Origin of the sequence: Undibacterium sp. GrIS 1.2, assembly GCF_040544435.1 — a bacterium.
GTDB lineage: Bacteria > Pseudomonadota > Gammaproteobacteria > Burkholderiales > Burkholderiaceae_D > Undibacterium.
The window spans coordinates 1-57599 of record NZ_JBEONP010000033.1; the positions used below are offsets into that span (position 1 = coordinate 1).

Sequence of the window (57599 nt, forward strand, 5' to 3'; positions counted from 1 at the left end):
AAATAATGGGGAGTATAGGGTTTATCGCGTTACTTTTAGAGAAATGAAGTACAGCGAAAAATGTCTTTCTCATTGTAGTCATTCAACATCCCAATAAAAAAACATGGCGGATCGAAGGTGAACCTTGTCTCACTTCTCTGCAAGGGTTTATCTGAAACGTACCGGTCCGGATTGCCCTATATGCACTGGTTAATCAATCTCGTGAGCGGCATAACGTCAGACCGCCAACAAGATGTTGAGGCAGGCAATCAATACCAAGAAATAGTAAGGAATGAAGCAATGACACAAAAATTCAAACGTGTTGCAGCGCTATGCGCTTTGACGATCAGCGTAGCGCTCAGTATCGCCAGCAACTTGGCGCAAGCCTGTCCCGCCAATCCAGGCGGTGCCACGTGTGATAGTTCCGGCCCTGCCAGCACGGGCATCGGTGCAGGGATCAGTGTGGGTGCCGGCAATCCGATCAACGTCATCACCGGCAACAAATATCAGCGCGAAACCGACATGGCCGCCCTCCCAGGCGTACTTGGACTAGAAATTGTCCGTCACTACAATAGCGTCTTTAGCAGTCCTCATCACAGCATAGGGATTGTAGGACGAGGCTGGAAACTCAGCTACGAAACCGAACTCTACGCGATGAACCGGACCATCCAAATCATTCAGGCGGACGGTAGCCGCCTGATCTTCGACCGTGATGTCAAAGAGCCCTGCCAGTGTGCCAACAATAACCCCGCTGATGGCAGCATGCGCATCACTAAAACTCAGCGCGGCGAAGAATATATCTGGACCTGGAACAACGGTCGCCAGCTGTATTTCAATCGTCTGGGTAAGCTCGTCCAAATTGCCGCCCCGACAGGCGAAGTGGTACATCTCGACTACAACCCTAAAGGCGTACTCACTCAAGTCACCGATCCCCAAGGACGGCAACTAAAGCTCAACTACCTAGACCCCCAAGCAGCCCAGGCTGGCGACCGTTTCCGTGGCGTACAAAGCATCGATAGCCCGGTAGGCCGTTTTAACTATCGTTACGGCAGCGCGCTCCCTAAAGGCAGCATCACAGAAGCGCAACAATTACTCGCTAACCTGACCCAAGTCAGCATGCCTGGTAACGACGACAAAACAGGTAACAGCCACACACCGACCAACATAACCCGCACCTATCACTACGAAGACCCGCGCCGCCCAACCTACCTCACTGGCATCAGCGTTGCCGGCACTGGTAGCGACGGCAAGACGATGGCAATACGCATCGCCACTTACGGCTACGACATCAATGGCAAGGCTAACTACACCAGCGGCGCAGACAAGGTCAACCAAGTCAGCCTGGATACCAGTGTTGCCGGACAAACTACTCTTACCAATAGCCTCGGACAAAAGACGGTCTATAAACACGATATTATCGCCGGTGAGTTTCGCCTACTGGAAATACGTGGTGCTGGCTGTGCCACCTGCGGCGCCAGTAACCAGCGCTACCGCTACGACCAACAAGGGCGTCTGATCGAAACCATCCAGCTTAACGCACAAGGCCAAGCTTTACTCGGTAACAAAACCGACTTTGACGACCAGGGTCGTATCACCAAAATCAGCCAGATCAGCTACAACCCAACCAATGGCAAGGCTGATCCGGCCAAATGGCAAGTGCGCTACGAATACGGCGGCAACAACCCGCAACCAAGCGTCATTATTCGCCCTAGTGTCGTGCCCGGGCAAGAAATACAAACAAGAAATATCTACAACGACAAAGGCCAAGTGATCAGCGTCACGGAGAGTGGCTGGTCACCAGCACTAAGCAAACAAACATCTGCAACAGCGCTGGCACGCACGACAAACTATCGCTACACCACGATCAATGGCCGTAGCCTGCTGACGGAAATCGATGGGCCACTACCCAATGGCAAAACGGGAACTCCGATTGACTCTGACATAACTCGCGTCGAATGGGACAACCAAGGTAATGCAGTGACATCCTTGACTGCGCCAGGTAATTTCAAGAGCCTCATTCAATATGATCCAGTCGGCCGGATTGCTAAGGTTGTCAATGCAGAAGGCCACCAAACGAGCTTCACTTATAACGCCCGCAATCAATTAGTTGCCTCTGCCAGTGATGGTATTGCCCAAAGCACGCAATACGATGCGCTTGATAGACCGATAGAGATTGGTATCGGCGAAGGAAAATCCTATCAAGCGTTGATGCATAGGGGTTTCGACAAGTCCGGGCTTAATAGCTGGAGCGCTTCGCACTTAGGGATTCTTGAGCAAAATCGTTACGACACAGAAGGTAACTTGCTTGAAACAAGCACGCAATCAGGCAATATCAAACAAACCCAAGGCTACGCCTATGACGCTGTTGGTAGATTAATTGCGATCACTGACACCAGCGGCGCCCAGCGCAACATTAGCTGGAATGACCAAGATTTGCCCGACATGATGACCGATGCACTAGGTCGAGAGAAGCATTATCGCTACGACACAATGGGCAATCTGACACAAGTGATAGATGCAACCAACACTGCCCAAGCACATATGCAAAATACCACGATCCGTTTTGAGCACGATGCATTAGGGCAGATCAACACGGTGATCGCCCCCAATGGCGCTACCACCAATACGGTACGAGATGACTTTGGCCGCATCACCGCGATCATCAGTCCTGATAGCGGCACCGTCACCCGAACCTACGATGGCGCAGGCAAGATCATCGCCAGCACGGACGCCAGCGGCAACCGCGCCACATACGCCTACGACGTAGCAGGCCAACTCATACGGCAAACCGTCGTAGATGCAAACGCGACTGATCCGGCGAAAAAACAAACGATCACCGCCTGGCAATACGCCGGAACGCGTCTGGTCGGCGTCACACACCCCAATCAGACCGAACGTTACAGCCATGATGACCAAGGGCGGCTAGCAAGCAAGACGGTCATCCTCAAACTCGCCAATGGCACCCTGGCCACCAGCATCACCCGTTATAGTTACGACGCCCAAGGTCTGCTTGAATCTATCAGCCTGCCTGATGGAAGCACGCTCATTTACCAACGTAATGGTCAGCGTCAAGTCACCGGTATCCAGCGCAGCTTGATTAAGACTGCATGGCTGCGCTGGCTATTACCCGCCACCCCAATTGTCAACAATATTGAGCGTGACCTTGCTGGTCTGAAGTATTTCACCTACGGTAATGGTATAGAGGCCAGCTACCAGCGCAGCAGAGAAGGCGTGCTGGCCAGGATTGTCTATCGTCATCCCAACGCCAAACCAGAGAACACGACGACCAGCACCACTATGCATGCCTTACTAGGCATCACGCCCGCCTACGCAGCAGAAAAACAAACGACGGCAACACCCACAACATCCACGACACCCGCACTACCCGGCGCATTAGGCTTGGCAGCAGATCCGAAAGCGCTGATCGATCACCGCTATCTATGGGATGTGCAAGGCAATATGCTACTAAGCCAAAGCAAAAACGCCCTACGGAGCTATGCCTATGATGGGCAAGATCGCTTAATCGTCAGCAGCACCTCAAGCATCAGTCAAACCAAACCAAGCAAGGCAAGCGAACTAAGTAAGCAAGCGGTATCGGCTAGCTACGAGCGTTATTTCTACGACGGATCAGGCAACCGCTTGCTGGCCCAAGAAGGAATTACCGATCCAGCGGACACCACAAGCCATACCGTAAAAACCGCCTACATACCCAATACCAATCGCTGGCAGAGCGATAACCATACTGATGAGGCCAGCACGAACAGCAATGTTAAACAAGCACGCTACGACGCCAGCGGCCAACTCGAACATATTGGCCAACGCGAGTATGTCTGGGATGCCATGGGCAAACTGCTAGAGGTGCGGCAAGAAAATCGCACGTTAGCATCCTACTGCTACAACCACTTGGGCGAACGCATCAGCAAACAGGCAGCCAACACACAGACCAGCTATCTGTACGAAGGCCGCAAGCTAGTGGCAGAACTCAACGACAAAGGACAGATCACCCGCCAATACCTCTATCTGGCAGAGCAAGCCATTGCCCTGACCGATACGCCACAAGGGAGTGCACTCAGCCAAGCAGAAACCTCCCCAATGAGTCAAATGACGGCGGACATCGCCACCGCATGGCATGCCTGGTTCGACACAACAGATGCGATCGCCTATTTGCATAACAATCACCTGGGCGCGACCGAACTTGTGACCAATGAGCATGCCATACCTCTATGGCAAGCAGAGTACAGCCCTTATGGAAAGATCATTCAGGCAAGCACATTGATCCAGGCAGCGCATGCTGAGAATAAGACGACATTTGCATTTAATCTACGCCTGCCAGGCCAATACGAGGATATAGAAACAGGACTGTATTACAACGATCATCGCTATTACGACCCAAGCCGGGGTCAATACCTGACACCCGATCCGCTGGGACTCCGGGGCGGCATCAACAGCTATGCCTATGTCGCCAATAATCCGCTGAAATATATTGATCCATCGGGTCTGATTCTGTTTGCGTTTGATGGCACCGGGAATGATGAAAGTAATTCGGCAACCTTGTCGAATGTTGTCCGTTTTAAAAACCAATATCAAGACGGACAAGTCTATTACATAACTGGTCCAGGTACTAAAGACCCTACTACAGGAATAGAAAATCCCTGGTACAAGGGTGGTAACAAAGGCGATGTTGCGGAGGCGTTTACAGGGAAAGAGAGGATTGATGCGATGCTCAAGAATTTAAGAGATTATTCAGATTCCGTGGATGACAATACCGCCTTTAACATCGACATCACCGGCTTTAGTCGGGGTTCGGCAGAAGCACGTGACTTTGCCAATCAGATTGCGGCAAAGACGAATAGTAATGGTTGGTATAGTTATAAAGATCAAAATGAAAAAGACGCCTGTCAGAAAGTCAATTTCCGCTTTATGGGCTTATTTGACACAGTGTTGAGCACTCACACTGGCAGTTATCAACTACAAATTCCTGACGCTTTTAAATACGTTGTGCATGCCGTAGCGCTGAATGAATACAGGGGGAACGCGGTTTCTTTTCCGTCTGAGTCCATCTTAGGTAAATCTATGCCTAGCGGTACTACGCGTTTAGAGCGCGGTTTTTTAGGGGCGCATTCAGATATCGGTGGCGGTTTTCCTAACCAAGATCTGGCTAAAGTCGCGATGGTGTGGATGCTTGATCAGGCCAACGCAGCAGGAGTGAAAATGGGTAGTGACCCGTCAATAAACACGATCATCTCTAATCCAGTACTCCATGACAAGAGTAGCAATCTCTTATCGGGAGCGCCAGATGGTGGCCCCACTGCCACTAGTGAGGATCGTGACGTCCGTTACACTGACGGCACAACTGTCAAGCAACGCGATGCCACAACAGGCCTGATGACCTACGCCGACACAGTAAAGTACATCACCTATAAATCAAATCCAAATACCAGTGACTATATTTCAGGAACAGTCGATGCAAAGGCGTATTTGCAATGGCTGAATGATCACGGATACAAAATCAATATGACAGTAAATTAAAGGAAGGAAAATAGATGATGAAGAGGAAAGTTCTAATCGCCTTGGCCATGCTACCGTGGCTGGCTGCATGCGCACAAGCAGGTAAGCCTCAGACGGACAGAGAGTTGAAAGGTATGGGGATGGTCGTCGTATATAACTTAGCAGCAGATGCCTCTGAGAAGATTGGTGTAAAAGCACTCACTGACGCGGGAAATGAACTCTTTGGACCAGGGATTTTAAATCATCGTAATGGCGGTGAGAGTTCTAGTGGTGGTGGCAACATGTCATTCCCTCGCTGGGTTAGGGTTACTTGGCGAGACGGAGTAGACGATGCCAAAGGGCTTTATTGGACTACTGGAAAAGTCGTTGGCGACTACAAAGTGGAAGTCTTAAATCGCATACCTGAAGAGATCTTTAACTATGCAGCAGCAGCGCGCGGTCGTGCCATCGTCTTGCGATTTCGTCTCAAAGATAATGGCGTACTTTTGGCATGGGACGTTCAGGAAACCTTGCCGATTCCTGGATGTAAAGCTGGTGAGGTCGCATCTTGTACAGCGTTCCACTACACGATGCATGGTGGAGACTTCCTCGATGCAAAAATGTACAACGGTAAGCTTGTTGATCCTGGCTGGGAAAAGTAATCAGGCTTACTTTGCTAATACGTTTGAACTGAAGTCTTGTTCGGACTACCAAGGCAACCACTCAGCGGGAGCCTTCTAGTGACCCCGAAACGCTCAGTATTGATCGTAAAGTCCTCTATGCCCACGGTAGTCAAAGAACGCAAAGTCACGTCAGGCACGATGACCTGTACCGATACGATATCGTTTATTACCTAAAAGGCTAATCCCCTGGCCTACGACTACATCACGGGGACGGTCGATGCCAAAGGCTATATTCAATGGCTAAAGGCAAATGGCTACAACATCAACATGACCGTAAATTAAAGGAAGAGAAGCAGATGATGAAAAGAACAATTTTAGTTGCCTTAGCCTTGCTGCCTTTGCTGGCAGCATGCGCACAAGCAGGTAAGCCTCAGACGGACAGGGAGTTGAAAGGTATGGGGATGGTCGTCGTATATAACTTAGCAGCAGATGCCTCTGAGAAGGCTGGAGTACAAGCACTCAATGACGCAGGAAATGTACTATTTGGACCGTTGCTTCTGAATCATCAAAATGGCGGCGAAAGCTCAAGTGGTGGCGGCAATATGTCATTTCCACGCTGGGCGAGAGTCACTTGGCGTGAGGGAACTGATATACGTTCAGATTATAAAAACGGGGGTTGGATAGGAGGCAAATTGACTGGAGACTATACCATCGAGATACTTAGCCGTATCCCCGTCGAGGTCTTTAACTATGCAGCAGCAGCGCGCGGTCGTGCCATCGTCTTGCGATTTCGTCTCAAAGATAATGGCGTACTTTTGGCATGGGACGTGCGAGAAAGTAGCCTAAATGGGCAGGGATGGGTCTATAAAATGCATGGTGGAGACTTCCTCGATGCAAAAATGTACAACGGTAAACTTGTTGATCCTGGCTGGGAAAAGTAATCACGCTTACTTTGCTAATACGTTTGAATTGAAGTCTTGTTCGGACTACCAAGGCAACGACTCAGCGGGAGCCTTCTAGTGACCCTGAAACGCTCAGCATTGATCGTAAAGTCCTCTATGCCCACGGTACGGTAGTCAAAGAACGCAAAGTCATGTCAGGCACGATGACCTGTACCGATACGATATCGTTTATTACCTAAAAGGCTAATCCCCTGGCATACGACTACATCACGGGGTTCTAATGGAATGGACGCCCTCTTTCAAACGGCATCGATGTGCCAAAATGGGAGCGGCAACACCCCCTAAATGAAAGGAGCGTCCAAAATGATCATTACTACAATTGGAATCGATTTAGCTAAAAATGTATTTCAAATTCATGGCGTTGATGCGCATGGAAATGCCGTGCTTCGAAAGAAACTAGATCGGTCTAAGATGGCGGCGAGAGTTTGTCGCGGAAATACATCCGCCTTATTTTGGCTAACATGCCCACGGTGATCACTCCATGTCTCCCTGCTCATTTGTTAAGCAGGCAATTCAATCACGTGGCTCAGTTTTGGATGAAATTTATTCTAAAAAGTGGCTTAGTTTAGGGTGATCGTCAACACCTTACTGGTCCCAGCCATGCAACGATTGTGGCTTAGGTAATGCTCAACAGCCGCCTTTTTCTGATCGTTTGAATACTTCGACTTCGAGCGCACATAGCCTTCCGGCAAATCGCAACATCGTTCGAGTTCACGATACCAGCTCTTCAGGACATTCTTTGTCGGGTAGCCCAACTGTTGGATGGTCGCCGCGATGCGCTTCCCAAGTTTGACGTAGAGTCTAACCGCGCGAATGCGGTCTTCGTATGAATACATGAACTACCTCCAAGTAGTCCAAGTTTTTGTCCGCACCCCCGGTGGGTCAGTTTTAAATGCAAATCAACAGCGACGCGGATGAAAGACGTTGAAGCAGTAGAAAGGCTAGGCGGAACTGTTCCAACAGGCTTACTTCTGTTTGGCCAGCCGGGTACAGGCAAAACGGAAACCGCCCGTTCCCTTGCAAAGGAGACTGATTTCGCATTTCTCAGTACCTCCGGCAATGATCTGATGAACGATGCAAAAGAAATCGATCGTATTTTAAAAGAAGCACGAGATATACGTCCTTGTATCATTTTTATCGATTAAGCCGACGATATCCTTGCCAATCGCAAGGGATCCAACGTGACATCGGTGACCAACAAACTGCTTACTGCAATGGATGGCGCCGGTGGAAAAATTAAGGACATCGTCTATATTGCCGCCACCAACCATCCCGACCATATTGACCCAGCGGCATTGAGGGGAGGGCATTTCACAGAAAAATTGTTCTTCCCGCTACCCGATCAAATCGGATTAACTAATTTCATTCAACAATGGCTTCAAGAAAGCAAGGCAGCATTTACGGATGTTGCCAACCCTGAAAGCATTGCCGGCATAATTGGTAGTGAGGTGTCCATTGCCGACGCCGCGGCCATTTTGCAGGAAGCGGTAAATCATATGATCGGGCGAAGTCGTGGAGACGGAATCGCGAACGTCACGCCACAGGATGTGCTCGAGGCGAAGAGCACCATTCTGGGATCGATTGAAAACGACTAAATCAAAATGAAGGAATGGTGATGAACAAGAAAACACAAGAAAACAAACGGCGTGCCAAGGCCAAGCCGAATGCTGCAAGCAGTACTGCCAAAGCAGGGCCGGCAACCAAAAATGTCATTGATGCTCGAAGGCCGAAGTGTGTGCATCAAGAGGACGTGCCTCGCTATGAATCGGACGAGGGGCCAATCGACCTGGAATATTTTGAGGGGATGAAGGAACGGGCACAGTCACAGATGCCGGAGGGGGAAATTGTGTTTGGCAAGTCCTTGGTGGAGTTAAAAAAGAGTAAAGAGTGAGCTGGACAGTGCTGAGTTCAAATATATAAATACAAAAATGAAGATTTTTTGATATGAGACGAATCCAATATTGCGGAACGCTGCTCTGTACCATTCCCAATCCTATGCGGCGCTGCTACCAGCTTCAGAAAGGCACTAGTTTCGCCCAACACAGCCGCCCAATTCTGCGCCCAATATGTTCAATATTTAGTGCAAAAAACCACTTTGGATATTGTTTTTAGGAATTTAAGGTGGCACAATGAAATCGTTGTGAAGTAGTACTTGCATTTTAGAATGCATTATCGAGCAAGAAAACTTTTTAAGTTAAGCTTGCCTCCCCATCGAGGGATTCTTGTTTTAAAACGACATTGTCGTATCGTTGCAGTTTTTGTTGTACACATCACTCTAGGATGCAATTCACTAAAAATTGTACTCCCATCCCTTTTTTTTGGGGATATCAGTAGCTGGCCGTGCTTTCTAGCTGGGCGTGGCTATATCTTCTTGAGATCTGATCGTAGAAACGTGCTCAAAAAATATTTGAGCATCGATTTTTTACGTTCTGCTTTTTTCTCTCAGTAAATTCACTCATTTATCTCCCTTTTTTTATCTTCGTAGGAAGTCATTTTTCCATTTCTCTTTTTTTGAAAATCATTTGGCAGATGAGTCCGTGCCGCTCAATTATCTTGAGGAAAAGGGGCCAGTCGCGCATGTTTTCGCGCGCCGATCATATGATTAATAAAAAACTTGATCGTTGATCTTACAAAATTTTTATTGGGTAGCGATTCTTTGGAGATAGTAATGAGCATAAAAAAATTGAACCGAGAGGAAGCTCAGCGTGACGTCGATGCACTTTGCGAGCGAGATAAAAATAAAAGAGAAGTGAGAGACTTTAAGGATAGAGACCTCATTGAACATTTGGCCCAAATATTATTATGGGCAAGAGCAGAACGTAGCTCAAAAAGAAAGGTCGCCCGACTAATAAAACAAAATTTCAAGCTAATAGTCTCATCTGAAAAAGTATACAGATTTGTCAAAAAACATAACGACGACGTCTGGCCACATCAACGTGTAAAAAATGAGGAGCAATCATGACCAGCTTTCGTCCAACGGCTGAACAGTCAAAAACTGTTGTCGTAAAAATTGTTAAGCATGGAAATTCTCGCTTCAACAGAAAATTAGTTGGTGACAAAACTCCCTGTATCAGTTCAATTTTGACTGAAAAAAAATATATGGGATGCGTCAAAATATTTTATGACTGGTGCAAGAAAAGTGGCGTTCCATTTGTAAACATTGACAGTGACGTTGTGGGGACATTCTTGGCTTCGAGAGTAGGCAGTTGCGTACAAAAAACTATTGATGGCTATAGGCAATCTCTGGCGTTAGTTTTTAATCTTGAAGTTGAATATGTGGTTAGTACAAAAGACTCTTTGTTGGTGCCAAGGGCATACCGAACGTCTCAAATAGATTGCCTTTTAGATGTGGCATCTGACGAATTATCGTTTGCGATACGGCTTGCAGCGGCAGCTGGATTGCGATCGATCGAACTCGACACAATTGCTTTGCCAAGTGAGGTTTATGAGGATAAACGAGAATGGTTAACGGAGCGTTTTGAAGGAATGGGACTGGGAAGTAGATATGTCGTTATCGGAAAAGGTGGGCTGAAAAGAAGCATTCACGTTCCCAATGACATTGCAGTTGAGTTGGAACAATTCCGCCTCGCATTACCAATAAAAAAAACGCAACGCGGAGTCCATTACATTAAAAGATATTCCATAGTTGGTGGACATAGTTTTTCTCAACGATTTTCACGACTTTCTTTTTCCATTTTTGGATGGTCGACAGGTGGGCATGGACTTCGACACACTTACGCGCAAAACAGAATTATAGATCTGCAAAAAATAGGGTTTACATGGAATGACGGCTTGAAAATTGTGAGCCAGGAACTTGGGCATTTTTCAACGACAAATACCTTAACCTACATGCGTTAGCCCCCTTGCTAAAACCGATTTGTGATTTAGCATTAGTTGAAATGCCGATGAGTTCGCTCATAAACTTTTTTAGAGAAAAATCATGGAATCTATTTTTTTGAATGAAGAGGAAGTATTTGACTTGACTGGGTTTAAAACAAAGTCAAAGCAGGTGCGGCATTTGGCGAGAATCGGGATGATTTTTTATCTGTCAGCGCACGGCGTGCCAAAAATACCGCGCTCTGTTTTTGAGCCTTCATCCAAGTGCGAACCCGTGATCGAAAAGTCACGCTGGAAACCGAAGGTAAAATGATGGCCAGAGTCCGAGAAATTAATAAGGATCTACCGCCGATGATGCGGCGTCGGAAACAACGCAGCGGAAAAATTTTCTACTATTTTGACACTGGAAAAAAGCCTCGTCATGAAGTTCCATTAGGATCCAATTATGTTGAGGCGGTTCGAAAGTGGTCACATCTTTATCAACCTGACATTGATGAATTTGAAATAAAAAAAATCACACTTCAGGATGCATGGCAGCGATATTCAAAAAATGAGCTACATAAAAGAGCATCGAATACTCAGCGAGATTACGTCCGTCATTCCAGGAATCTGTTGAAATTTTTTGAAAGTGCGCCATTGGATGAAATAGAGCCGAAGCATGTCGCGCAATATTTGCAATGGAGATGTGATGCTCCGATTCAGGCCAATCGTGAAAAGGCCTTGTTCAGTACGTTATTTAATCATTGTAGAAGTTGGGGCTTGACTTCCAGTCCCAATCCCTGTGCTGGCGTGAAAGGGCATAAGGAGATAGGAAGGTCAAATTATGTGGAGGATGAAATTTTCTTTTTTGTGATGGAAAATGCAGACCCAATTTTGAAAAGTTTCATGAAGTTGCTATACCTGACTGGCCAGAGGTCGCAAGATATTTTTGCCATGAGTCCGCAGCATATAGACGTTTCTATCATTCAAATCGTCCAGGGTAAAACCGGGCAGAAGATCCGTATGAACTTGAGTGACGAGAATGGAAAGTTATTTGAACTTGGAGAGTTGACCAATAAGTTACTTCTTCATCGGGAGAAAACACAGGCAAAAAATCATTTTCTGCTTGTTGATGAAAAAGGCGAGGAAGTGACGGCGTCTGCAATTGGTCAACGGTTTCGGCGGTTAAGGAAAAAGTTGGTGTCGCAATTGATTTTAGGAGGACAATCCGAAATGGCGGGGCGGGTGGCTGGATATCAGCTGAGGGATTTGCGTGCGAAGGCCGGAACAGATACTGCCGATGCGAGTGGGGATATCAGAACAGCACAGAAACAGCTTGGACACAAAAACTTGTCAATGACGGAGCATTACATTAAAAAAAGACGTGGTGATCGTGTTAATCCGACAAGGTAATAATTTTAGAAAATTGAAGAATGAAATGGAAATTGCGGAGCAAGCCAAGAATTGCGGAGCAAAAAAAACGGCTCACATTGCTGTGAGCCGCATATTCCTTGGTGGCCCGGGGCGGAATCGAACCACCGACACAAGGATTTTCAATCCTCTGCTCTACCGACTGAGCTACCAGGCCAAGACGAAGAATTATAGTGACCTGTCTGGCATTACGCAAGCTTTTTATGAAAAATATTGCCTGTCTTTGGCGGTTTGGCTTTCATTGCGTCAATCAGCTCTCAACTTAGCCTGCCGTATAATAGGGCGATTATTTTCCTTGGTTGGAAGGTCTAAAACAGCTATGTCCATAGAATCAAATCACAGCGATGTATGTATTATTGGGAGCGGTGCTGTTGGTAAAGCGGCTGCTTTGGCCTTGTCTCAGTTGGGCTTGCGGGTGAGTTTGCTGTGCGCTCAGGCTACATCTTCTGTGCCGCCAAAGGCGATTTTAAAATCAGATTCTGCAGATGGTATTAATCATTGGGACGTCAGAGTTTATGCGTTGAATCATGTTGCCCATGATTTGCTTGATGGGTTAAAAGTTTGGGCTGCGCTTGATCAAGAGCGTGTGGCGCAGGTTGATGCAATGCAGATTTTTGGTGGTAGTGCTGTTGCGGATGGCAAGCTGGGGTTTGATGCTTATGGCGCGCATGTTGATGAATTGGCGTGGATTGTTGAGGATAAAAATCTCAATCAGGCTCTCGATAATGCCTTGAAATTCGCACAAAATTTAACGCAGGTTGTGGGTCGTGCTTCGCGGCTTGATGTGACTGAACGCTTTGCCTCTGTTGAGTTAGAAAATGGTACGCACTTAACGACCTCCCTGCTGATCGGCGCTGATGGTGGACAGTCTTGGGTGCGCGGGCAAGCGGAAATTGGCCAGGACTATCGTTCCTATGGACAGCAAGGCGTGGTTACTAATTTTGCTTGTGAAAAACCGCACAGAGACGTTGCACATCAATGGTTTTTAGAAGAACTTGGTATTATTGCCTTGTTGCCGTTGCCCGGACAGCGAGTTTCGCTTGTGTGGTCCGCTCCTGATAGTCTGGCCGCTCAAATTTTAAATGAGCCTTTAGCTGCATTGGCCGATAGGTTGGCGCCATTTTGTGGTTCTCTGCTTGGTAAATTAACACCGCTTGAGCCGCAAAATTGCAAGGCATTTCCGTTAAGTTTGGTACGGCCGCATTCTATGATCGCGCCGAGGCTGGCATTGATTGGTGATGCTGCTCACGTGGTGCATCCGATGGCGGGTCAAGGCATGAATTTAGGTTTTGGTGATGTCGCTGCTCTGCTCAAGTTATTGACGCAGTCAGATTCCGGTCGTGATTCGCCTCGTGATTGCGGTGATGCCCGCTTATTACGGCGTTATCAGCGGGCGCGACGCGAAGAAGTCTTGATGATGCAATTGATGACGGACAATTTGTCCCGCTTATTTGCTACCAATGTGACACCGCTTCGGATTGCGCGTAACTTGGGATTGAACTTGCTCGATCGTTTGCCTGTCTTAAAAAGAAAACTAATTTCTCACGCAATGGGACGCTGATTGTTGTGCGCCTTTTTTATAGATTGATATTCAATATGTTACGTATGAAGATAAGTATGAAGAAAGTAGTTGCTGCTTTATTGTTAATGCCGATTGCCTTCGCGGTTGCAGAAACCAAGGACGAGCTAGCAGTCAGAAAATTGGTTGTGCCGCGTTTAGGGCCTGGGGCCAAAGTAGATTCTGTTACCAAAACCCCCTATGCAGGTTTGTTTGAAGTACGTATTGGTAGCGATATTATTTATACTGATCAAAAAGCCGAATATTTGTTTTTTGGTGATGTTGTAGATGCCCGTACCTCCAACAATTACACCAAAGCGCGGGTAGAAGATTTAAGCCGCGTGAAGTTTTCGGATCTGCCATTGGAATCTGCTGCCAAGATGGTAAAAGGTGATGGCAAACGTGTAATTGCTATCTTTGAAGATCCGAATTGTGGTTATTGCAAACGCTTCCGCCAGACTTTGCAAGGCGTGAATAATGTGACGGTTTATACTTTTATGTATAACATTTTGTCCGAAGATTCTAGCGTCAAATCCAAAAATATCTGGTGTTCTGCCGATCGCAACAAGGCGTGGGATGAGTGGATGTTAAATGGTAAAGCAGCGCCAGCTGCGGCTGAAAACTGCATGACGCCAAATGAAAAAATTCTTGAGCTAGGTAAAAAAATGCGTGTCACTGGCACACCAACTATTATCTTTAGCGACGGCACCCGTATCCCTGGTGCAGTTGATGCTAAAGGTCTGGAAGCAAAATTCGCCAGTATTAAATAAACCACTCAAAAAACACACAATGACCAGCACTGCAAGCCACGAACAAGACTGGCGTGGCTTGCTGCTCGCTGCCGGTAAAGGGAGCCGTTTTGATCCCGCTGGCAATCAGAACAAGCTCTTGCAATTCACGTCCAACGGTCAACTTGTTGCTGAAAACAGTGCCCGCAATTTACTCGCGGTACTACCCGATAGCTTAGCGATACTCTCCGCAACAAGTTCTACCGACACTCTAGAGTTACTCTCTTCTACCTTACAAAAAACTGGCTGTATGCTAACCGTATGCCCTAATGCAGAGCAGGGAATGGCTGCGTCATTAGTACATGGATTACAGCAAAGTGCAGATTATGCCGGCTGGATCATTGCCCTAGCTGACATGCCTTATGTAAAGCCAGATTCAATCAAAAAATTACTTCATACAATGCAAGCTGGTGCCGACATTGGCGTCTTGGTTTATCAAGGTCAACGCGGTAATCCGGTCGGATTTTCCAGAAAATATTTAGATCAGTTATTAGCTTTAAGCGGCGATCAAGGGGCGCGCAAATTGTTGCAGCAACATCTGGTGACAGAGATCGCGGTAGATGATCCTGGCATATTGCATGATATTGATGTGCCAGAAGACTTGGCGAAACCGATATAAATCCAGTGTAAGTAGGGCTCGAATATTGAATAAATATATGGAGAAATATAGCTAGGTCTTGAAGCTATTTTTCCATAAAATCAATATACTCCCCATTAAATTATTAAAAAAATGGGGCTACTTGTCCAAGCTTTATATGGACAATTAAAATATACATAGATGGAGTATATTTGATTCGCTGTGGAATGGCGCAAAAAAGGTAAAATGGCGGCGTCGATTACAAGCGAGCCGCCATGCCTACTCAAACCACTTCAGCTGTACCAACATCTCCACAAGACTTCACTACTGAGCTCACCTCCGGGCTCACCTCCCAGCTCACTATCACGCGGCCTGACGACTGGCACTTGCATTTGCGCGATGGCGCAGCGCTTGCCAGCGTCTTGCCGCATACAGCTGCGCAGTTTGCTCGTGCGATAGTGATGCCTAATCTCAAGCCACCGGTCACCACAACTGAACAGGCGGGCAGTTACCGTGAGCGGATTTTGGCAGCCTTGCCAGCAGGGATGAGTTTTGAACCATTGATGACGCTGTACCTGACCAACAACACGCCGCCAGATGAAATCCGTCGTGCAAAAGATAGTGGGTTCGTCCATGCAGTGAAGTTGTATCCGGCTGGTGCCACCACCAATTCAGATGCCGGCGTCACCGATCTGAGCAAATGCTATAAAACGCTGGAAGTCATGCAAGAAGTCGGCATGCCGTTTTTAGTGCATGGAGAAGTGACTGATCCAGAAATCGATTTATTTGATCGTGAAGCGGTTTTCATCGACCGAGTGATGCTTCCGCTACGCCGCGACATGCCAGAGCTGAAAGTCGTTTTTGAACATATCACCACCAGCGAGGCGGCGCAGTATGTTGCCAGCGCCGAGGGTCCGATTGCAGCAACGATTACCGCCCATCATTTGCTGTACAACCGCAATGAGATTTTTAAAGGTGGCATTCGTCCGCACTATTATTGCTTGCCTGTGTTGAAGCGCGAAACGCATCGCCTTGCTTTACTCAAAGCGGCCACATCGGGTAGCCCGCGCTTCTTCCTCGGTACGGATTCTGCACCCCATCCAAAAGGTTTAAAAGAGCATGCCTGCGGTTGCGCCGGTTGTTACACCGCCTTGCACGCGATGGAGCTGTATGCCCAAGCCTTCGACCAGGTGGGTGCGCTGGATCAGCTGGAAGCCTTTGCCAGTTTAAATGGTCCCGATTTTTACCAGTTGCCGCGTAACACAGGCACGATTACTCTCAAGCGTGAGAGCTGGACCATGCCGACCGAATTGCCATTTGTCGACACCAGTATCGTGCCGCTCAATGCGGGTGAAACCTTAGCCTGGAAGATGTTTGCTACCCAGCCATAAGCAGGGCGGCTGAGTATCAACATAGGCACAAGCATGAACACATTTTTCTCCAGCATCGATTGGACGCAAGCCTGGTATGCCTCAGTCAGACCAGCGGCGCAAGAGTTGCTGATGTCGGATGACTGGCGCAGCCATATCAATACCTGCGCGCAAAAAAAAGATGTGCGCAATCAGCGGCAGCAAGCAATCCGTTTTGTTGCACAAGACGCGCTGCCGGATGGCGCCGCATATGAGACCTTTATCAGTACGACAGGACAAGTACCAACGCGAGAAAATCTGCATGATTTTTTTAATGCCTTGGTATGGCTGACTTTCCCCAAAATAAAACAGCAATTAAATGCTTTGCAAGCTGCACAGATTGCCCAACACGGCATAGGGAAATCGCGCGGAGCAGCACGCGATGCCGCCACGATTTTTGATGAAAATTCTGCCTTGCTAGTGGTAGAGAATTCTGTCGATGGCGACGGTTTAATCGCGGCATTGCGGGCGCATCAGTGGCAGCAGGCATTTATTCATTATCGGCCGATGTTTGGTCAACAAGCCGAGGTATGGGCATTTGGTCATGCGCTGATGGAGAAGTTGGTGCAGCCGTATAAAGCCATTACGGCGCATGCGTATGTGGTGCGGGTTGAACCCGATTTTTTTACTTTGGACGCTGATGCTAAGCGTGATGTTCTGGATCAGTTGGTTGCGCAGGGCTTGGCTAGTTTGAGTTTATCTACCTCTGATTACACGCCATTGCCTGTGTTGGGTTTGCCTGGATGGTGGGTGGTGCAGGATGAGGTTTTTTATGCTGATACGCAGGTGTTTCGGGCTAAGAGGGTACCGCAATTAGCTCCTTCAGAAATATAAAGAACTCGGTCATCAATCAGTGATGCACATTGCTTTGCGTGCAAACCGTGTCGTTTGTTTTGGATTGCTGGCCGGTGGTAGACCGGTGGCTAGTTAGCTTTTTTGCTTCGCCAAAAAAGCTAACCCAAAAAAGGCGACCGCACCGTCGCTGCCCTTCGGGTTCCCGTTAGTGCAAGGCAAAAAATGGGAAGTGTCCACAACTCGCTTCGCTCAGACAAGGACACTTCTTTTCCCATTTTCTGCCTTGCACAAATGGCAGCGCCAAAGCGGAATTCAGATCAAAAGCTGATTCAAAACCAAAACCAAAACCAAAACCAAAACCAAAACCAAAACCAAAACCAAAACTAAAACTAAAACTAAAACTAAATAATGTTGCAGCGACTCACAGGTCGCGGTGACCAGTGAGTCACAGTGCTAAATTATTGCTCCCGTAACCAAACCTGCGAACGTCCGAACCAAGGTGTACCGATATAGCCGCGCACATTGAGTTTCTTGTTGTTATCTGTCACGGTTAATTTGCTGCGGTATAGCTTACCGTTGGCGGGGTCTAAGATACGGCCGCCGGTGTATTCATCGCCGTCTTTTTTTAGACCCGACAAAATCGTCATGCCGATCACAGCTTGATCTTTGTTGACGCCCTCACACTTGTCGCATTTTGGATTGGCGTCGGCACCGGGTTCCAGAAAAAGTTTTTCTATTTTGCCTTGCAGTTCGCCGCCACTCTCGACGATGCGTATCAGTGCTTTGGGTTTTCCTGATTGATCATCAATACTTTTCCACAGACCCACGGGCGTCGATTCTTGTGCAAGCGCGAATGAACTGATGGAGGCTATCAAGATAGACAGCGACAGGGTGAGGAATCTTTTTGTTTGCATGGTGTCTCCGTTATTAAAGTTTTTAGCTTTAGGACTGACTCAAAACTGTCTTAGTTGCGTTGCAGCATCTAGTCGGTACAATTTTGCTTTAGCTCTAAACTTGTTATTAGATTGCTGACAGAAATTGTACGTGGCGTTGATTTCGCCACGTACTTAATTTTTAGAGCATCTACTTTAATAAAGAGAAAACACCACAATCGCCTAGTGTTTAGGCTGCCGGTAACTTGGCAAACTGCTCGCGCAATTTATCTAGTGTGGCTGAGAAGTTGGCCATTCTTTCTTTCTCTTGCTCAACCACTTGTGCTGGCGCACGTGCAACAAAACTTTCGTTACCCAGCTTGGCTTGCGCCTTGCTGATTTCTGTATCGAGTTTGCCGATTTCTTTGCTTAAACGTTCGCGCTCTGCTGCCACATCGATTTCAACTTTTAGCATCAGTTTAGAGGTGCCAACGACCGATGTTGGCGCTGGGGAATCTGGTAGAGCATCTACTACCAGTACCTCGGACAACTTTGCCAGCGCTTGCAGATACGGTGCGAAGGATTCCAGACGTGCTTTCTCTTTCGCATCGTTTGCTTGTAATAGCAGTGGCACACGCAGCGCCGGTGATAATTGCATTTCACCACGCAGATTGCGACAGGCATCGGTCAATAACTTCAGCGCGGTCATCCATTCTTCGGCAACGGTGTCGATGTTGGCGGTGTTCACCAAAGGATAAGGCTGGCGCATGATGGAATCGCCAGCTGGATCTAAGGTCTTGCCTGCCAGCGGCGCGACGGTTTGCCATAAGGCTTCTGTCACAAACGGGATCACCGGATGTGCCAGACGCAGTATCACTTCCAGCACGCGCAATAAAGTGCGACGGGTTGCACGTTGCTGCGCTGGTGTGCCTTGCTGTACTTGCACCTTGGCGACTTCCAGATACCAGTCGCAATATTCATCCCATACAAACTTATAAATGGCCGAGGCAATATTGTCGAAGCGATAGTCCGTAAAGCCTTTTTCTATTTCGGCCTCGGCGTGTTGCAAAGTGGAGATGATCCATTTATCCGCTGGCGAATAATCCAGATCTGCGTCCGTCACCGTAGCGGCAAAACCGCAATCATGACCCTCGGTATTCATCAGCACAAAGCGGGTTGCGTTCCACAATTTATTGCAAAAATTACGATAGCCTTCGCAGCGACCGAGGTCGAAATTAATATTGCGACCAAGTGATGCATAGCTCGCCATCGTAAAGCGCAAGGCGTCTGTGCCATACGCCGGAACACCATCGGCAAACTCTTTGCGCGTGGCTTTTTCAATCGCGGTTGCCTGCTTAGGATTCATCAAGCCAATCGTGCGTTTAGCGACCAGATCATCCACGCTGATGCCATCGATCAAATCAATCGGATCGAGCGTATTGCCTTTGGATTTGGACATCTTCTGGCCGCTAGAATCCCGCACCAGACCATGTACATAGACCGTGTGGAAAGGCACCTTCCCGGTGAAGTGCGCCGTCATCATGACCATGCGCGCTACCCAGAAAAAGATAATGTCAAAGCCAGTCACCAACACCGACGATGGCAAGAACATTTCCATGTCTTTAGTTTCTTCCGGCCAGCCCATGGTGGAAAACGGCACCAGCGCAGAGGAGAACCAAGTGTCCAATACGTCGTCATCACGCTTTAACGCGCCAGTGTAACCAGCCGCATCTGCTTTGGCTTTGGCCTCTTCGTCATTACGTGCCACGAAGATTTCGCCATTGTCACCGTACCACGCTGGTATTTGATGACCCCACCAGAGCTGACGTGAGATACACCAGTCCTGGATGTTGTTCAGCCATTGGTTGTAAGTCGTGCTCCAGTTTTCCGGTACAAACTTGATTTCACCATTCGCAACTTTTTCTAGCGCGACTTCGGCGATGGATTTGCCCGGGAAATGCGTGCCTTCTGGTGCGGCTTTGCTCATCGCCATAAACCACTGGTCGGTCAGCATCGGCTCGATCACGACATTGGTCCGGTCGCCACGCGGCACCATTAGTTTGTGCGGTTTAACGGATTCTAATAAGCCTTGCGCGTCGAGGTCGGCGACGATTTGTTTGCGGGCGACAAATCTATCCATGCCTTGATAAGGCGCTGATCCGTTCTCGTTGATTTTTGCATCTAGTGTAAGTACGCTGATCAATTCCAGTTTGTGACGCTGACCAACCGCATAATCGTTAAAGTCATGCGCAGGCGTGATCTTCACGCAGCCTGTGCCAAACTCTTTATCAACATACTCGTCGGCGATAACGGGAATTTCTCTATCCGTTAGTGGCAGTTTTAACATTTTGCCGACCAAATGGATATACCGCTCATCCGTGGGATCAACCGCGACTGCAACGTCGCCCAGCAAGGTTTCTGGACGCGTAGTCGCTACCGTCAAATGACCACTGCCATCCGCAAACGGATAGCGGATATGCCACATAAAGCCGTCTTCTTCTTCCGACACAACTTCCAGATCGGACACAGCAGTACCCAACACCGGGTCCCAGTTGACCAGACGCTTACCACGATAGATCAGACCCTGTTCTACCAGTTTGACAAATACTTCAGTGACGACTTTGGAGCGCGGTGCATCCATCGTGAAGTATTCGCGTTGCCAATCGGCGGAAGCACCCATGCGGCGCATTTGGCCGGTGATGGTGGAGCCGGATTTTTCTTTCCACTCCCAGACTTTTTCTAAAAATTTTTCACGCCCTAAATCATGACGTGAAATTTTTTGTGCATCGAGCTGGCGTTCCACCACGATTTGGGTCGCGATACCGGCGTGGTCGGTGCCTGGTATCCAGGCCGTGTTGTGGCCGCGCATACGGTAGTAACGCGTCAGTCCATCCATAATCGTTTGATTGAATGCATGTCCCATGTGCAGTGTGCCGGTGACGTTAGGCGGCGGCAGCTGGATGCTGAAAGAGGGTTTGCTGGCGTCGGTGCTGGCGGCGAAATATCCGCGCTTTTCCCACTCTGTGCGCCAAAATGCTTCGATGTCGGCGGGCTCAAATGACTTGGCTAATTCCATGATGTGATCTAGGTTTGGTTGGTTTGCTCAATCCTTGATTATAAGGGACAGCCGTATCAAATCTAAAATATGCTGCATAAGATATGCTGCATAAAATCGGCTCGATTTCGGATATTCTTTTTTTGCCCGCTAAATGCGCTTGGATTGAAGCAGACAATCGCTGGCTACCAGTTAGCTTTAGATTAGGGTTAATAAAGTGTGGGATGTACTGATGGAATGCCTTATAAGTACCAGAGTAGCGGGATTTTTTGTATTGACATCAGCTTAATTTAGCTTGATTTTTAATATACTCCCCATTATTTTTATGGAAAATAGCGATTTGTCTAGACTTTATATGGACAGTCTAAATATACATCTCCTGAGTATATTAATATCTTAACTGGATCAAGCCTGCGACCGTAGTCAAATCCGTCCGCAATCATGCTTTGTGGTCTGCTTGCATCGCAGCATGGGTATTCGCTCAGAATGCCGAAGAAAGCGTCAATTAAAATGCTAGCATGTCATTGATTTTAAAAATCAAATTGGTTCGTCAGAGCCAGTTGCCGTCCGCAAGCAAAGCTATATCCTCATTTTTAGAAGTTCCTAATAACGAAGAAGCATTTCTGTATGAGCGTATGTTTGACAATAAACTGATACTGCATTGTTCCCGCGCCGTTGTTCTGTTGCTGGCTCTTGGCCTGACAGCGGCGTCCGCACGCGCTGATGAGGCTGCAGATTTGGCGCAGATTGATCAGATTCAGATTCTTGGTGATACCGACAATGCCAATGCATTAAAGCAGTTGCAAAGCTTTCAAGAAAAACTCCCGGCCGATGCCAGTTATCAAGTCAAATTAAAAGCGCTCAAACTGATGATTGGCTTGCTGTACGACGCTGGTAAGGCGAGTTCCGCGAAAAAGGTGAATGCAGCCTTAATGGCTTTGGCAGTCAAAGAGGGTGATCAGCGTTCTATTAATTTTGCCAAGGTCAATCAGGCGTTTGATGAGATTGATGATGGACATCCCGAGCAAAGTATTGCCAAGCTGACCGAGGTTCAGGATGCAATTAAAGCTTCGTCCGATCCGGAGCTAAAAATGCGTATCAGCAGTGCGTTTGGCGCGGTGTATGCATCGACCGGACGGTTTGAACTTGCACTGTCTTATTATCTGGATGCACTTAAACTCACGGATCTGCAACCACGCCGGCAAGCGCATGCCAGGTTGTATCACCTGGACTCGATCAGTCGCCTGTACACCACGATGAAAAATCCAGAGAAGGCGCTGGCGACTGTAGATGAAGCCTTGGCGATTTCTTCAGCAACCACCGATCTGAAAAGTTTAGCCTCTCTGACCATGGTGCAGGGTGTTGCTTATGCTCAGTTAGACCGCAACAAAGATGCGCTCAGTTCTTTTCAAAAGACACTCAATATCGCGCGTGATGCTGGCATCCCAGCGGTAGAAATTAGCGCCCTCGGTAATATCGCCGATCAATATCTGATCATGCATAATTTTGTTGAGGCTGAGCATACTGCCAAGATCGCCTATGAAAAAGCCGATGCAATTCACGATGAGTATTTAAAGCAGCTGGCTAATGTCAACTGGGGGTTTGCACTCGGTGGACAAGGCAAGATTGCACAAGGCGCAGAAAAAATAAATAGCGTGATCGCCTACTTTGAAAGTATCGATTCCAAAACCAATGTGGAGGGTATTTTGGGCGAGCTTGGCCTCATGTATGAGCACGCTGGTATGTACAAAGAAGCAGTAGCGACCATGCATAAGAAAGAGACGCTGAGCGATGATTTATTCAAAGCAGAAAGTGCCAAGGCTGTCGCCACTTTGCAAGAGACATTTAATGCCGATAAGCGGCAAAAGCAGATCGAATTATTAGGCCGTGATAACCAGTTAAAAGATGCCGATATAAAAAATCGTCGGCTGCAACAAGTCATCACCTTGCTCGGTGCCATGCTGACGGTGATGGCTGGAGTATTTATTTTCTTGTTGTACCGCCGCGTCAGAAAAACGAATGCAAAATTGGTCGAAGCGAATTTGCAATTAGAGTTCCATGCAGTGCGTGATCCTTTGACCGGACTCTATAACCGTCGCTCGTTTTTAGAGATGATGAGAAATCGGGCTCTTAATAGTGAGAGAGAGCGGCGCGAAAACGACAGTGATAATCCCGATTGTCTGCTCTTATTGGACATCGATCATTTCAAACAAATTAATGATACTTGGGGTCATGCGATCGGCGACAGTGTATTGATGGAAGTTGCCCATCGCTTGAAAAAAACGGTGCGCGATACGGATATGGTATTGCGTTGGGGTGGTGAAGAATTTTTGATTTATTCACCTAAATCCAATCCTGCTCAATTGAAAAAATTAGTCGAGCGCGTGCTGTCTTCTATTGGCGAAAATCCGATTCAGGTTGGTGAGAATGCCATCCCTCTTACCGTTACGGCGGGCTTTATTTCATTGCCATTTTCAGGCATTCCAGAAGAAGTTTGTAGCTGGGAAAAAGCCATGCAAATGGCGGATATGGCTTTATATCTGGGCAAAGCGCACGGGCGCAATCGCGCATATGGACTGGCACGTTTGCTGGTGCCGCACGAACAGGCAATGCCGATTCTGGATCATGATTTGTCCGCGGCGATCAGCGCTAATATGGTGGAATTAATCGAAGTCATCGGGCCGGTAAAGCGCAAAGAAATCAATACGAATTAAAAAAATCAAACGATCTGTTAACAGAAAGTCGTTATAATGCGGCTAGTTTTTGAGATGCTTTTGAAGCTACAAGATGCAATAATTTTTTAAACAAGTATCGCAACTAGTATCTGAATAAACGTAACTGAACACACGCAACTGAATAAGAGAAATGCTAGGGGTCCTGCCAGCAATAACACGCTGACGGGTGAGAAATACCCTTGAACCTGATCTGGATAATGCCAGCGAAGGGAAGCAAATTAGTGCCGCACGGGGCTACTCAAACCCTCATCATCTTCACCGTGCGCACCTCAAGCCTCCCACGCTGCCACCAACAATGTGCACGTTAATGGGAGCAAAAATGAACGCCAATCCACAATTTCTATCCGCTACCGCAGTAGTCGATCAAGCCGCAATCCAGCCGTTACCAAATTCCCGCAAAATTTACATTCAAGGCAGTCGTCCTGATATTCGTGTGCCTATGCGCCAGATCAGTCAGTCCGATACGCCAGCGATGTTTGGTTCCGAAAAAAACCCACCGATTTATGTCTATGACACCTCAGGACCTTACTCTGACCCAGAGGTCAAAATCGACATCCGATCCGGCCTTGCCTCGGTACGTGGTGCATGGATTGCAGAGCGCAATGACACGGAAGAGTTGTCCGGCCCATCCTCCGATTACGGGATCGAAAGACTCAACGATCCTAAGCTGGCAGAGCTGCGTTTTAATCTCAAGCGTAAGCCACGCCGTGCTTTAGCCGGAAAAAATGTCACTCAGATGCACTACGCAAGACTGGGCATCATCACGCCCGAGATGGAGTACATTGCGATCCGCGAGAATCTACAACGTCAGGAATATCTCGCTAATCTGAAAGCCTCTGGCCCTATGGGTAACAAACTGGCTGAGGTCATGGGTCGTCAGCATCCGGGGCAATCTTTCGGTGCGTCAATCCCGGATCTGATTACACCAGAATTTGTGCGTTCAGAAATTGCTCGTGGCCGCGCCATTATTCCCGCCAACATCAATCATCCAGAAGTTGAGCCTATGATTATCGGGCGTAATTTTTTAGTCAAAATTAATGCCAATATCGGCAACTCTGCAGTGACTTCCAGCATTGGTGAAGAAGTCGAAAAAATGACATGGGCAATTCGCTGGGGTGGCGACAACGTGATGGATTTGTCCACTGGCAAACACATACATGAGACGCGGGAATGGATCATCCGCAACTCACCGGTACCAATCGGTACCGTCCCGATTTATCAGGCTTTGGAGAAGGTCAATGGCAAGGCCGAAGATCTGACTTGGGAGATTTTCCGCGACACATTGATCGAGCAGGCGGAGCAGGGCGTGGATTACTTCACCATTCATGCAGGCGTGCGTTTGCAATATGTGCCGATGACGGTAAAACGGATGACCGGTATCGTTTCTCGCGGCGGATCGATCATGGCGAAATGGTGTCTGGCGCATCATAAAGAGAGCTTCTTGTATGAGCATTTTGAAGACATCTGCGAGATCATGAAAGCCTATGACGTGTCATTTAGTCTGGGTGACGGCCTGCGCCCAGGCTCGATTTACGATGCCAATGATGAAGCGCAATTAGGCGAATTAAAAACTCTGGGTGAGCTGACCACTATCGCTTGGAAGCATGATGTGCAAGTCATGATCGAAGGCCCTGGTCATGTGCCTATGCATCTCATCAAAGAGAATATGGATTTGCAGTTAGAGCAATGTCACGAAGCGCCTTTTTATACGCTGGGACCACTCACGACCGACATTGCACCGGGTTACGATCACATCACTTCTGGTATCGGTGCCGCACAAATTGGCTGGTATGGTACGGCGATGCTGTGCTACGTCACGCCAAAAGAACACTTGGGTTTGCCGAATAAAGTCGACGTCAAAGACGGCATCATTACTTACAAAATTGCCGCTCATGCAGCCGATCTGGCGAAGGGACATCCGGGTGCGCAAATCCGCGATAACGCTTTGTCTAAAGCCCGCTTTGAATTCCGTTGGGATGATCAGTTCAATATCGGACTTGATCCCGATAAGGCGCGTGAATTCCATGATGAGACGCTACCTAAGGATTCTGCCAAAGTCGCCCATTTCTGTTCAATGTGCGGTCCCCATTTTTGCTCAATGAAGATCACGCAAGAAGTTCGCGATTACGCCGCCAAACAAGGTATTACCGAGATCGCTGCGTTGAAACAAGGGATGGAAGTGAAGGCAATTGAGTTCGTTAAGTCCGGTGCAGAAATCTACAGAAAACAATAAGCCCTTGCCATGACTCATATCGTATTGAATGGTGAACCCTATCAGCTCAGTGAGGAAAAAACGCTGGAGGAATTGATCGTGACGCTGAACTTGTCGGGGCAGGCGATTGCTGTCGCCGTGAACCGCCAGATTGTCGCTCGCACGGAATGGACTAGCCATTACTTGCAGCTGCAAGACAAGGTCGATGTGGTGCGTGCCATCGGCGGCGGTTGATGTGATACCTCATTTTCTTCGTCCAGTTCAGTGCGCGAGGTGCGCCCCTAAAAAATAGATGAAATTCACGAAAAGGAATTTTTATGCAAAAAGAACACACACCCAGTCTGATCATCGCTGGCAAAACTTACCGTTCGCGTTTGCTAGTTGGTAGCGGCAAGTACAAAGATTTAGAGCAGACACGGCTGGCGACTGAGGCCAGTGGCGCGGAGATCATTACGGTAGCCATCCGTCGGGTCAACATCGGGCAAGATCCTAATGCACCTAGCTTATTGGATGCGGTGCCACCGAGTAAATACACGATCTTGCCAAATTCTGCCGGTTGTTATAACGCGGAAGATGCGGTGTACACCTTGCAATTGGGACGTGAATTATTGGGTGGCCACAAGCTGTGCAAGCTGGAGGTATTGGGAGATGAAAAGACCTTATTTCCCAATATGCCAGAAACCTTGAAAGCGGCCCAAATCTTGGTCAAAGACGGCTTTGATGTGATGGTGTATTGCAGCGATGATCCGATTCAGGCAAAGATGTTAGAAGACATCGGTTGTGTTGCGATCATGCCTTTAGCATCCTTGATTGGGTCGGGTATGGGGATACTCAATCCCTGGAATTTATCGCTGATTATTCAGCAAGCTACTGTGCCGGTGTTGGTTGATGCTGGCGTTGGTACCGCCTCTGATGCTGCGATTGCCATGGAGTTGGGTTGCGATGGTGTCTTGATGAACACGGCGATTGCTGGTGCGCATGATCCAGTCCGGATGGCCCGTGCGATGGGCTTGGCCGTGGAGGCGGGACGTGAGGCATTTTTGGCAGGACGTATTCCGAAAAAATTTGTAGCCTCGGCATCCTCGCCGTTGGCAGGTCGGGTGGTATGACATCGGTGGCATCGGTGGCATCAGTGGCATTAGTGAAGATGATAAAAAATTCATTGGAGAATAAATCTGCCAATCAATCCGACAATGTTGCTACCAGTCCGAAAACAAGACAGCGACCTTGCGTACTAGTTTTTGCCGGACACGATCCCAGTGGTGGCGCTGGCATACAGGCTGATAGCGAAGCGATTGCAGCGCAGGGCGCACATGCCTTGACGATCATCACCGCCTTGACCGTGCAAGACAACGACCGTGTATTTGCGGTGCATGCGGTCAATGCGGACATTATCCGGCATCAAGTCCGAGTTTTGCTTAAGCAATGCAAAATTGCGGCTATCAAAATTGGGATTGTCGCGCATCGTGTTAATGCAGAATGTATCGCAGAGTTGGTGGCTGAAATCGTACAAAGTCGGCCGGGCATGTCAGATATTCCAGTCGTGTTAGACCCAGTTTTGGCCAGCGGGCATGGCGACACCTTGTTGCTAGGCGATGCGCCGGAGCAGGTCATCCAGCCGCTATTGAAAGTCGCCACTCTGATCACACCCAACTTGCCGGAAGCGCAGCGTCTGTGCCCTGCAACTGGCGACCTAGTCCAACAAGCGCGGCAACTATTGCAATTTGCTTGCCGTGATGTATTCATCAAAGGTGGTCATGGTACCGGGACGCAAGTTAACAATCATTGGTTCGCCGATGGACATCATCAGCAATGGCAATGGGATCGATTGCCTGCCAGCTACCACGGAAGTGGCTGCACGCTGGCATCCGCGATTGCGGGGCAACTCGCTGCAGGCGCACCAATGGCAGAAGCATTAGAGAATGCGCAGCGCTACACCCAAGACAGTCTGGCGCAAGCGTATGCGATCGCACCGGGGCAATTGATTCCTTGTCGTATCTAAAATAGAAAGAAAAAATGCCGACTCTTCCATCTCAGTTCGCAGGTTTATATCTGGTAACGCCCGATTGGGATGATACTGCCCGGCTGCTTGCCATTAGCGAACAAGCCATACAAGGTGGCGCTAAGTTGCTGCAATACCGGCATAAATTTGCGGATATCAAGTTACGCATGCAACAAGCTTGTGCTTTGCAAAGTCTGTGTCAGCGTTACGCCATTCCCTTCATCATTAACGACCATATTGAGTTGTGCCTTGCCTTGGATGCGGATGGAATACACGTTGGTGGCACCGATGCCAGCGTGGCAGAGGTACGCGCGCAAGTTGGCGCAGATAAAATCGTGGGTGCTTCTTGCTATGGCGATTTGCACCTCGCACATGCAGCACAACAAGCAGGCGCAAGCTACGTGACGTTTGGCGGTTTTTACCCATCGCGGGTGAAACAATATCCGGTGACCACGCCCGCTAGCATCATCGCTGAAGCTAACACCACAGTTGCTTTGCCCAACGTGGTAATCGGCGGGATGACGGTGGACAACGCCAGACCGCTGGTGCAGGCGGGAGCCAACATGGTCGCAGCGATCAGCAGCATTTATCTGTCAGACGACCCAAAAGCCGCTGCAAAGGCATTTGCTGCTCTCTTCTGAATAAATATACTCCTGGTAGGTATGTTTAGATTGTCCATAGAATCATTGGACAATAAGCTTATTTTAATAAAAATAATGGGGAGTATATGCAATTTACCGATGTTGATCGATGTATAGGAGTTCTTTTAGGTGATTATCAGGGCGAGCTTCTAAAAGCCATTTAATCGAGATACAGCGCTAAGCAGGATTGATTACTTGGACGTAGCAATACGTCGACATAGCAATACGCTGGCGCGGCTATGTTGTGCAGCAATACAATGTGCTTGAGGCTTTTGATGCTCTTTGGTAGTGAGGGTTTTTAGAAGTTCGCCAGCGTGTTACTCCCGTATAATCATGGGATGCAAAATCTTCTCCATAATCTGAATCCAGAACAGCTCGCCGCTGTCACTTTACCTTCTCAATCGGCTCTGATTTTAGCGGGCGCTGGCTCTGGTAAAACTCGCGTCCTGACCACCCGGATTGCCTGGTTAATCCAAACCGGACAAGTATCACCGCAAGGGATTCTGGCAGTCACGTTCACCAATAAAGCCTCCAAAGAAATGTTGTTGCGCTTGTCGGCGATGTTGCCGATCAATACGCGCGGCTTGTGGATAGGTACTTTCCACGGCTTATGCAATCGCTTGCTGCGCGCCCATCATCGTGATGCCAGCTTGCCGCAGACGTTTCAGATTCTGGATTCATCGGACCAGCTCTCGTTTATCAAGCGTTTGCTGAAAGCGAACAACGTTGACGATGAGAAGTTCCCGCCGCGTACCTTGATGTACTTTATTAATAGCGCAAAAGATCAGGGTTTGCGGGCCGCAGCGGTGGATGCTTATGATGATTTCAACCGCAAAATGGTGGCGTTATATGAGCTCTATGATGCGCAATGTCAGCGTGAGGGCGTCGTCGATTTTGCAGAATTATTATTGCGTACTTATGAGCTGCTTAGCCGCAATCAGCCTCTGCGTGAGCATTATCAAGCTCGCTTTAAACATATCTTGGTTGACGAGTTTCAGGATACCAATGACCTACAATATAAATGGTTAAAGCTGATGTCGGGGCAAGGCAATCAACACAGCGGCGCCGTGTTTGCAGTCGGCGACGATGATCAAAGTATCTATGCCTTCCGCGGTGCCAACGTCGGCAATATGTCCTCGTTTGAGCAAGAATTTAAAGTCGAAAATATTATTAAGCTGGAGCAGAATTATCGCTCGCATGGCCATATTCTGGATACGGCAAATACCCTGATCGCCAATAACAGCAAGCGCCTTGGTAAAAATTTGCGTACCGACGCAGGTCATGGCGAACCTGTGCGCATATATGAAGCCAGCAGCGATATCCAGGAAGCGCAATGGATTATTGAGGAAGCCAAGAACCTGATAAGAGAAGGTTCGTTGCGTAGCGAAATCGCGATCCTGTATCGCTCCAATGCGCAATCACGAGTAATTGAACATGCTTTGTTCACAGCGAATTTGCCGTACAAAGTGTATGGCGGTCAGCGCTATTTTGAGCGTGCCGAGATTAAGCATGCGATTGCGTATTTGCAGTTGATGGATAACCCGCACAATGATTCTGCTTTTTTGCGTGTAGTCAATTTCCCGGCGCGCGGGATTGGCGCACGCTCCTTAGAACAGCTGCAAGATTCAGCCAAACAATATGGCATTTCGCTATACGCGGCGGTACCTTATGTCGCTGGCAAAGCTGGCACATCGCTGGGCAATTTTGTAAAATTGATTGAGGGCGCTCGTTTTGAAACCCAGCGTTTGCCTTTGCCAGAAATGGTCAAAATTGTCCTCGATTTGAGTAGTCTGATGACGCATTATCAGAACGAGAAAGAAGGCGCTGACCGTATCGAAAACTTGGAGCAGTTAGTCAATGCGGCGACGCTGTTTATTTCCGAAGAGGGTTTTGGTTCGGATGCCCCGGCTTTGTTAGGGCCTGCGTCTCAAGCGGCGGTCGGCTTGGTTACGATTGCCGATGGGGTCGAGATTATTGATGCAGACGCTGCCTTGCCCACAGTGATGTCGCCGTTGTCAGCATTTTTATCGCATGCGTCTTTGGAGGCGGGCGACAATCAGGCGCAGGTGGGACAAGATGCTTTGCAACTGATGACGGTACATTCTGCTAAAGGTTTAGAATTTGATGCAGTCTTCATCACTGGTTTAGAAGAGGGTTTGTTCCCGCATGAGAATAGCGCGAAGGAAGATTCTGGCGTTGAAGAAGAACGGCGTCTGATGTATGTCGCGATCACGCGGGCACGCAAGCGCCTGTATGTTAGCTTCTCGCAGACCCGCATGCTGCATGGACAGACACGCTACAACATGCGCTCACGATTTTTTGATGAGATGCCAGAAGAATCGATCAAATGGCTGTCGCCAAAAATCCAGCCAAGCTGGTTTGGTAATAAAAAGTCTGCCTGGGATGAAGAACCATCAGCAGGGGCAAATCATATTGCACAGAATTTTAATAAAACTAGCAGCAAGCTCGGCTGGCGCATCGGCGAAACGGTGATGCATGCCAAGTTTGGCGAGGGCGTGATTGTGAATATTGAAGGTGGCGGCAGTAATGCCAGGGCGCATATCAATTTTGGACGGCAAGGCATGAAGTTGCTGGACTTGAGTATCGCGAAATTGGATAAAGTGTAAAAAACGACTTTGCTCTATCAACCCGAATACATTTAAAAAGCTTAATTAAATATGGATAACACGCAATTAATTAACTATGTAGGCGCGGCGATTTTTGGATTGGCGGTGTTACATACATTCTCTACCAAGCATTTTTTACATCTGGCTCACACGAGTAAAAATCATGCTGGTTTATGGCATTTGCTGGGTGAAGTAGAAGTTGTCTTTGGTTTTTGGGCGTTGGTGTTGGTTGGCTGTATTGCTGTACTGGATCATCAGAAAGCAGCCATCAGTTATTTAGAAAGCCAAAATTTTACTGAGCCGCTATTTGTCTTCGTGATACTGACGATTGCAGGGACAAAACCTATTTTGCAATCGGTGCAGAACTTAGTCAGCCGTATCGCGGCGATACTGCCGGTGAATCCAGCCGTTAGCGCTTATTTTTTATGCTTGAGTCTGGTGCCTTTGCTGGGTTCTCTGATCACTGAGCCTGCTGCTATGACCTTGGCGGCCTTAATGTTGCGTGACCGTTTTTATACGAAAGATATTTCTCAAAAGTTAAAGTACGCGACGCTGGGTGTTTTGTTTGTGAATATTTCTATTGGCGGTGTGTTGACTCCTTTCGCTGCACCGCCAGTATTAATGGTGGCAGAAAAATGGGGTTGGGATATCAGTTTTATGTCTAGCGTATTTGGTTGGAAAGCGGCGATTGCTGTGTTGATTAATGCGCTCATCATAACGATGGTTTTTCGCAAACAATTGATGGCGATTAAGCTTGCGGTGGTTGGTAATGCATCTACCAATGCCACTCATGCGCCTGTACCATTTGCTGTTGTATTGGTTCATTATTTATTTTTAGGCGCGACCGTTGTGTTTGCGCATTATCCTGCGGTCTTTATGGGATTGTTTTTGTTTTTCTTGGGCTTTACTGAGGCATATCAACGTTATCAGGACAAGCTGATGCTGCGCGAGGGTTTACTCGTGGCATTCTTTTTAGCTGGTTTGGTTGTATTGGGTGGAAAGCAGCAATGGTGGTTGCAACCGATACTGGCGGGTATGGATTCCACCGTTTTATTTTTTGGCTCTATGGGTTTAACGGCGATTACTGATAATGCGGCGCTGACTTATTTGGGGTCGTTGGTATCTGGCTTATCTGATGGTGCTAAATATGCGCTAGTCGCCGGTGCAGTGACGGGTGGCGGTCTGACTGTGATTGCTAATGCGCCTAATCCAGCCGGGTTTGCGATTTTGAAGGAGTGTTTTGATGAGCAGGCAATTAGCCCGCTAGGCCTGATGATCTCTGCTCTGATACCAACCGCAGTGGCGGCTGCTTGTTTTTTGATGTTGTGATTTTTTAGAATATTAAGGCAACGTTTTGTTCATTTTATGAGTAACGTCGCCGATATTTAAACATCACAAGTAGTCACGAATCATCACAGATAGTATGCAGTCGTTGTCATGACCTTAGACATACCCTTCATTAAGAACTGGAACGGTAGCGGCAGCGCAGAAGCCCCAAGCGCGTTAGCCGCCGCACCGTGGGCAATTTCGTCCAGACGCATTTGTTCTACGATGGCTTTTGATTTTTTATCATCGGATGGAAGCTTGTCCAGATGACTTGCCAAATGCGCTTCGACCTGCTTCTCTGTCTCCACCACAAACCCCAAGCTAATTGCATCGCCACAATGGGCAGCAATCGTGCCGCAGGCATAGGCACCGGCGTACCAAACCGGATTTAGAAAACTGGTGTGTGAGTTTAAGTCAGCCAGCCTTTGTGCAGTCCAGGCCAGATGGTCTTCTTCCTCTTTGCCAGAATGAGTGAATGCCTGTTTGATATCTTTAGACTGTGTAACTCGTCCTTGCGCATCATATAAAGCCTGCGCGCATACCTCACCCACATGATTGACACGCATTAGTCCTACGCTGTGCTTACAGTCTTGTTCGCTTAATACTGTGTCATCTAAATCTTGTCCGGGTTGCGCGCGTGAAGCATGTGCCTGACCACTGACAACACGCAGAGCGCGATCGAAACCGATGATAAATTTATCTATATCCAACATGTGCTTCGCCTTTTTTGTTCAATACGTCTTTTTTAATCTAGTTATTTTTATTTGTTGATGCGTATTGTAAACCTCTGCTTTGTATTGTGCTTTGCACATACAGATCCATAATTGACCTAAAAGTTGAGTCTTTTATATGTTAAAAAAACTTCGTTGTTGTGAAGGCGCCACATTAAATTTGTTTAAACACGACCGTTCGCAAATTCTCTTTGCCCAATTTGGCTTAATTTGTTTCAATATGTACAGATTCTAAGACGAAAGGTGTTGAGGCCAAAGTAAAGCCGAGGCAACCTAAAATTAAACTGGTAGAGATCAGTAACCTTTATAAAACCAAAAATTTTGGAGACACACTAAATGAAAAAAACGCTTATAGCATTTGCAGTTCTCAGCGCATTTGCAGCTACTGCTTCGGCACAATCATCCGTAACGGTTTATGGTTCTATTGATGCAGGTATTCGCAGCGTAACAAACGTTGATGCTGCTGGTAACAGTAGAATCACTATGGGTTCAAACGGTACTTACAACTCCAATCGCTTGGGTTTTAAAGGCGTTGAAGATTTGGGCGGCGGTATGAATGCTCACTTCGTATTGGAGTCTGGCTTTAACACGGCAACAGGTAGCTTGGACAGCGCAGGCGTTATGTTTAACCGCTCCGCTTTTGTTGGTGTAACAGGTGATTTCGGTAATATCGATTTAGGCCGTCAATACTCTTTAGCTTTTAAAACTATTGGTACTTATGAGCCGTTTAGCTATAAATTCCCTGCTATTACGTCCCCAGTAGCTGGTGTCGCATTGTTCTTCCCACCGACTTTCAGTGGCGGTGGTGCAACTCGTTTCAATAACGACATCCAGTACACAGCGATACTCAGTGGTGTAAAACTGAGCGCTGAATATGCTTTGGGCGAAGTTGCTGGTGATACTAGCCGTAATACTGTCAAGTCGATCGCTGCATCTTACGCGACTGGCCCGGTAAATTTTGGCGGTACTTACATGTCTACTAATATCCTTGGGTTTATCAACAAATACTATACCGTTGGTGCTGGGTACAAGGGCGATGGATGGCGTGTTACTGCTGGCTTTGTTAAAGAAAAGCAAGAAACTGAAGTGAAAATTGATCGGGATCAAAAATCTTACTGGGCTGGAGTGAACTACAACATCAGTCCACAAATTGAATTGACTGGCGCATATTATGTTACGGATGCAACTATCCCAACATCTGCGACAACGACTGTCGATTCATCTCGTAAAAATCTAGTTGTTGCTGCTACTTATGCATTATCAAAGCGCACTAACTTTTATGTGGAAGCTGATTCTAGAAAATTGAGTGGTCCTATATTTCAAATCGGTACACAAACTAAACAGACAGGTTTATCTGTAGGTATCACACATCTGTTTTAATAAATAAACAATGAATTACATCAAAAAAATTGCTTAATCAGTACGCTTGGGGAGTCTTATTCAATAAGACTCCTTTTGTTTTGGCATTGACTACGGCGAAGCTATATGCGGCTTAATTATTGTTAATTAATTAATTTTCCGTTGTTTATTAACGACGTTTGCCGTTTTGCACCCTGATAAAAGCTGATTTGGCTTTGCTGTCCGCCTTTAATTTTGGTCAAATACGTTAACTTCTTTGTAGCTGTAATAAAATTTTTGAAGTATTAGCTAGTTTGCATTATTTAAATGATTAATTTAATAATATAAAGTTGGCTTGATGTAGTTTGATTAATATTAAAACCCTTGGAGAAATATCAATGAAAAAATCATTATTAGCTCTGGCCGTTTTGGCAGCAGTTGCAGGTTCAGCACAAGCTCAATCTAATGTCACAATTTATGGTGTACTGGACATGGCTTTGCAAAACGAAAGTAACGGTGCAACTTCAAAAGGTCAAGGATCCATCACTTCCGTAGATAGTGGTGTTCAATCTGGTTCCCGTCTTGGTTTCAAAGGCAGTGAAGACTTAGGCGGTGGTCTAAAAGCTATTTTCAAACTTGAAATGGGCGTTAATGCCGACACCGGTTCATCCGCTCAAGGCGGATTAGCGTTTGGTCGTGCAGCTTGGGTAGGTTTAGCTGGTGATTTTGGTACGGTCAAATTAGGGCGTCAAAATAAGCCAATGTTTGACGCAGTTGATTCTATTGATCCATTCAGCACAGGTATCATTGGTGGTACTGCTGGTCAAAGTACTAGCGCTACCGGCTTGGGAAATCTATTTTTTGCTACAAACCCACGCTCAAACAATACTATTAACTATTCGACAAACAACATCAGTGGTTTCGCAGGATCGGTAGCCTACACGTTTGGTGAGCAAGCTGGTGATTCTTCTAAGCTCCGCGGCATTGGTCTGTCTGGTGGCTATGCTGCAGGTCCATTAAGTGCTGTCATCGCTTATCATAGTGATAACGATGCTAATGCGGTAGCAATTAAACACACATTTGTTGGCGCTACTTACGATTTCAGTATTGTAAAAGCAGCTTTGTCCTACGGCAAAGTTACATCCGATAACAATTTGGTTGATTACAAGTTGTGGAGTTTGGGTGGTACAGTTCCTGTCAGCGATGTTGCAGCAATTGTAGGCTCATACACTCGTGTAACAAACAATTTGGTGTCCTCTGATCAAACTGGAGGTCAACTGGGTCTGGGTTACACATATTCTTTGTCTAAACGTACTAACGTTTACACATCGATTTCCCGCATTTCAAATGACAAAAACTCTAACATCGGTGGTTTAGCTTATGCCAATGGTGCAACAGAGCGTTTGGTCAATGTAGGCGTTCGTCATCTGTTTTAAGATTTTGCAGACTTAGGTCTGCTTAGTTAGGTACAAAAAAAAGCACCTTCGGGTGCTTTTTTTAATGTTGAACAAATCTTCGTAGAGGTTTTTAAGTTGCGTAAAGTACTGGAGATGCTTAGCCCAGTAATTTGTAAGCACTGCCTTTTTCTAGGGCTCGTTTATATGATGGCATTGCATGTATGCGCTGCAGCCAAACCATTAATTTGGGATGACTTGTACTATTTAAGCCTCCGCGTGCAGCTGATGCTTCTAGTACGAAGCTCATTTGTATATCTGCAGCACTAAATTCGCTACCTGCGAACCAGCCAGTGCCAGAGATCTCTGTTTCCAGATAATTCAGATGGCGAGTGATTTGTGGTTGTATGAAACTGGTTTTTACTTTTTGCGCTATGCCACGGGCGATCGGCTTCACAAAAAATGGCATCGGACTTTGTTCTATCTTATCAAACACCAATTTCATTAAGAGGGGCGACATAGCTGAGCCTTCAGCAAAATGTAACCAGTAAATATAGCGCAAATAATCTTTGGAGTCGCGATCAGGAACCAGTCGTCCGTTGGAATAGCGATTGATCAAGTATTCAACAATCGCGCCGGATTCTGCAATCGTCAAATCATCGTCGGTAATCACTGGTGATTTACCCAGCGGATGTACCGCCAATAAGGATGCGGGTGCTAACATCGTCTGGGGATCGCGCTCATATCGCTTGATCTGGTACTCCACACCCAATTCTTCTAATAACCAGAGAATGCGTTGTGACCGGGAATTATTTAAGTGATGAACTATGATCATATTTACTTTAAACAAAAGAGACTGATAAGCCAGGTAGCGGCACTCCAGAGAACGCAGTAAACCAGGTTTCTCCTGGTAATACCGGGTAAGCATCAGTCCAACTGCCAGTCGTTATAATTTCTCCGGCGGTGAGCGGTGAGAATTGGGCTTGTGTTTTTAGTAATTGATGCAAATGCCAGATCGCATGAAGCGGACTATCCAGAACATTGCTACCGAAGCCTGCGCTACGCAAAGAGCCATCACAAGACAGAGAGACGCTCGCATTGGCTAGTACCGGGCCTAAATGGTGACGCGTCGCGCTCGACAGCATGCGCGGCTCGCCGATCAGCAAAGTGCCGTGCAAGCCGAAGGCGGCGATTGCGTCGGCGGCTTCAAATTTCCAATCAGGGTAGGGACTGACGACGATTTCTAAACCATGCGCCATCCATTCCAGGCAATCGGCCAGTTCATCCATCGTCGCATCGGCAGCAGGCGTGCGACCCAGCTTAAAAACCACTTCTGGTTCTACCCGCGGTTGCAGCGCACCTTTGAGGTCTTGCGATGTGTGGACGTCATCAAGATACCGTACTGTGCTGTCAAACAGAGTTGTCCAGATTGGCGCATGAATAGATTCTTTTTGTCCGTACTTTGACCACAATGTTCTGTTAGTGAACGCTAGTTTTCTGCCAACCGGAACTTCGCCTTCAGCAGTACGAATATTATCTAAGCTCTTAGCAATATCGTAGGCGTCCGCAATACTAATTGCGGAGTTTGATGAGATAGGAGCGAGAGTTCTGGCGTGAGCACGCGCATCCAGAAATTGTTGAGCATAGCGATCGGCTTGGGAGGACATCAGCATGATAGCGCCAAGTTTTTAGGGAGTCCTTATTGTGGGCGAGGAGCACTGAATTCGCAAGCTGCAAGCTACATGTGAGGCAAAAAAACTGAGGAATGCCTAGCTTACTGCGGTTCAGTGCGTACCACTTTTGCCAATGGGCAATATAGAGGGGGGGGGTATCTTTTGCAAAAAATTACCGAAGCTAAAAAAGCTACCTCAGGGCTTGCTCCAAATCACTCGATTAGTTTTATCACGACAATTTGGTTTAATGTCTACATTGCCCTGAGTATGCAGATTAGATGCTTAAGGGGTAAGAATTTGTAGTTAAATTTATCCTTGTCATCAGGCTTCACGTTAGTAATGAGTTCGATCAATAAATATATACTCGCTGGGTGTATATTTAATCGTTCAAGTATATCCTGCTCATTAGGCTTATTTTTATGAAAATTATGGGGAGTATATTAATTTAAGCACGAATTTGCTTGATTCGTACGCGCTGGCATGACGAGTCCAGCTCATTATTTTTAAGGGAGTCAAATACTTCATTTACTGGAATAACTTTTTTGCGACACGCCAGCTATCAAGCTTTTGCTCGGCTGAGCTAGCTAAAGTCTTAGTCGTATCTAACTTCCCCAAAGCTCACCATTAGGATTGGTTCTAGGTACTGCAACCCCAAAGTGCTCATAGGCTGATGGCGTTGCGATGCGTCCGCGAGGGGTGCGCTGCAAATAACCTTGCTGTATTAGATAAGGTTCTAACACGTCTTCGATCGTATCGCGCTCCTCGCCGATTGCTGCCGCCACATTGTCCAGGCCGACCGGGCCGCCGCCAAATTTAAATAAAATGGCTTCCAGTAATTTTCTGTCCATTACATCAAATCCGACGCTATCAACGTCCAGCATTTTGAGTGCCGCGTCGGCGATATTTTTGGTGATGTCGCCATTACCTTTTACTTCGGCATAATCTCTGACTCTGCGCAGCAGACGATTGGCGATACGCGGTGTGCCACGCGCACGTTTAGCGATTTCATACGCGCCATCGGGATTGATAGGGGCGTTAAGCAAAGATGCCGAGCGTGTCACGATGCGGGTTAATTCTTCTGCAGTATAAAATTCTAGGCGTGCCACGATGCCAAAACGGTCGCGCAAGGGGTTGGTCAACATGCCCGCACGGGTGGTTGCACCAACTAAGGTGAATGGCTGCAGATCCAGTTTAACCGAGCGTGCTGCGGGGCCTTCACCGATCATGATGTCGATCTGATAGTCTTCCAGCGCCGGGTATAAAATTTCTTCCACCACAGGCGACAAACGATGAATCTCGTCGATAAACAAGACGTCATTTGCTTCCAGATTGGTTAATAGAGCGGCTAAATCTCCTGCGCGCTCTAACACTGGGCCCGAGGTTTGACGTAAATTGACACCCATTTCACGCGCAATAATGTGTGCCAGTGTGGTTTTGCCTAAGCCTGGTGGACCGAATAGCAGCGTGTGATCGAGTGCTTCTTTTCGCTGTCTGGCAGCGGTGATAAAGATCTCTAGCTGACCGCGGATTTTTTCTTGTCCTACATACTCATCTAATTGTTTGGGACGAAGCGCTCGCTCGATCGCTTCTTCATTCGGTGATGCCGGTGTCGCCGCGATGATGCGGGTGTCGCTCAGGTTGTTCGTGCTACTGAAGTTGTCGGTTTGGATGCTCATGATGGATTAGCTTTTCGACAGAGATTTCAGGGCCAGCTTGATACCGTCAGAAACGCCGGTGCCAGCCGGTAAAGTCTTCAGCGCCAGCAAGGCTTCTTTGTCGGAGTAACCTAGCGCTAACAAGGCATTGAGTATGTCAGACTGATGGTCGTGCATTGCAATGCCGCCAGCACTGGCACCAATATCTGCACCCAACTTACCTTTGAGTTCCAGTAATAAACGCTCGGCAGTTTTTTTGCCTATGCCCGGGACGCGAGTTAGCCGGCTTGCTTCTTGTAAAGTAATCGCCTGCGCTAGATCACTGACTGACATGCCAGACAAAATGGATAGAGCAGTGCGTGCCCCAACACCACTGATTTTGATTAACTGCCGAAACGTGCTGCGTTCTTCTGCGCTGCCAAAGCCAAACAAAACATGCGCATCTTCGCGAATGGCAAGGTGCGTCAGCAAGACGACTTTCTCGCCTAGCGCAGGCAAGTTATAAAATGTACTCATTGGGACGTCAACGTCATAACCGACGCCCTGGCAGTCAACCAATAACTGAGGGGGATTTTTTTCGAGCAGAATACCTGCGATACGACCTATCATGGCAGCCCTTTTAGCTAGCTTAACTTGGAGGAAAATTGCAGCACAGAATTGCAGCGCATAATCACAACGCGCATTACTGTATAAATAAGCAGTAATGATAACCTATCCTATCAGGCGACCTGCACGTACTCGTAAGCCTTTTTTTGCTAAAGCGGGTGCAAGTTTGCTGAGCATCGCTAAAGTATCGCCGCTGTGCGCATGACAAATCGCAACACCCAATGCATCCGCCGCATCAGTGCTAGGCATGCCGGATAAGCTCAACAGCCGTTGCACCATATCTTGTACTTGTTCTTTTTTTGCTTTGCCATGACCGACCACGCCTTGCTTGACTTGCAGCGCCGTATATTCCGCTACGGTGAGGTCAGCGCTCACTAAAGCGCAGATCGCCGCTCCGCGTGCTTGTCCTAGTAACAGCGTTGACTGGGGATTGACATTGACGAAGACTTTTTCTACCGCTGCGCAATCGGGCTGGTAGGTTTTAATGATTTCAGAAACGCCGAGCAAAATGGTTTTGAGGCGTTCTGGCAAGGATTCATCTGCCGTTTTAATCGTACCGGAGGCGATGTAAGTTAACTTGTTACCTTGTTTATCGATGACGCCAAAGCCGGTAGTGCGCAGGCCAGGGTCGATGCCGAGAATTTTCATCGCGGCACCTCCAAAAATCGATCGCATGACAACCTTCTAATGACGACGTGCAAGGGATGATTTTTGAAGGGATGCATGAATGCCGTATTAATGACGGAAATGACGTATGCCAGTGTAAATCATGACAACACCGCGTTCGTCCGCCGCATCAATGACTTCCCGATCACGCATAGAGCCGCCTGGATGAATCACGCAGGTGGCACCCGCATCGACCACTACATCAAGGCCATCGCGGAACGGGAAAAACGCGTCGGATGCTACTGCTGAACCGGTCAGCGTCAAGCCAGCATTTTGTGCTTTGATCGATGCAATACGCGCAGAATCAATACGGCTCATCTGACCAGCACCAACGCCGAGTGTCATGCCATTGCCACAGAAGACGATGGCATTTGATTTCACAAATTTGGCAACGCGCCATGCAAACATCATATCTGCCATTTGTTGTGGTGTCGGTTGTAGTTTTGAGACTACCCGCAATTCTTCTGGCGTGACATTTTTAGAATCAGGTGCCTGTACCAGCAGGCCGCCACCAACTCGTTTCAGGTCGTAGGTATTGATGCCCTTGCCCAAAGAAATTTCCAGCAAACGCACGTTTTGTTTTGCCGCAAAAATTTGCTTTGCTTCGGCGGTGAATGACGGTGCGATCAGGACTTCAACAAACTGTTTGGCAACAATCTCAGCCGCCTTACCGTCAAGTTCGCGGTTGAAGGCGATAATGCCGCCGAACGCGGAAGTCGGGTCCGTTTGCAAAGCTTTGCTATAGGCTTCAAATGGAGTCGCACCTAAGGCAACGCCGCACGGGTTTGCATGTTTGACGATCACGCAAGCGGATTCCGCGAAGGATTTGACGCATTCCCAAGCGGCATCTGCATCAGCGATATTGTTGTACGACAGTTCTTTGCCTTGCAATTGCGTGTAATTCGCCAGTGACCCATCCAGGCTAATCAGATCGCGGTAGAACGCAGCGGACTGATGCGGATTTTCGCCGTAACGCATTTCCTGTACTTTTTCAAAATGCAGGTTCAGCGTTTGTGGATAGCTGCTGCGAGTCGCATGCGCTTTATCTTCGCCGAGACTAGTCAGATAATTGGTGATCGCGCCATCGTATTGTGCGGTATGCGCAAATACCTTTTTCGCTAACATGAATTTAGTATTATAGCTGACGACGTTTTGATTTGCGGTCATTTCATCTAGTACGACCTGGTAGTCGCTAGGATCAACGATCACCACAACATCTTTATGATTCTTGGCGGACGAGCGCAACATCGTTGGACCACCGATATCGATATTTTCAATCGCGTCTTCCAAAGAACATTCGCCTTTGGCAACGGTTTGCTGGAACGGGTACAGATTGACGACCACCATATCGATGGTCGGAATACCATGCTTTTCTAATGCTGCTACATGCTCCGGAAAATCACGCCGCGCCAGAATTCCGCCATGGACTTTCGGATGTAAAGTCTTTACACGACCATCCAGCATTTCAGGGAAACCGGTGTAGTCAGCAACCTCAGTTACTGGCAAGCCGTTGTCAGCCAATAATTTTGCCGTACCACCGGTGGACAATAACTTGACACCCATGCCGGACAGCGCACGTGCGAACTCAAGAATGCCGGTCTTGTCGGAGACGGAGATGAGAGCTTGTTTGATCATGATAAGGAGCTAAGGAGCTTGTGAAGTGGAAGAATTCGGTAGCAAAAACAGATCAGGCGTTGCAACATCTGCCCACGCCTTTGGTGCTAGCTGGCTATTACAGCAAGCCGTGTTGCTGTAACTTTTTACGTAAAGTATTGCGATTGATGCCCAGCATATCTGCTGCTTGTGATTGATTGCTTTCCGCTCGGGTCATGACCATTTCTAACATTGGTTTTTCTACAGCCAACACGACCATATCGTAAATATTGGAAGCAGGTTGTTCGCCCAGATCACGGAAGTATTTTTCCAGATTTTTGTGAACGGCTTCTTGAATGCTATCTTTGCTCATGCTTTTAATTTTCTATCAGTGCTTGTTTGACTTATTCTTGTTGAATACGTTTTTTCTTAAATTCCTACTGCTTCTCTTTCGCTTTTGACGAAGATGAAAACAGAAAAAATTAACTACGCTGCCAACTTTTCTTCGGAGGGGCGGTATTGTAACCGCTCGCTGGTCTGACGATCAAAAAACATTTTTACTGCATCTAACTGGTCTTCGCATGAGGTCAATAAATTCATCTCTTGACGAAAATCTTCTCCACCAACTAAATCTTGTACGTACCAACCTATATGTTTGCGCGCCGTTCTTACTCCCATAAACTCACCATAGAAAGCGTAATGAGCGCGTAAATGTGCATCCATCAAACGACTGACTTCCGACACCATCGGGGCGGGTAAATAAGTGCCGGTTTTCAGGAAGTGTTCGATCTCGCGGAATATCCACGGTCGTCCTTGTGCGGCGCGGCCTATCATGATCGCGTCTGCACCTGTCACCTGTAAAACATACTTGGCTTTTTCTGGTGTCGTGATATCGCCGTTGGCAACTACCGGAATATTGACCGCTGCTTTGACGGCGGCGATAGTCTCGTATTCTGCATCACCTTTATAGCCGTCTGCACGAGTACGCCCATGCAGCGTCAGCATGGCGATCCCTGCAGATTCAGCAATGCGTGCGATATTCAAGGCATTTTTATTGGCTCTGTCCCAGCCAGTACGAAACTTCAGCGTGACCGGCACATCGACCGCATTGACAACCGCTTCTAAAATCGTAGCGACCAGTTTTTCATTTTGTAGCAGAGCCGAACCGCACCAGGCGTTACAGACTTTTTTGACTGGGCAACCCATATTGATATCAATAATCTGCGCACCTCTGTCCACATTATGCTTGGCACATTCCGCTAGCATAGTCGGATCTGCTCCGGCAATCTGAACGGCTTTTGGCTCCATCTCACCTTCGTGATTGGTGCGGCGCGAAGACTTCTCGGTATCCCACAACTTTGGATTAGACGCCGCCATTTCAGACACCGCATAACCAGCACCCAGTTCTTTGCAGAGCTGGCGAAACGGTCTGTCCGTCACGCCAGCCATGGGCGCGACAAAAAGATTATTCCGCAATTGATGGGGTCCGATTTGCATAGTAGAGATAATTTGGGGGTAGAGAGTAGCGAAAAGCCAAATCGCCAAGGAAAAGTATTCTACCTGAAATGTGCCTAAATAATTAGCAAAATACTTGACCTAAAATCAGAATATTTTTATCTATCTATGTTGACTTAATGATAGTTTGGTTTTCTGAATACTTCATAAAAACGGCCTTCGTCATTCTGTTTAAACGGCATAAAATTATAGAGATGCTAATTTGTAATTATCTTTGTGTATAGTTGTCGATAAATAGCAGCCTTGACTTACTTTGGCGTATCAATTTTTATCTGATCCTAATTTTCACCTGCGTATTGATCGCTCCTAAAGTTTTTTTTAAAGCCTATTTCATCACTGATTTCTAGTCGGTATTAATCAGTCAAGGATGAAATATGTTTTTAACTTTAAGGAGCTGCCGTGAGTACTATCCAAGGAAAGAGCAACACAGAAAATCAAGCAAAAAATCAAGCAGCCGGTTTGCATAAAATCACGATCGTCGGCGGCGGTGCAGGTGGTTTAGAGTTGGCGGTCAGGCTCGGTAAAAAATTAGGTAAAAAAAAGAAAGCAATCATCACTTTGATTGATGCCAGCCGCACCCATTTATGGAAGCCTCTATTGCATCAAGTCGCTGCAGGCACTTTGGACAGTCATGCGGACGAGCGCGAGTATTTCGCACTGGCGCGCTCGAATCATTTTGAGTTTCGCTTAGGGCGTATGGATGGTCTGAGCAGAGAGAAGAAAGAAATTTATCTCTCCGCGACCTGTGATGAAGATGGTAGTGAATTGCTGCCGCGTCAGGCGATTGCTTACGATAGTCTGGTGATTGCGTTAGGTAGCCAGACCAATGATTTTGGTACGCCGGGTGCGCGTGACAATAGCATCATGCTGGACTCGCTTCCCGCTGCAGAACGCTTCCACCAAAAGCTAGTCAATTGCTGCTTACGTGCGCAAACACAAGCGCGGCAATCCGGTGAAGGGCGCTTCACTGTAACGATCATCGGTGGCGGTGCCACGGGGGTGGAACTGGCTGCCGAACTGCACATGACGACTAAGATTTTATCTAGTTACGGACTGGTTAATTTTCATCCGGAAAAAGATTTAAAAATCGTCATCGTGGATGCGGCTCCGCGTTTGTTACAGATGCTGCCAGAGCGCTTATCCGACGCAGTTGCCCGCGAATTACGCAGTATCGCAGTAGAAGTGCATACCAACGAACGTGTGGTAGAAGTCACCAAAGAAGGTGTCAGCATGTCCAGCGGAAAATTTATCCCTAGTGGTATTGTTGTTTGGGCAGCTGGCATTAAAGCGCCAGAATTTTTAAAAGATCTGGACGGTCTGGAAAGCAACCGCATCAATCAGTTAGTCGTTCACCGGACTTTGCAAACCACACGTGATACATCGATTTTTGCGCTGGGTGATTGTTGCGCCTGCCCGCAAGGCGAGGGTTTGCCGACGGTCCCGCCCCGCGCCCAATCTGCGCATCAGCAAGCAAGTCTGCTGGCAGATTCTCTAAGCCGGATGTTGCAGGGAAAATCGCTAAAAGAGTTTACCTACAAAGATTATGGTTCTCTGGTCTCATTAGGTAACTACACCACTGTCGGCAGTTTAATGGGCGCACTGGCAAATGGCTCGGTCTTCATTGAAGGTACTCTCGCCAAATGGATGTATTGGTCACTGCATAAGAACCACCAAGTTGCTGTCAATGGCTTGTTTCATACATGGCTATCCACCTGGGCGGAAACAATTGATAGGGTGCGCAATCCTCGGATTAAATTACACTGATCTTAAAAAATCAGAAGTTCCCAGAAATAGCTTATCCAATATAAATGCGCCTCCCAGGCCAAAAAGTGCTGGGAAGGCGCATTTATATTGGACAGTGGTTTTGGGATTTTTAGAAACGCTGATTGAATTGCATTATTAGACAGCAGTATTCGACAATTCTTAAATCATGATTGCAAAAGCTTACGTTATGGCTTATTTTGCATCTTCGGTTCTTTTAAAGGAAAATTTTTCGTGAAATTGATTACTGCACTCATGCTCAGCGCCGGTATTTTGTCTCCAGGCCTCGCTTATTGCGCTACACCAGAAGATAGTGCGCCACAACCCAAAGTTAGTCGCGCTGCCGCCGTTAAAGTAACTTCGGTCGAAGGTATTACTGAATACCGCCTTGCCAACGGCATGCGCGTCTTGTTATTCCCGGATGCCAGCAAACCGACATTGACCACTAATATTATTTATATGGTTGGCTCACGTCATGAAAACTATGGCGAAACCGGTATGGCTCATTTGCTTGAGCACCTGATGTTTAAGCCAAGCGCTAATTTTGGTATTAAAAAAGGGACGAGAACACCGGTCGAAATTTTGAATTCCACAGGCGCACAATTTAACGGCACCACCTGGTATGACCGTACTAATTACTACGCTACTTTCCCCGCTAACGACGACAACTTGCGTCAGATGTTAGCGTTAGAAGCGGACCGTATGGTCAACGCGGCGATCGACCAAAATGATCTGTGGAATCCCAAGACCAATAAAGGCGAAATGACGGTCGTACGTAACGAGTTTGAAATGGGCGAAAGTGACCCGATCGGTGTCACGACTGAACGTATTCAGGCAGTTGCCTATGATTGGCATAATTACGGCAAATCGACCATCGGTGCGCGTTCAGATATTGAGCAAGTCAACATTCCTCGCCTGCGCGCTTTTTACAAAAATTACTATCAGCCAGACAATGCGGTACTGATGGTGGCAGGCCGTTTTGATGAAGCCAAAGTCTTGAAGCAAATCAATGATTTGTTTGGCCGTATTCCAAAACCAAATCGTATCTTACAACCAACTTACACAGCAGAGCCGACACAGGATGGCGAACGCGCTGTGACAGTACGTCGCAGCGGTGGCACGCAGTTTATCGGCGCTGGTTATCATGTTGCACCGTCGGGTCATCCAGATGCAGTCGCGCTGAATATTCTGGGACGTATTCTGATCGATGCGCCAAGCGGACGTTTGTATAAAGCCTTGATAGAAACCAAATTGGCAACTCGTCTGGAGTACGAAGGCGTCAGCAATCTTGAACCAGGCTTCCGCATCTTCGGTGCCGTTGTAGCGAAAGATGGCAATCTGGATCAGACTCAAGACGCGATGTTAAAAGTATTGGAAGACCTGAAGTCGCAACCAATTACCGATGCCGAGGTCACCCGCGCCAAGCAACAGATAGACAAGAGTATTGAATTGGCGACGGCAGACACAGCGCGCCTGACAGTCGCCTTGACAGAATCAATGGCTGCCGGTGATTGGCGCCTGTTCTTTTTGCAACGTGATCAGATGGAAAAAATGGATGCCGCAACAGTCCAGGCGGCCGCTATTAAATATCTGAAATCAACCAACCGTACTTTGGGTCGCTTTATCCCAACAGACACCGTTGATCGCACTGACGTGCCGGCTAAAACGGATGTGATGGCGATGGTCAAAGACTACACCGGTCGTGCAGTTGTCGCGCAGGGCGAGAGCTTTGATCCTAGTCCTGCCAATATCGAGGCACGTACCCAACGCTTTACGTTACCTGGCGGCTTGAAGGCAGCTTTGCTGTCCAAAAAAACTAAGGGTGCTACCGTCAGCGTCGTGATGCAATTGAATCTCGGCGCGGATGAAAGCCTCAAAGGTAAAACACAGGCAGGTGTATTCACTGCCAGCATGCTGATGAGCGGCACAGATCGTATGTCACGTGAGCAGATCAAAGACGCCTTCGATAAACTCAAAGCGCAGGTCAATATTGGTGGTACTGCTGAGCGTGTCACGGCGACAGCCACCACCACACGTGATAACTTGCCAGCGGCGCTTGATTTGCTAGCAGAGGTGTTGAAAAAATCTGCCTTCCCTGCCAAAGAATTCCAAGAGAAGCAACTGGAAGCAATCAATCGTGTAGAGCAAAGTATTCCAGAGCCACAAGCATTGGCATTCAATAGTATGTCTCGCCTGATCGACGCGACGCCTGCAGGCCATGTACGCCATGTCGGTAGCTTGCAGACACAATTGGCCGATACCAAAGCAGTCAAATTGGAAGAGATCAAAGCCTTCCACACAGCGTTTTATGGTGCGAATAATGCGACTGTTTCTGCCGTCGGTGATTTTGATGCGACAGCATTAAAAACGCAATTGACCAGCCTGTTTGATAACTGGAAATCGACTCAAAACTATGTGCGTATTCCTGCGTCTGTCAAACCGGTCGCTGGTGCCAAAGTCTCGTTGGAAACCCCAGACAAAGCGAATAGTTTTTTGATCGCTATTCAGCCTTTGCCAATCAAAGATGACTCAGAAAGTTACCCAGCCTTGTTAATGGCTAACCACATCTTGGGCGGTGGCGCACTGCATAGTCGTCTGGCCGACCGTATCCGTCAAAAAGAAGGCTTATCTTACGGCGTAGGCTCACAACTCAACGTACCAGCACGCGAACCCGCCGGACTCTGGTTGGCTTACGCCATCAGCGCGCCGCAAAACACCGCCAAAGTAGAAGCTGCATTGCGTGAAGAAGTGCAAAAAGCGCTGACGGATGGATTTACTGAAGATGAGTTAGCCGAAGCCAAAAAAGGCTGGAAGCAATCTGCAGAAGTAGTGCGCACGCAAGATTTACAACTGGCGCGTCGTCTGGCAAGTGACCTCAATATCGGTCGCACAATGATTTACGATAAAGACTTAGAGGCTAAAGTTGCAGCGTTGTCGTTAGCTAAAGTCAACGATGCTTTGCGCCAGAACCTGAAAACGGTCAATTTATCAGTGATCAGTGCAGGTGATTTTGCTAAAGTGGCGAAGGATGCTGCAGCGAAGTAATATTTTTTAAATTAGCGGTAAACAAAAGGCAGAACTCGTTGATGAGCTCTGCCTTTTTTATTGACTTGCTATGTTGGTGATCGCGGTGATTTGAAATCAGGCTTTGCTGGAGCGCGAGAGTTTTTTAAAATTCACAGAAGTTCTCAAAATTAATCGTCCAATGACTCTGCGCCTCGCAGGCCAAAAATACGCCAGAAGCCGCATTATCATTGGACAATCAAATTACATAATTTAGAAGAACAACTTCTGCAATTCCAGTCCCGGATTTTCTGCCCGCATAAATGCCTCTCCAACCAGGAAGCCGTGGACGTTGGCATCACGCATGCGTTTGACGTCGGCGCTGCCCATGATGCCCGATTCGGTGATGACTAATTTGTCTGACGAAATGCGTGGCAATAAACCGATCGTCGTATCCAGCGTCACATCAAAGGTGCGCAAGTTACGGTTGTTGATGCCTAATAAATTAGTATTCAGTTTTAATGCGGCGTCGAGTTCTTCACCGTCATGCACTTCTACCAGTACATCCATGCCTAGCTCATGCGCGCAGGCTTCGAGTTCTGCCATCAGGCCGTGATCGAGTGCCGATACAATCAATAGAATACAGTCCGCGCCCCAACTGCGAGCTTGATAGACCTGATAAGGATCAATCAGGAAGTCTTTGCGCAGAGCGGGAATGCTGCAAGCCGCCCGCGCTTGTTTTAAATAATCGGGTGCCCCCTGGAAGAACTGCTCATCAGTCAACACAGACAAGCAAGCTGCACCGTGGTCTGCGTAACTGAGCGCGATATCAGCAGGTTTAAAGTCGGCGCGAAGTATGCCTTTGGACGGTGAAGCTTTTTTTATTTCAGCAATTACACCTGCCTGACCAGCGCTGATTTTATTCCGCAAACTGGCTTCAAATCCGCGTATCGTTGCACGTGCTTCGGTATCGCTTTCGACTTCGTTACGCAGGCTAGCATACGATTGGTATTTTTTAGCAGCAGCGACTTCATCGACTTTGACCGCCAGAATTTTATTCAGAATATCTGACACGATTACGTCCCTTTACCTAGTCGCTGTGTGACCTGCACCAATTGCTCCAGCTTGGCGAGGGCGGCGCCGGAGGCGATAGCTGCCTGTGCTTTTTTGACGCCATCGGCGATGGAGTCGGCGATGCCCGCGCCGTACAGTGCGGCACCGGCATTCAGACTCACGATATCAGTCGCAGCCCCAGGTACGTTATGCATGACTTCCATAATTTTAGCTTTAGATTCTTCCGCACCAGATACTCTGAGCTGACGATTGGAGACCATGTTCAGACCAAAATCTTCTGGATGAATATCGTATTCGCGGACTTCGCCATTCACCAGTTCGCCAACCATAGTGGGGGCGCCGAGCGAAACTTCATCCATATTGTCGCGTCCCCACACCACCAGCGCATGTTGTGCACCGAGGCGTTGTAATACGCGGACTTGAATACCGACCAGATCGGGATGGAATACGCCCATCAAAATATTAGGTGCGCCAGCTGGATTGGTCAGCGGTCCGAGGATATTAAAAATCGTCCGCACGCCAAGTTCTTTGCGCACCGGCGCAGCGTGTTTCATCGCAGCGTGATGATTCGGTGCGAACATAAAGCCGATACCAGTTTGCGCGATGGATTGAGCAATTTGTTCTGGCTGCAAATTGATATTCACACCCAGCGATTCCAATACGTCTGCACTACCGGAGGATGACGATACGCTGCGACCACCATGCTTGGCGACACGCGCGCCTGCCGCAGCAGTCACAAACATCGATGCGGTAGAAATATTAAACGTATGAGCACCGTCGCCACCGGTGCCGACAATGTCGATCATATTTGTAGTGTTTGCCAGCGGGACTTTGGTGGAGAACTCGCGCATGACCTGCGCCGCTGCGGTGATTTCTCCTATGCTTTCTTTCTTCACCCGCAGACCCATGGTCAGTGCGGTGATCATCACAGGAGACATTTCGCCGCCCATGATTTTGCGGAACAGATATAGCATTTCGTCGTGAAAAATTTCACGGTGTTCGATCAATCGCGTCAACGCTTCTTGTTGGGAGATGGTCATCTTATTTTCCGATCAAAAAGTTTTTTAACAGCGCGTGACCATGTTCAGACAGAATTGATTCAGGATGGAATTGCACACCCTGCAAATCAAATTCCTTATGTCGCACGCCCATGATCTCGCCGTCCTCTGTCCAAGCGGTGACTTCCAGGCAGGCGGGTAAGCTTGAGCGTTCAATCGCCAGTGAGTGGTAGCGCGTGATGATGTACGGGCTAGGCAAATCGCTGAACACACCGACACCAGTGTGCGCAATCGGCGACGTTTTTCCATGCATCACCTGTTTAGCGCGAATGATCTTGCCACCGAAGGCGGCGCCGATACTTTGATGCCCAAGGCACACGCCAAGAATCGGAAGTTGCCCGGAAAAACGTTCGATCAAAGGCACCGAGATACCAGCCTCATGCGGTGTGCAAGGGCCGGGAGAAATACAGACGCGATCGGGTTTCATCGCGGCGATTTCATCTAGCGTGATTTCATCATTGCGATAGGTGCGGATCTCTTCGCCCAACTCAGCAAAATATTGCACCAGGTTGTAGGTGAAGGAATCGTAGTTGTCGATCATGAGTAACATTTATATCTCTCCATCTAGGCCATCTTGCACTTGTTCTGCCGCGCGTAAAACAGCGCGTGCTTTGTTTTCGGTTTCTTGCCATTCCATTTCTGGCACGGAGTCGGCGACGATTCCCGCAGCCGCCTGTACATGCAGCATGCCATCCTTTAAAACACCAGTACGTATAGCAATGGCCAAATCCATTTCACCACCGAAGGATAAGTAACCACAAGCGCCACCGTAAATGCCGCGTTTGGTCGGCTCTAGCTGATCGATCAGTTCCATGGCTCTGACCTTGGGCGCGCCGGATAAAGTGCCAGCAGGGAAGGTCGCTTTTAGCACATCAAGATTCGATAAGCCATCTTGCAGAATGCCTTCGACGTTGGAGACGATGTGCTGTACGTGGGAGTATTTTTCGATCACCATCTGGTCAGTCACTTTGACGCTGCCAGTTTTCGCGATACGGCCGACGTCGTTGCGTGCGAGGTCGATCAGCATGACGTGCTCGGCGATTTCTTTTGGATCTGCTAGTAATTCTTTGGCGAGTTGTGCGTCGAGTTCTGGCGTACTGCCGCGTGGTCGTGTACCTGCCAACGGGCGTATGGTGACTTTTTTATTGCCGTCACTGAGTTGTTCGTTACGCACCAAGATTTCTGGTGACGCACCGATGATTTGCATATCGCCAAAATTGTAGAAATACATGTACGGCGATGGATTCAGCGAGCGTAATGCGCGATACAGTGACAGCGGCGAATCGACATAAGGCTTACGTATACGCTGGCCGATTTGTACTTGCATCAGATCGCCAGCCATGACGTATTCTTTGGCTTTTTCGACGGCTTGCAGATAATCAGCTTTGGCGAAATCACGAATCGATTCTGTTCGGACTGATGCGGATGTGACGGGAGCATCAACACTACGGCGCAACATGGCGCGTAAATCGCGCAGACGTTGTCGGGCTTTCGACCAGGCTTCGGGCTGAGTCGGATCGGCATAGACGATTAAATACAATTTGCCAGACAGATTGTCGATCACGGCGAGTTCTTCTGTCACCAGCAATTGAATATCAGGCAAGCCGAGATCATCTTTTGGGGCGCTGTGTTCCAGTCGTTTTTCGACATAGCGCACCGCATCGTAGCCAAAATAGCCCGCTAGTCCTCCACAGAAGCGAGGCAATCCTGGACGCAGTGCCACCTTAAAGCGCGATTGGAATTCGGCGATGAATTCGAGCGGATTTCCCTCTACGGTTTCGATCACTTTACCGTCTTTGACGACTTCGCTGCGGTTGCCGTAGCTACGTATCAAGGTGTTGGCCGGCAGACCGATGAAGGAGTAGCGGCCAAAGCGCTCACCTCCCATCACCGATTCCAGCAGGAAGGTATTCTTGCCTGTGTTCTGGGTTTGTGCCAGTTTCAGATAGAGAGTTAAAGGCGTTTCCAGATCGGCGAACGCTTCCGCGATCATAGGAATACGGTTGTAGCCTTGCGCGGCCAGCGATTTAAATTCGAGTTCGGTCATGATGTGCTTTCAGCCGCCTCTATGCAATTCGAGGATGAAGGCGGATAAGACTGGATGGGAAAAACGGTTTCAGGCACATGCTCAAGGATATGGCGAGCAGACGCCTGCGCGGAATCAGGTAGATTGCCAGCGTCGCCATAGCCAGGCCTCAAAAGAGCCTAGTGTGATTGCGAAACGTTTTATAGTAAGAAACATTCTTAGGTGGTTGAACGTTAGGTGAATTCGGGTGAATCTTTATCGAATCTTATGTGGAAATTAATGTGGCCGCTTCCAATAAGTTTTGGACTATACCATCAGTGTCAATATTTTGTATAGCTTCGCCATGGTTGTAGCCGTAGGGTACATGCAACACCGGGCAACCCGCTGCACGTGCGGCTTGGGCGTCGTTAGAAGAGTCACCAATAGCCAGAACTTGCGCAGGAGGTAAATCAAAATCAGCACACACTTTTAGCAGCGCCATCGGATCGGGTTTTTTGCGCGGGAAAGAGTCGCCGCCATAGACGATCTCAAAATAGCTGGCTAAACCTTTCTTTAATAGCAGCGGCGTGGTGAAGTTGACGGGTTTATTAGTGACGCAAGCCATGCGTAATCCAAGGCTGCGCATGGCTGCTAATCCTTCAATTACGTTGGGATAGAGCTTGCTGTAGTCGCCGTTAATGGCAAGATAATGGCGCTGATAAGCAGCCATTGCTGCTTCAAAATGAGTGGCGATTTGCTCTTGATCAAAGCCCACCGCCAGTACTCTATGGATCAGATTCTCCGATCCTTTTCCGACAAAATTAGTAATGGTGGTGATGTCTAAGGGCGATAGTGATAGTTCGGCGCGCATCCGGTTAATCGCAACCAGAAAATCTGGCGCGGTATCGATCATGGTGCCATCAAGATCAATGATGACGGCTTTGATATTTTTCAGCATAAAATAGCGAAATGAGACGTCCAATCACTCTGCGGCTTTCAGCCCGATATTGGTCTGGGAGCCGCAGAATGATTGGACACTATGTTTTATAAATATTTACACTGTCGCCAATTCAGCGCGCATGGCATTGATGACTGCGGTGTAATCGGGTTTGCCGAAAATTGCAGAGCCCGCAACGAAGGTGTCGGCGCCCGCCCTGGCTATTTCAGCGATATTGTCGATTTTGACGCCGCCATCTACTTGCAACAAAATATTGCGGCCCGATTCATCAATCAGCCTTCTGACGGCAGCGATCTTTTTCAATGTGTGTGGAATAAAAGACTGGCCGCCAAAGCCGGGGTTGACGGACATCAACAAAATCAGATCCAGCTTGTCCATGACATTTTCTAAGACTTGCAAGGGTGTGGCGGGATTAAACACCAAACCTGCTTTGCAGCCACAATCACGGATTAATTGCAGGCTGCGGTCGATATGTTCTGAACCTTCGGGATGAAAGCTGATCAGATTTGCACCCGCTTTGGCAAAATCAGGAATAATGCGGTCAACGGGTTTTACCATCAGGTGCACATCAATCGGGACTTGCACATGAGGGCGAATCGCTTCGCAGATTAAAGGTCCTATCGTGAGATTTGGCACATAATGATTGTCCATAACGTCAAAATGAATCATGTCGGCGCCAGCGGCGACAACATTGCGGACTTCTTCACCCAAACGGGCAAAATCGGCGGAGAGGATGCTGGGAGCGATACGATAAATAGTCATGGCGTGAGTGTCATCAATAAGTATGCAGTTGGGATGCGCTATTTTACTCTGATGGCTCTCGCGATTTTGTAAGATGCGAACTTGCGTCAGGTTTATTAGGCCAGCCGGATGAAAACTGATGAGAACGTGTAAGCTGATCGCCTGAAAATCAACCAATCAAAAATTATTCAAAGAAAACTATGTCCGCTTACGAAATGAGTGTTTCCATCGTCACAGAATATGTTGCTGAGCAATCGAATCCTGATCACAACAGTTTTGTCTTTGCTTATAAAGTGACGATCAAAAATATTGGTACCGTGGCAGCGCAAGTGATCGCGCGCCATTGGATTATTACCGATGCCAATGATTATATTGAAGAGGTAAAGGGGCTAGGCGTTGTTGGCCATCAGCCATTTTTGCAGCCAGGACAAAGTTTTGAATACAGCAGCGGCAGTCAGTTAAAGACGCCACAGGGCAGCATGAAGGGGAGTTATTTTTGCGTAGCAGAAGATGCGCATCAGTTCGAGGTAGCGATTCCTGAATTTGTTTTATCTTTGCCGCGCACTTTACATTGACTTTAATTTTTTGATTCTGGTTCTGAGACTGTTGTTGATTCCGGTTCTAGCTCTGTTTTTTGTTCGACCTTTGTTGGGGGTGCATGAGGTCTTTGCCCCTGGAACATTGTCCACCAGACAATAAAAATTAATAAACACATCGCCAGACAAGCTTCTAATCCTAATAACCACATTTTGTTTTCCTCATGTTCAAACTTTCCGCCATTCTACCCCTGACCGCTGTTGCTGTATTGCTGGCAGCGTGCAACTCGACACCGATCAAAAAAGTACCTCTACCGGCGGTGACTACACCACCCGGTAGCGCTACTACCGTTGTTATCCCGCCTGTTGCGACCAAGCCTAGCGACTTATTTAAGCCAGTCAGTTTTAATGATGTGCCGGGGTGGCAGCAAGACAATCTGACCGAAGCCTGGCCAGCTTTTTTAAGTTCCTGTTCAGCGTTACGCCATAAACCGGAATGGAAAGAGCCTTGCACGATCGCTAAAGATGTCGATGGAAAAGATAACGGTGCCGTAAGGGTATTCTTCGAAGCATTTTTCACGCCGCATCAAGTGTTTAATCCAGATGGTACGAATGAAGGTTTAGTGACGGGGTATTACGAACCTTTATTGCGTGGTTCTCGAAAACGTGGCGGCGTCTATCAAACCCCGTTATATCGTACTCCGCCGGACTTGCTGACGATAGATTTGTCTAGCGTATATCCAGAGCTTAAAAATATGCGTCTGCGTGGTCGCTTGGTCGGGAATAAAGTGGTGCCTTATGCGTCCCGTGCGGATAGCCTCCCGGCTTTGGCTGGCAAAGAACTGGTTTGGGTTGACGATGCAATTGATGCTTTCTTTTTGCAAATCCAAGGTTCTGGTAGAGTAGTTTTAGAGGACAACAACGAGACTGTTCGTCTCGCTTATGCCGACCAGAATGGCTATCCTTATAAGTCGATAGGGCGCTATTTAGTCGATAAGGGTGAACTAAAATTAGAACAGGCTTCAGCCCAAGGGATTAAAGAGTGGTTAATAAAAAATCCGACCCGACAAGATGAATTGTTGAACGCCAATCCGAGCGTGGTATTTTTCAAAGAGGAAAAAATTGCTGATCCTAGTATCGGACCTAAAGGTGCTTTAGGTGTTCCTTTGATTGCGCAGCGATCTATTGCGATCGATGCGCAATTTTTACCGCTTGGCGCACCGGTATTCTTATCCACGACTCAGCCGAATAGCAGCAGGATTCTTCAGAAGCTGGTGATGGCACAAGATACTGGTGGTGCGATTCGTGGCGCCGTGCGGGCAGATTTTTTTTGGGGTTTTGGTAGCGAGGCAGGTGAACTTGCCGGTCGTATGAAGCAGCGCGGCATGCTTTGGTTACTATTACCTAAGTCAGTGAACTAATTTTTTCTCAAACTTTTCTCAAATAAATCAGGAGATTGTATGGAATACCAAAATATCATCGTTGAGACCAAGGATAAAGTCGGTGTCATTACTTTAAATCGGCCCAAGGCACTGAATGCTTTAAATGACCAATTGATGGACGAGTTAGGTTTTGCTTTAAAAGCGTTTGATAAAGACGAGGCCATTGGTTGTATTGTGATCACTGGTAGTGAGAAAGCTTTCGCTGCGGGTGCTGATATCGGTGCAATGGCGAATTACTCTTATATGGATGCTTATAAGAACGATTACATTACGCGCAATTGGGAGCAAATACGTCAAATTCGCAAACCGGTGATTGCAGCCGTAGCAGGTTATGCCCTGGGCGGTGGCTGTGAACTCGCAATGATGTGCGATTTTATTATTGCCGCTGAAAATGCTAAATTCGGTCAGCCGGAAATTAAGTTGGGGACTTTGCCTGGAGCTGGTGGAACCCAGAGACTGCCACGGGCGATTTCCAAATCTAAAGCGATGGACATGTGCTTGACTGCGCGGATGATGGATGCGGCTGAAGCGGAGCGTGCGGGCTTGGTCTCTCGTATCGTACCGCTGGATAAATTATTGGAAGAGGCATTGGCAGCGGCAACCGTGATCGCCTCAATGTCTTTGCCGATCGTGATGATGGTAAAGGATTCCGTCAATCGCGCTTATGAAACAACGCTGGCAGAAGGTGTGCAATATGAGCGCCGTTTGTTTCATAGTAGCTTCGGTACGGAAGACCAGAAAGAAGGAATGAAAGCTTTTATAGAAAAGCGTCCAGCCAACTTTAAGAATCAGTAAGCCATTCTATTAATTCAAACGATTTATAAAATATGAATGGAAAGCGCTTGCCAAAGGGAGGGTAGGTTTGCTATAGTTCGGCTCCCGTCGAGAGGCGGGGAAGTAGAGGTAAGAAAGATAGTGAAACACAAGAAGTGAGTACGGAGTTTGAAGGCAGAGA

46 protein-coding genes, 1 tRNA gene, 3 pseudogenes and 1 riboswitch are annotated in these 57599 nt (G+C 47.7%); of the genes and pseudogenes, 30 read left to right on the forward strand and 20 right to left on the reverse strand.

Going from position 1 to position 57599, the window contains the following annotated elements:
* The first annotated feature begins 279 nt into the window (after positions 1–279).
* From AAKU61_RS14590 to AAKU61_RS14605, 4 genes and pseudogenes are all read left to right on the forward strand, one after another.
* Entirely contained in the window at positions 280–5508 is a 5229-nt protein-coding gene (locus AAKU61_RS14590; RefSeq protein WP_354333363.1) for an RHS repeat-associated core domain-containing protein, read from the forward strand.
* 14 nt (positions 5509–5522) lie between these two features.
* Positions 5523–6128, forward strand: a complete 606-nt coding sequence (locus AAKU61_RS14595) for a hypothetical protein (RefSeq protein WP_354333365.1) — start codon at positions 5523–5525, stop codon at positions 6126–6128.
* 317 nt (positions 6129–6445) lie between these two features.
* Entirely contained in the window at positions 6446–7030 is a 585-nt protein-coding gene (locus AAKU61_RS14600) for a hypothetical protein (protein WP_354333367.1), read from the forward strand.
* 324 nt (positions 7031–7354) lie between these two features.
* Positions 7355–7465 (forward strand): annotated as a pseudogene (locus AAKU61_RS14605) (IS110 family transposase); the annotation flags it as partial.
* A gap of 164 nt (positions 7466–7629) precedes the next feature.
* Here AAKU61_RS14605 and AAKU61_RS14610 read toward each other — a convergent pair.
* A pseudogene (locus tag AAKU61_RS14610) lies at positions 7630–7887 on the reverse strand (IS3 family transposase); the annotation flags it as partial.
* A 78-nt stretch (positions 7888–7965) separates the two neighbouring features.
* On the opposite strand from AAKU61_RS14610, the pseudogene AAKU61_RS14615 reads away from it, so the two are divergent.
* The 6 genes and pseudogenes from AAKU61_RS14615 to AAKU61_RS14640 all read left to right on the forward strand — a co-directional run bounded on the left by AAKU61_RS14615 (position 7966) and on the right by AAKU61_RS14640 (position 12280).
* Positions 7966–8646: pseudogene (locus AAKU61_RS14615) on the forward strand (AAA family ATPase).
* Positions 8647–8666: 20 nt separating this feature from the next.
* Positions 8667–8942, forward strand: coding sequence for a hypothetical protein (locus AAKU61_RS14620; protein ID WP_354333369.1), 276 nt, complete (start codon positions 8667–8669; stop codon positions 8940–8942).
* Between the two features lie 777 nt (positions 8943–9719).
* Entirely contained in the window at positions 9720–10013 is a 294-nt protein-coding gene (locus AAKU61_RS14625) for a hypothetical protein (protein ID WP_354333371.1), read from the forward strand.
* Entirely contained in the window at positions 10010–10909 is a 900-nt protein-coding gene (locus AAKU61_RS14630; RefSeq protein ID WP_354333373.1) for a site-specific integrase, read from the forward strand. The genes AAKU61_RS14625 and AAKU61_RS14630 overlap by 4 nt, the downstream gene beginning before the upstream one ends.
* Positions 10910–10991: 82 nt before the next feature.
* Positions 10992–11201, forward strand: coding sequence for a DUF4224 domain-containing protein (locus AAKU61_RS14635; protein WP_354333375.1), 210 nt, complete (start codon positions 10992–10994; stop codon positions 11199–11201).
* Positions 11201–12280: a tyrosine-type recombinase/integrase gene (locus AAKU61_RS14640; RefSeq protein ID WP_354333377.1), complete on the forward strand. Its 1080-nt coding sequence runs from the start codon at positions 11201–11203 to the stop codon at positions 12278–12280. The genes AAKU61_RS14635 and AAKU61_RS14640 overlap by 1 nt, the downstream gene beginning before the upstream one ends.
* Positions 12281–12379: 99 nt before the next feature.
* Here AAKU61_RS14640 and AAKU61_RS14645 read toward each other — a convergent pair.
* Positions 12380–12455 (reverse strand) — tRNA-Phe (locus AAKU61_RS14645).
* A 162-nt stretch (positions 12456–12617) separates the two neighbouring features.
* Between AAKU61_RS14645 and AAKU61_RS14650 the strand changes: the two genes are divergently transcribed.
* The 5 genes from AAKU61_RS14650 (at position 12618) to AAKU61_RS14670 (ending at position 17464) form a co-directional block, all read left to right on the forward strand.
* Positions 12618–13859 carry an FAD-dependent monooxygenase gene (locus AAKU61_RS14650; protein ID WP_354333379.1) on the forward strand — a complete coding sequence of 414 codons (1242 nt, stop codon included), beginning with the start codon at positions 12618–12620 and terminating at the stop codon, positions 13857–13859.
* 56 nt (positions 13860–13915) lie between these two features.
* Positions 13916–14626 (forward strand): DsbC family protein, encoded by a 711-nt coding sequence (locus tag AAKU61_RS14655; protein ID WP_354333381.1) that lies wholly within the window; start codon positions 13916–13918, stop codon positions 14624–14626.
* Positions 14627–14645: 19 nt separating this feature from the next.
* Positions 14646–15263: a nucleotidyltransferase family protein gene (locus AAKU61_RS14660; protein WP_354333383.1), complete on the forward strand. Its 618-nt coding sequence runs from the start codon at positions 14646–14648 to the stop codon at positions 15261–15263.
* 233 nt (positions 15264–15496) lie between these two features.
* Positions 15497–16612 (forward strand): dihydroorotase, encoded by a 1116-nt coding sequence (pyrC, locus tag AAKU61_RS14665; protein WP_354333385.1) that lies wholly within the window; start codon positions 15497–15499, stop codon positions 16610–16612.
* A 33-nt stretch (positions 16613–16645) separates the two neighbouring features.
* A complete protein-coding gene (locus AAKU61_RS14670) occupies positions 16646–17464 on the forward strand; it encodes a DUF3025 domain-containing protein (protein ID WP_354333386.1) in 819 nt (272 codons plus the stop codon).
* Positions 17465–17883: 419 nt separating this feature from the next.
* Here the strand turns inward: AAKU61_RS14670 and AAKU61_RS14675 are convergent, their stop codons facing one another.
* Positions 17884–18339, reverse strand: a complete 456-nt coding sequence (locus tag AAKU61_RS14675; RefSeq protein ID WP_354333387.1) for a DUF2147 domain-containing protein — start codon at positions 18337–18339, stop codon at positions 17884–17886.
* Between the two features lie 208 nt (positions 18340–18547).
* Entirely contained in the window at positions 18548–21373 is a 2826-nt protein-coding gene (locus AAKU61_RS14680; RefSeq protein WP_354333389.1) for a valine--tRNA ligase, read from the reverse strand.
* Positions 21374–21870: 497 nt separating this feature from the next.
* Here AAKU61_RS14680 and AAKU61_RS14685 point away from each other — a divergent pair, with 497 nt between their 5' ends.
* From AAKU61_RS14685 to AAKU61_RS14720, 8 genes are all read left to right on the forward strand, one after another.
* Entirely contained in the window at positions 21871–24066 is a 2196-nt protein-coding gene (locus tag AAKU61_RS14685) for a diguanylate cyclase (RefSeq protein WP_354333391.1), read from the forward strand.
* A gap of 146 nt (positions 24067–24212) precedes the next feature.
* Positions 24213–24316, forward strand: a riboswitch (TPP riboswitch).
* Between the two features lie 90 nt (positions 24317–24406).
* On the forward strand, positions 24407–26320 hold the full coding sequence (gene thiC / locus AAKU61_RS14690; protein WP_354333393.1) for a phosphomethylpyrimidine synthase ThiC: 1914 nt from the start codon (positions 24407–24409) through the stop codon (positions 26318–26320).
* Positions 26321–26329: 9 nt separating this feature from the next.
* Positions 26330–26533, forward strand: coding sequence for a sulfur carrier protein ThiS (thiS, locus tag AAKU61_RS14695; protein WP_354333395.1), 204 nt, complete (start codon positions 26330–26332; stop codon positions 26531–26533).
* 83 nt (positions 26534–26616) lie between these two features.
* Complete coding sequence (locus AAKU61_RS14700) at positions 26617–27408, forward strand: thiazole synthase (protein ID WP_354333397.1); 792 nt, start codon at positions 26617–26619, stop codon at positions 27406–27408.
* A complete protein-coding gene (gene thiD, locus AAKU61_RS14705; RefSeq protein WP_354333399.1) occupies positions 27405–28301 on the forward strand; it encodes a bifunctional hydroxymethylpyrimidine kinase/phosphomethylpyrimidine kinase in 897 nt (298 codons plus the stop codon). The genes AAKU61_RS14700 and thiD overlap by 4 nt, the downstream gene beginning before the upstream one ends.
* Positions 28302–28315: 14 nt before the next feature.
* On the forward strand, positions 28316–28942 hold the full coding sequence (thiE, locus tag AAKU61_RS14710) for a thiamine phosphate synthase (protein WP_354333401.1): 627 nt from the start codon (positions 28316–28318) through the stop codon (positions 28940–28942).
* A 338-nt stretch (positions 28943–29280) separates the two neighbouring features.
* Positions 29281–31569 carry a UvrD-helicase domain-containing protein gene (locus tag AAKU61_RS14715; RefSeq protein WP_354333403.1) on the forward strand — a complete coding sequence of 763 codons (2289 nt, stop codon included), beginning with the start codon at positions 29281–29283 and terminating at the stop codon, positions 31567–31569.
* 51 nt (positions 31570–31620) lie between these two features.
* Positions 31621–32898 (forward strand): putative Na+/H+ antiporter, encoded by a 1278-nt coding sequence (locus AAKU61_RS14720; protein WP_354333405.1) that lies wholly within the window; start codon positions 31621–31623, stop codon positions 32896–32898.
* Positions 32899–32981: 83 nt separating this feature from the next.
* On the opposite strand, the gene coq7 is transcribed toward AAKU61_RS14720, so the two are convergent.
* Positions 32982–33608: a 2-polyprenyl-3-methyl-6-methoxy-1,4-benzoquinone monooxygenase gene (coq7, locus tag AAKU61_RS14725; RefSeq protein ID WP_354333407.1), complete on the reverse strand. Its 627-nt coding sequence runs from the start codon at positions 33606–33608 to the stop codon at positions 32982–32984.
* Between the two features lie 354 nt (positions 33609–33962).
* Here coq7 and AAKU61_RS14730 point away from each other — a divergent pair, with 354 nt between their 5' ends.
* Entirely contained in the window at positions 33963–35006 is a 1044-nt protein-coding gene (locus tag AAKU61_RS14730; RefSeq protein WP_354333409.1) for a porin, read from the forward strand.
* Positions 35007–35362: 356 nt separating this feature from the next.
* The gene (locus AAKU61_RS14735) at positions 35363–36400 is read left to right on the forward strand and encodes a porin (RefSeq protein WP_354333411.1); all 1038 of its coding nucleotides are present in this window, start codon (positions 35363–35365) and stop codon (positions 36398–36400) included.
* 118 nt (positions 36401–36518) lie between these two features.
* On the opposite strand, the gene AAKU61_RS14740 is transcribed toward AAKU61_RS14735, so the two are convergent.
* From AAKU61_RS14740 to dusB, 8 genes are all read right to left on the reverse strand, one after another.
* Positions 36519–37193 carry a glutathione S-transferase family protein gene (locus AAKU61_RS14740; RefSeq protein WP_354333413.1) on the reverse strand — a complete coding sequence of 225 codons (675 nt, stop codon included), beginning with the start codon at positions 37191–37193 and terminating at the stop codon, positions 36519–36521.
* 7 nt (positions 37194–37200) lie between these two features.
* Positions 37201–38031 (reverse strand): 2-keto-4-pentenoate hydratase, encoded by an 831-nt coding sequence (locus AAKU61_RS14745; protein ID WP_354333415.1) that lies wholly within the window; start codon positions 38029–38031, stop codon positions 37201–37203.
* Between the two features lie 602 nt (positions 38032–38633).
* The gene (gene ruvB / locus AAKU61_RS14750; protein ID WP_322120171.1) at positions 38634–39707 is read right to left on the reverse strand and encodes a Holliday junction branch migration DNA helicase RuvB; all 1074 of its coding nucleotides are present in this window, start codon (positions 39705–39707) and stop codon (positions 38634–38636) included.
* A gap of 6 nt (positions 39708–39713) precedes the next feature.
* Positions 39714–40295 carry a Holliday junction branch migration protein RuvA gene (gene ruvA, locus AAKU61_RS14755; RefSeq protein WP_322120170.1) on the reverse strand — a complete coding sequence of 194 codons (582 nt, stop codon included), beginning with the start codon at positions 40293–40295 and terminating at the stop codon, positions 39714–39716.
* 102 nt (positions 40296–40397) lie between these two features.
* Positions 40398–40940 carry a crossover junction endodeoxyribonuclease RuvC gene (ruvC, locus tag AAKU61_RS14760; RefSeq protein WP_354333446.1) on the reverse strand — a complete coding sequence of 181 codons (543 nt, stop codon included), beginning with the start codon at positions 40938–40940 and terminating at the stop codon, positions 40398–40400.
* 87 nt (positions 40941–41027) lie between these two features.
* Positions 41028–42593, reverse strand: coding sequence for a bifunctional phosphoribosylaminoimidazolecarboxamide formyltransferase/IMP cyclohydrolase (gene purH / locus AAKU61_RS14765; RefSeq protein WP_354333418.1), 1566 nt, complete (start codon positions 42591–42593; stop codon positions 41028–41030).
* Between the two features lie 97 nt (positions 42594–42690).
* Complete coding sequence (locus tag AAKU61_RS14770) at positions 42691–42924, reverse strand: helix-turn-helix domain-containing protein (RefSeq protein ID WP_322120168.1); 234 nt, start codon at positions 42922–42924, stop codon at positions 42691–42693.
* Positions 42925–43037: 113 nt separating this feature from the next.
* Positions 43038–44048: a tRNA dihydrouridine synthase DusB gene (dusB, locus tag AAKU61_RS14775; protein ID WP_354333420.1), complete on the reverse strand. Its 1011-nt coding sequence runs from the start codon at positions 44046–44048 to the stop codon at positions 43038–43040.
* A gap of 417 nt (positions 44049–44465) precedes the next feature.
* Here dusB and AAKU61_RS14780 point away from each other — a divergent pair, with 417 nt between their 5' ends.
* Both AAKU61_RS14780 and AAKU61_RS14785 read left to right on the forward strand, forming a co-directional pair.
* Positions 44466–45830: an NAD(P)/FAD-dependent oxidoreductase gene (locus AAKU61_RS14780; protein WP_354333422.1), complete on the forward strand. Its 1365-nt coding sequence runs from the start codon at positions 44466–44468 to the stop codon at positions 45828–45830.
* 231 nt (positions 45831–46061) lie between these two features.
* Complete coding sequence (locus AAKU61_RS14785; RefSeq protein ID WP_354333424.1) at positions 46062–48872, forward strand: M16 family metallopeptidase; 2811 nt, start codon at positions 46062–46064, stop codon at positions 48870–48872.
* Between the two features lie 231 nt (positions 48873–49103).
* Here the strand turns inward: AAKU61_RS14785 and trpC are convergent, their stop codons facing one another.
* The 6 genes from trpC to rpe all read right to left on the reverse strand — a co-directional run bounded on the left by trpC (position 49104) and on the right by rpe (position 54687).
* The gene (gene trpC, locus AAKU61_RS14790; RefSeq protein WP_354333426.1) at positions 49104–49904 is read right to left on the reverse strand and encodes an indole-3-glycerol phosphate synthase TrpC; all 801 of its coding nucleotides are present in this window, start codon (positions 49902–49904) and stop codon (positions 49104–49106) included.
* 2 nt (positions 49905–49906) lie between these two features.
* A complete protein-coding gene (gene trpD, locus AAKU61_RS14795; protein ID WP_354333428.1) occupies positions 49907–50944 on the reverse strand; it encodes an anthranilate phosphoribosyltransferase in 1038 nt (345 codons plus the stop codon).
* A 1-nt stretch (position 50945) separates the two neighbouring features.
* Positions 50946–51512 (reverse strand): anthranilate synthase component II, encoded by a 567-nt coding sequence (locus AAKU61_RS14800; RefSeq protein ID WP_354333430.1) that lies wholly within the window; start codon positions 51510–51512, stop codon positions 50946–50948.
* Positions 51513–53009, reverse strand: coding sequence for an anthranilate synthase component I (gene trpE / locus AAKU61_RS14805; protein WP_354333432.1), 1497 nt, complete (start codon positions 53007–53009; stop codon positions 51513–51515).
* A gap of 244 nt (positions 53010–53253) precedes the next feature.
* Positions 53254–53925: a phosphoglycolate phosphatase gene (locus tag AAKU61_RS14810; protein ID WP_354333434.1), complete on the reverse strand. Its 672-nt coding sequence runs from the start codon at positions 53923–53925 to the stop codon at positions 53254–53256.
* Positions 53926–54021: 96 nt separating this feature from the next.
* Entirely contained in the window at positions 54022–54687 is a 666-nt protein-coding gene (rpe, locus tag AAKU61_RS14815; protein WP_354333436.1) for a ribulose-phosphate 3-epimerase, read from the reverse strand.
* 179 nt (positions 54688–54866) lie between these two features.
* Here rpe and apaG point away from each other — a divergent pair, with 179 nt between their 5' ends.
* Positions 54867–55241, forward strand: a complete 375-nt coding sequence (apaG, locus tag AAKU61_RS14820) for a Co2+/Mg2+ efflux facilitator ApaG/CorD (RefSeq protein WP_354333438.1) — start codon at positions 54867–54869, stop codon at positions 55239–55241.
* Between the two features lie 2 nt (positions 55242–55243).
* Here apaG and AAKU61_RS14825 read toward each other — a convergent pair whose 3' ends face one another.
* Positions 55244–55414, reverse strand: a complete 171-nt coding sequence (locus AAKU61_RS14825; protein ID WP_354333440.1) for a hypothetical protein — start codon at positions 55412–55414, stop codon at positions 55244–55246.
* A 12-nt stretch (positions 55415–55426) separates the two neighbouring features.
* On the opposite strand from AAKU61_RS14825, the gene mltA reads away from it, so the two are divergent.
* Both mltA and AAKU61_RS14835 read left to right on the forward strand, forming a co-directional pair.
* Complete coding sequence (gene mltA / locus AAKU61_RS14830) at positions 55427–56623, forward strand: murein transglycosylase A (RefSeq protein WP_354333442.1); 1197 nt, start codon at positions 55427–55429, stop codon at positions 56621–56623.
* Between the two features lie 39 nt (positions 56624–56662).
* Positions 56663–57439: an enoyl-CoA hydratase gene (locus AAKU61_RS14835; protein ID WP_354333444.1), complete on the forward strand. Its 777-nt coding sequence runs from the start codon at positions 56663–56665 to the stop codon at positions 57437–57439.
* Positions 57440–57599: the final 160 nt, after the last annotated feature.

Bases quoted from the DNA above. Each gene is read 5' to 3' on its own strand.
- AAKU61_RS14590 (WP_354333363.1), top strand. From the start codon at position 280: ATGACACAAAAATTCAAACGTGTTGCAGCGCTATGCGCTTTGACGATC.
- AAKU61_RS14595 (WP_354333365.1), top strand. From the start codon at position 5,523: ATGATGAAGAGGAAAGTTCTAATCGCCTTGGCCATGCTACCGTGGCTG.
- AAKU61_RS14600 (WP_354333367.1), top strand. From the start codon at position 6,446: ATGATGAAAAGAACAATTTTAGTTGCCTTAGCCTTGCTGCCTTTGCTG.
- AAKU61_RS14620 (WP_354333369.1), top strand. From the start codon at position 8,667: ATGAACAAGAAAACACAAGAAAACAAACGGCGTGCCAAGGCCAAGCCG.
- AAKU61_RS14625 (WP_354333371.1), top strand. From the start codon at position 9,720: ATGAGCATAAAAAAATTGAACCGAGAGGAAGCTCAGCGTGACGTCGAT.
- AAKU61_RS14630 (WP_354333373.1), top strand. From the start codon at position 10,010: ATGACCAGCTTTCGTCCAACGGCTGAACAGTCAAAAACTGTTGTCGTA.
- AAKU61_RS14635 (WP_354333375.1), top strand. From the start codon at position 10,992: ATGGAATCTATTTTTTTGAATGAAGAGGAAGTATTTGACTTGACTGGG.
- AAKU61_RS14640 (WP_354333377.1), top strand. From the start codon at position 11,201: ATGGCCAGAGTCCGAGAAATTAATAAGGATCTACCGCCGATGATGCGG.
- AAKU61_RS14650 (WP_354333379.1), top strand. From the start codon at position 12,618: ATGTCCATAGAATCAAATCACAGCGATGTATGTATTATTGGGAGCGGT.
- AAKU61_RS14655 (WP_354333381.1), top strand. From the start codon at position 13,916: ATGAAGAAAGTAGTTGCTGCTTTATTGTTAATGCCGATTGCCTTCGCG.
- AAKU61_RS14660 (WP_354333383.1), top strand. From the start codon at position 14,646: ATGACCAGCACTGCAAGCCACGAACAAGACTGGCGTGGCTTGCTGCTC.
- pyrC (WP_354333385.1), top strand. From the start codon at position 15,497: ATGCCTACTCAAACCACTTCAGCTGTACCAACATCTCCACAAGACTTC.
- AAKU61_RS14670 (WP_354333386.1), top strand. From the start codon at position 16,646: ATGAACACATTTTTCTCCAGCATCGATTGGACGCAAGCCTGGTATGCC.
- AAKU61_RS14675 (WP_354333387.1), bottom strand. From the start codon at position 18,339: ATGCAAACAAAAAGATTCCTCACCCTGTCGCTGTCTATCTTGATAGCC.
- AAKU61_RS14680 (WP_354333389.1), bottom strand. From the start codon at position 21,373: ATGGAATTAGCCAAGTCATTTGAGCCCGCCGACATCGAAGCATTTTGG.
- AAKU61_RS14685 (WP_354333391.1), top strand. From the start codon at position 21,871: ATGTCATTGATTTTAAAAATCAAATTGGTTCGTCAGAGCCAGTTGCCG.
- thiC (WP_354333393.1), top strand. From the start codon at position 24,407: ATGAACGCCAATCCACAATTTCTATCCGCTACCGCAGTAGTCGATCAA.
- thiS (WP_354333395.1), top strand. From the start codon at position 26,330: ATGACTCATATCGTATTGAATGGTGAACCCTATCAGCTCAGTGAGGAA.
- AAKU61_RS14700 (WP_354333397.1), top strand. From the start codon at position 26,617: ATGCAAAAAGAACACACACCCAGTCTGATCATCGCTGGCAAAACTTAC.
- thiD (WP_354333399.1), top strand. From the start codon at position 27,405: ATGACATCGGTGGCATCGGTGGCATCAGTGGCATTAGTGAAGATGATA.
- thiE (WP_354333401.1), top strand. From the start codon at position 28,316: ATGCCGACTCTTCCATCTCAGTTCGCAGGTTTATATCTGGTAACGCCC.
- AAKU61_RS14715 (WP_354333403.1), top strand. From the start codon at position 29,281: ATGCAAAATCTTCTCCATAATCTGAATCCAGAACAGCTCGCCGCTGTC.
- AAKU61_RS14720 (WP_354333405.1), top strand. From the start codon at position 31,621: ATGGATAACACGCAATTAATTAACTATGTAGGCGCGGCGATTTTTGGA.
- coq7 (WP_354333407.1), bottom strand. From the start codon at position 33,608: ATGTTGGATATAGATAAATTTATCATCGGTTTCGATCGCGCTCTGCGT.
- AAKU61_RS14730 (WP_354333409.1), top strand. From the start codon at position 33,963: ATGAAAAAAACGCTTATAGCATTTGCAGTTCTCAGCGCATTTGCAGCT.
- AAKU61_RS14735 (WP_354333411.1), top strand. From the start codon at position 35,363: ATGAAAAAATCATTATTAGCTCTGGCCGTTTTGGCAGCAGTTGCAGGT.
- AAKU61_RS14740 (WP_354333413.1), bottom strand. From the start codon at position 37,193: ATGATCATAGTTCATCACTTAAATAATTCCCGGTCACAACGCATTCTC.
- AAKU61_RS14745 (WP_354333415.1), bottom strand. From the start codon at position 38,031: ATGCTGATGTCCTCCCAAGCCGATCGCTATGCTCAACAATTTCTGGAT.
- ruvB (WP_322120171.1), bottom strand. From the start codon at position 39,707: ATGAGCATCCAAACCGACAACTTCAGTAGCACGAACAACCTGAGCGAC.
- ruvA (WP_322120170.1), bottom strand. From the start codon at position 40,295: ATGATAGGTCGTATCGCAGGTATTCTGCTCGAAAAAAATCCCCCTCAG.
- ruvC (WP_354333446.1), bottom strand. From the start codon at position 40,940: ATGAAAATTCTCGGCATCGACCCTGGCCTGCGCACTACCGGCTTTGGC.
- purH (WP_354333418.1), bottom strand. From the start codon at position 42,593: ATGATCAAACAAGCTCTCATCTCCGTCTCCGACAAGACCGGCATTCTT.
- AAKU61_RS14770 (WP_322120168.1), bottom strand. From the start codon at position 42,924: ATGAGCAAAGATAGCATTCAAGAAGCCGTTCACAAAAATCTGGAAAAA.
- dusB (WP_354333420.1), bottom strand. From the start codon at position 44,048: ATGCAAATCGGACCCCATCAATTGCGGAATAATCTTTTTGTCGCGCCC.
- trpD (WP_354333428.1), bottom strand. From the start codon at position 50,944: ATGACCATCTCCCAACAAGAAGCGTTGACGCGATTGATCGAACACCGT.
- AAKU61_RS14800 (WP_354333430.1), bottom strand. From the start codon at position 51,512: ATGTTACTCATGATCGACAACTACGATTCCTTCACCTACAACCTGGTG.
- trpE (WP_354333432.1), bottom strand. From the start codon at position 53,009: ATGACCGAACTCGAATTTAAATCGCTGGCCGCGCAAGGCTACAACCGT.
- AAKU61_RS14810 (WP_354333434.1), bottom strand. From the start codon at position 53,925: ATGCTGAAAAATATCAAAGCCGTCATCATTGATCTTGATGGCACCATG.
- rpe (WP_354333436.1), bottom strand. From the start codon at position 54,687: ATGACTATTTATCGTATCGCTCCCAGCATCCTCTCCGCCGATTTTGCC.
- apaG (WP_354333438.1), top strand. From the start codon at position 54,867: ATGTCCGCTTACGAAATGAGTGTTTCCATCGTCACAGAATATGTTGCT.
- AAKU61_RS14825 (WP_354333440.1), bottom strand. From the start codon at position 55,414: ATGTGGTTATTAGGATTAGAAGCTTGTCTGGCGATGTGTTTATTAATT.
- mltA (WP_354333442.1), top strand. From the start codon at position 55,427: ATGTTCAAACTTTCCGCCATTCTACCCCTGACCGCTGTTGCTGTATTG.
- AAKU61_RS14835 (WP_354333444.1), top strand. From the start codon at position 56,663: ATGGAATACCAAAATATCATCGTTGAGACCAAGGATAAAGTCGGTGTC.